The organism is Nocardia aurea (assembly GCF_003123685.1).
Taxonomy (GTDB): domain Bacteria; phylum Actinomycetota; class Actinomycetes; order Mycobacteriales; family Mycobacteriaceae; genus Nocardia; species Nocardia aurea.
This window is the reverse complement of sequence record NZ_QCYJ01000102.1, coordinates 1-57359: the sequence shown is the minus strand read 5'-3', so window position 1 is coordinate 57359 and position 57359 is coordinate 1. Positions and strand designations below refer to the sequence as shown.

The 57359-nt window shown below is 67.3% G+C and carries 55 protein-coding genes (1 of these 55 running past the window's edge); 27 read left to right on the top strand and 28 right to left on the bottom strand.

The annotated features are described in order from the left end of the window. Positions 1-207: the 3' portion of a hypothetical protein gene (locus DAT37_RS20870; RefSeq protein WP_109526498.1), read on the top strand. Its footprint begins 42 nt before the window's first position; only the last 207 of its 249 coding nucleotides appear in the window; its start codon lies off the left edge, out of view; its stop codon occupies positions 205-207. 164 nt (positions 208-371) lie between these two features. Further along, positions 372-626 carry a hypothetical protein gene (locus DAT37_RS20865; protein WP_157978589.1) on the top strand — a complete coding sequence of 85 codons (255 nt, stop codon included), beginning with the start codon at positions 372-374 and terminating at the stop codon, positions 624-626. A gap of 78 nt (positions 627-704) precedes the next feature. On the opposite strand, the gene DAT37_RS20860 is transcribed toward DAT37_RS20865, so the two are convergent. Beyond that, entirely contained in the window at positions 705-1859 is a 1155-nt protein-coding gene (locus tag DAT37_RS20860; protein WP_157978588.1) for a hypothetical protein, read from the bottom strand. Positions 1860-1862: 3 nt separating this feature from the next. Continuing rightward, a complete protein-coding gene (locus DAT37_RS46250; protein WP_109526495.1) occupies positions 1863-3839 on the bottom strand; it encodes a metal-dependent hydrolase in 1977 nt (658 codons plus the stop codon). Between the two features lie 197 nt (positions 3840-4036). Here DAT37_RS46250 and DAT37_RS20850 point away from each other — a divergent pair, with 197 nt between their 5' ends. The 4 genes from DAT37_RS20850 to DAT37_RS20835 all read left to right on the top strand — a co-directional run bounded on the left by DAT37_RS20850 (position 4037) and on the right by DAT37_RS20835 (position 8376). Continuing rightward, the gene (locus DAT37_RS20850) at positions 4037-4744 is read left to right on the top strand and encodes a TetR/AcrR family transcriptional regulator (RefSeq protein ID WP_157978587.1); all 708 of its coding nucleotides are present in this window, start codon (positions 4037-4039) and stop codon (positions 4742-4744) included. 533 nt (positions 4745-5277) lie between these two features. Continuing rightward, entirely contained in the window at positions 5278-7599 is a 2322-nt protein-coding gene (locus DAT37_RS20845) for a sensor histidine kinase (protein WP_232839897.1), read from the top strand. Continuing rightward, positions 7577-7999 carry a roadblock/LC7 domain-containing protein gene (locus DAT37_RS20840; protein WP_269814794.1) on the top strand — a complete coding sequence of 141 codons (423 nt, stop codon included), beginning with the start codon at positions 7577-7579 and terminating at the stop codon, positions 7997-7999. The genes DAT37_RS20845 and DAT37_RS20840 overlap by 23 nt, the downstream gene beginning before the upstream one ends. Then, entirely contained in the window at positions 7996-8376 is a 381-nt protein-coding gene (locus DAT37_RS20835) for a DUF742 domain-containing protein (protein ID WP_109526493.1), read from the top strand. The genes DAT37_RS20840 and DAT37_RS20835 overlap by 4 nt, the downstream gene beginning before the upstream one ends. A gap of 171 nt (positions 8377-8547) precedes the next feature. On the opposite strand, the gene DAT37_RS20830 is transcribed toward DAT37_RS20835, so the two are convergent. Further along, complete coding sequence (locus tag DAT37_RS20830; RefSeq protein ID WP_157978586.1) at positions 8548-8901, bottom strand: hypothetical protein; 354 nt, start codon at positions 8899-8901, stop codon at positions 8548-8550. Positions 8902-9473: 572 nt separating this feature from the next. On the opposite strand from DAT37_RS20830, the gene DAT37_RS20820 reads away from it, so the two are divergent. Further along, positions 9474-9800, top strand: a complete 327-nt coding sequence (locus DAT37_RS20820) for a hypothetical protein (RefSeq protein ID WP_109526490.1) — start codon at positions 9474-9476, stop codon at positions 9798-9800. Positions 9801-9870: 70 nt separating this feature from the next. Here the strand turns inward: DAT37_RS20820 and DAT37_RS20815 are convergent, their stop codons facing one another. Next, positions 9871-10191: a hypothetical protein gene (locus DAT37_RS20815; RefSeq protein ID WP_109526489.1), complete on the bottom strand. Its 321-nt coding sequence runs from the start codon at positions 10189-10191 to the stop codon at positions 9871-9873. A gap of 371 nt (positions 10192-10562) precedes the next feature. On the opposite strand from DAT37_RS20815, the gene DAT37_RS20810 reads away from it, so the two are divergent. Further along, positions 10563-11855 carry a GAF domain-containing protein gene (locus DAT37_RS20810; protein ID WP_109526488.1) on the top strand — a complete coding sequence of 431 codons (1293 nt, stop codon included), beginning with the start codon at positions 10563-10565 and terminating at the stop codon, positions 11853-11855. A gap of 95 nt (positions 11856-11950) precedes the next feature. Here the strand turns inward: DAT37_RS20810 and DAT37_RS20805 are convergent, their stop codons facing one another. Together DAT37_RS20805 and DAT37_RS20800 are read right to left on the bottom strand one after the other, a co-directional pair. Then, positions 11951-12214, bottom strand: coding sequence for a DUF4235 domain-containing protein (locus tag DAT37_RS20805; RefSeq protein WP_109526487.1), 264 nt, complete (start codon positions 12212-12214; stop codon positions 11951-11953). A gap of 2 nt (positions 12215-12216) precedes the next feature. Then, the gene (locus tag DAT37_RS20800; RefSeq protein ID WP_109526486.1) at positions 12217-12648 is read right to left on the bottom strand and encodes a hypothetical protein; all 432 of its coding nucleotides are present in this window, start codon (positions 12646-12648) and stop codon (positions 12217-12219) included. A gap of 484 nt (positions 12649-13132) precedes the next feature. Here DAT37_RS20800 and DAT37_RS20795 point away from each other — a divergent pair, with 484 nt between their 5' ends. Next, positions 13133-13846 (top strand): hypothetical protein, encoded by a 714-nt coding sequence (locus DAT37_RS20795; protein ID WP_109526485.1) that lies wholly within the window; start codon positions 13133-13135, stop codon positions 13844-13846. A gap of 26 nt (positions 13847-13872) precedes the next feature. On the opposite strand, the gene DAT37_RS20790 is transcribed toward DAT37_RS20795, so the two are convergent. The 4 genes from DAT37_RS20790 to DAT37_RS20775 form a co-directional block, all read right to left on the bottom strand. Further along, positions 13873-14085, bottom strand: coding sequence for a hypothetical protein (locus DAT37_RS20790; RefSeq protein WP_157978585.1), 213 nt, complete (start codon positions 14083-14085; stop codon positions 13873-13875). Between the two features lie 394 nt (positions 14086-14479). Next, positions 14480-14980 carry a hypothetical protein gene (locus DAT37_RS20785; RefSeq protein ID WP_109526483.1) on the bottom strand — a complete coding sequence of 167 codons (501 nt, stop codon included), beginning with the start codon at positions 14978-14980 and terminating at the stop codon, positions 14480-14482. Between the two features lie 228 nt (positions 14981-15208). Next, positions 15209-16666 (bottom strand): aldehyde dehydrogenase family protein, encoded by a 1458-nt coding sequence (locus DAT37_RS20780; RefSeq protein ID WP_232839896.1) that lies wholly within the window; start codon positions 16664-16666, stop codon positions 15209-15211. A 388-nt stretch (positions 16667-17054) separates the two neighbouring features. Continuing rightward, positions 17055-17339, bottom strand: coding sequence for a hypothetical protein (locus DAT37_RS20775; RefSeq protein WP_109526481.1), 285 nt, complete (start codon positions 17337-17339; stop codon positions 17055-17057). Between the two features lie 242 nt (positions 17340-17581). On the opposite strand from DAT37_RS20775, the gene DAT37_RS20770 reads away from it, so the two are divergent. Further along, a complete protein-coding gene (locus tag DAT37_RS20770; RefSeq protein WP_109526480.1) occupies positions 17582-19219 on the top strand; it encodes a sensor histidine kinase in 1638 nt (545 codons plus the stop codon). Between the two features lie 27 nt (positions 19220-19246). Here DAT37_RS20770 and DAT37_RS20765 read toward each other — a convergent pair whose 3' ends face one another. From DAT37_RS20765 to DAT37_RS20750, 4 genes are all read right to left on the bottom strand, one after another. Further along, the gene (locus DAT37_RS20765) at positions 19247-20335 is read right to left on the bottom strand and encodes a magnesium and cobalt transport protein CorA (protein ID WP_109526479.1); all 1089 of its coding nucleotides are present in this window, start codon (positions 20333-20335) and stop codon (positions 19247-19249) included. A 155-nt stretch (positions 20336-20490) separates the two neighbouring features. Continuing rightward, positions 20491-21339 (bottom strand): alpha/beta hydrolase, encoded by an 849-nt coding sequence (locus tag DAT37_RS20760; RefSeq protein ID WP_109526478.1) that lies wholly within the window; start codon positions 21337-21339, stop codon positions 20491-20493. 442 nt (positions 21340-21781) lie between these two features. Next, positions 21782-22609, bottom strand: a complete 828-nt coding sequence (locus DAT37_RS20755; protein WP_109526477.1) for an HAD family hydrolase — start codon at positions 22607-22609, stop codon at positions 21782-21784. After that, on the bottom strand, positions 22606-23460 hold the full coding sequence (locus DAT37_RS20750) for a TIGR03620 family F420-dependent LLM class oxidoreductase (RefSeq protein WP_109526476.1): 855 nt from the start codon (positions 23458-23460) through the stop codon (positions 22606-22608). The genes DAT37_RS20755 and DAT37_RS20750 overlap by 4 nt, the downstream gene beginning before the upstream one ends. A gap of 110 nt (positions 23461-23570) precedes the next feature. On the opposite strand from DAT37_RS20750, the gene DAT37_RS20745 reads away from it, so the two are divergent. Beyond that, positions 23571-24482 (top strand): LysR family transcriptional regulator, encoded by a 912-nt coding sequence (locus DAT37_RS20745; protein WP_109526475.1) that lies wholly within the window; start codon positions 23571-23573, stop codon positions 24480-24482. A gap of 64 nt (positions 24483-24546) precedes the next feature. Here DAT37_RS20745 and DAT37_RS20740 read toward each other — a convergent pair whose 3' ends face one another. Then, positions 24547-25326 carry an SDR family NAD(P)-dependent oxidoreductase gene (locus DAT37_RS20740; protein WP_109526474.1) on the bottom strand — a complete coding sequence of 260 codons (780 nt, stop codon included), beginning with the start codon at positions 25324-25326 and terminating at the stop codon, positions 24547-24549. Between the two features lie 156 nt (positions 25327-25482). Further along, complete coding sequence (locus DAT37_RS20735; RefSeq protein ID WP_109526473.1) at positions 25483-26073, bottom strand: TetR/AcrR family transcriptional regulator; 591 nt, start codon at positions 26071-26073, stop codon at positions 25483-25485. Positions 26074-26242: 169 nt separating this feature from the next. Here DAT37_RS20735 and DAT37_RS20730 point away from each other — a divergent pair, with 169 nt between their 5' ends. The 6 genes from DAT37_RS20730 to DAT37_RS20700 all read left to right on the top strand — a co-directional run bounded on the left by DAT37_RS20730 (position 26243) and on the right by DAT37_RS20700 (position 33313). Further along, on the top strand, positions 26243-27292 hold the full coding sequence (locus DAT37_RS20730) for a zinc-binding dehydrogenase (protein ID WP_109526472.1): 1050 nt from the start codon (positions 26243-26245) through the stop codon (positions 27290-27292). 19 nt (positions 27293-27311) lie between these two features. Then, positions 27312-27809, top strand: coding sequence for a nuclear transport factor 2 family protein (locus tag DAT37_RS20725; RefSeq protein ID WP_109526471.1), 498 nt, complete (start codon positions 27312-27314; stop codon positions 27807-27809). A gap of 70 nt (positions 27810-27879) precedes the next feature. Then, positions 27880-28653, top strand: coding sequence for an SDR family NAD(P)-dependent oxidoreductase (locus DAT37_RS20720; protein ID WP_109526556.1), 774 nt, complete (start codon positions 27880-27882; stop codon positions 28651-28653). Positions 28654-29350: 697 nt separating this feature from the next. Then, the gene (locus DAT37_RS20710; protein ID WP_109526555.1) at positions 29351-30721 is read left to right on the top strand and encodes a hypothetical protein; all 1371 of its coding nucleotides are present in this window, start codon (positions 29351-29353) and stop codon (positions 30719-30721) included. A gap of 115 nt (positions 30722-30836) precedes the next feature. Continuing rightward, positions 30837-32081 carry an AAA family ATPase gene (locus DAT37_RS20705; RefSeq protein ID WP_109526470.1) on the top strand — a complete coding sequence of 415 codons (1245 nt, stop codon included), beginning with the start codon at positions 30837-30839 and terminating at the stop codon, positions 32079-32081. After that, positions 32078-33313: a vWA domain-containing protein gene (locus DAT37_RS20700; protein ID WP_109526469.1), complete on the top strand. Its 1236-nt coding sequence runs from the start codon at positions 32078-32080 to the stop codon at positions 33311-33313. Before DAT37_RS20705 ends, DAT37_RS20700 begins: the two co-directional genes overlap by 4 nt. Before the next feature lie 9 nt (positions 33314-33322). Here the strand turns inward: DAT37_RS20700 and DAT37_RS20695 are convergent, their stop codons facing one another. Next, complete coding sequence (locus tag DAT37_RS20695; RefSeq protein ID WP_109526468.1) at positions 33323-34606, bottom strand: cation:proton antiporter; 1284 nt, start codon at positions 34604-34606, stop codon at positions 33323-33325. Between the two features lie 349 nt (positions 34607-34955). On the opposite strand from DAT37_RS20695, the gene DAT37_RS20690 reads away from it, so the two are divergent. Both DAT37_RS20690 and DAT37_RS20685 read left to right on the top strand, forming a co-directional pair. Continuing rightward, the gene (locus tag DAT37_RS20690; RefSeq protein WP_198654372.1) at positions 34956-36080 is read left to right on the top strand and encodes an esterase/lipase family protein; all 1125 of its coding nucleotides are present in this window, start codon (positions 34956-34958) and stop codon (positions 36078-36080) included. Between the two features lie 10 nt (positions 36081-36090). Further along, entirely contained in the window at positions 36091-37176 is a 1086-nt protein-coding gene (locus tag DAT37_RS20685; RefSeq protein WP_109526466.1) for a helix-turn-helix domain-containing protein, read from the top strand. Between the two features lie 44 nt (positions 37177-37220). Here the strand turns inward: DAT37_RS20685 and DAT37_RS20680 are convergent, their stop codons facing one another. From DAT37_RS20680 to DAT37_RS20670, 3 genes are all read right to left on the bottom strand, one after another. Beyond that, a complete protein-coding gene (locus DAT37_RS20680) occupies positions 37221-37877 on the bottom strand; it encodes a TetR family transcriptional regulator (protein WP_232839895.1) in 657 nt (218 codons plus the stop codon). Between the two features lie 321 nt (positions 37878-38198). After that, on the bottom strand, positions 38199-38666 hold the full coding sequence (locus DAT37_RS20675; RefSeq protein ID WP_109526465.1) for a YybH family protein: 468 nt from the start codon (positions 38664-38666) through the stop codon (positions 38199-38201). Beyond that, positions 38632-39258 (bottom strand): NADPH-dependent FMN reductase, encoded by a 627-nt coding sequence (locus tag DAT37_RS20670; protein WP_109526464.1) that lies wholly within the window; start codon positions 39256-39258, stop codon positions 38632-38634. The genes DAT37_RS20675 and DAT37_RS20670 overlap by 35 nt, the downstream gene beginning before the upstream one ends. A 135-nt stretch (positions 39259-39393) precedes the next feature. On the opposite strand from DAT37_RS20670, the gene sigJ reads away from it, so the two are divergent. Beyond that, positions 39394-40305 carry an RNA polymerase sigma factor SigJ gene (sigJ, locus tag DAT37_RS20665; protein ID WP_109526463.1) on the top strand — a complete coding sequence of 304 codons (912 nt, stop codon included), beginning with the start codon at positions 39394-39396 and terminating at the stop codon, positions 40303-40305. Between the two features lie 122 nt (positions 40306-40427). Continuing rightward, the gene (locus tag DAT37_RS20660) at positions 40428-41243 is read left to right on the top strand and encodes an SAM-dependent methyltransferase (protein WP_232839894.1); all 816 of its coding nucleotides are present in this window, start codon (positions 40428-40430) and stop codon (positions 41241-41243) included. Between the two features lie 11 nt (positions 41244-41254). Here DAT37_RS20660 and DAT37_RS20655 read toward each other — a convergent pair whose 3' ends face one another. Continuing rightward, a complete protein-coding gene (locus DAT37_RS20655; RefSeq protein ID WP_232839893.1) occupies positions 41255-42397 on the bottom strand; it encodes a hypothetical protein in 1143 nt (380 codons plus the stop codon). A 159-nt stretch (positions 42398-42556) separates the two neighbouring features. Between DAT37_RS20655 and DAT37_RS20650 the strand changes: the two genes are divergently transcribed. Further along, positions 42557-43582 carry an alpha/beta fold hydrolase gene (locus DAT37_RS20650; RefSeq protein ID WP_232839892.1) on the top strand — a complete coding sequence of 342 codons (1026 nt, stop codon included), beginning with the start codon at positions 42557-42559 and terminating at the stop codon, positions 43580-43582. A gap of 97 nt (positions 43583-43679) precedes the next feature. Beyond that, positions 43680-44486 carry a methyltransferase domain-containing protein gene (locus DAT37_RS20645; RefSeq protein ID WP_232839891.1) on the top strand — a complete coding sequence of 269 codons (807 nt, stop codon included), beginning with the start codon at positions 43680-43682 and terminating at the stop codon, positions 44484-44486. 51 nt (positions 44487-44537) lie between these two features. Here DAT37_RS20645 and DAT37_RS20640 read toward each other — a convergent pair whose 3' ends face one another. Next, a complete protein-coding gene (locus DAT37_RS20640; protein WP_157978584.1) occupies positions 44538-45221 on the bottom strand; it encodes a hypothetical protein in 684 nt (227 codons plus the stop codon). 210 nt (positions 45222-45431) lie between these two features. Between DAT37_RS20640 and DAT37_RS20635 the strand changes: the two genes are divergently transcribed. Beyond that, positions 45432-46427: a glycoside hydrolase family protein gene (locus DAT37_RS20635; RefSeq protein ID WP_232839890.1), complete on the top strand. Its 996-nt coding sequence runs from the start codon at positions 45432-45434 to the stop codon at positions 46425-46427. Between the two features lie 20 nt (positions 46428-46447). Here DAT37_RS20635 and DAT37_RS20630 read toward each other — a convergent pair whose 3' ends face one another. The 5 genes from DAT37_RS20630 to DAT37_RS20610 all read right to left on the bottom strand — a co-directional run bounded on the left by DAT37_RS20630 (position 46448) and on the right by DAT37_RS20610 (position 52681). After that, positions 46448-46840 (bottom strand): hypothetical protein, encoded by a 393-nt coding sequence (locus tag DAT37_RS20630; RefSeq protein ID WP_109526460.1) that lies wholly within the window; start codon positions 46838-46840, stop codon positions 46448-46450. A 94-nt stretch (positions 46841-46934) separates the two neighbouring features. After that, a complete protein-coding gene (locus DAT37_RS20625) occupies positions 46935-47999 on the bottom strand; it encodes a fatty acid desaturase family protein (protein ID WP_109526459.1) in 1065 nt (354 codons plus the stop codon). 527 nt (positions 48000-48526) lie between these two features. After that, entirely contained in the window at positions 48527-49732 is a 1206-nt protein-coding gene (locus DAT37_RS20620; RefSeq protein WP_109526458.1) for a glycoside hydrolase family 76 protein, read from the bottom strand. 176 nt (positions 49733-49908) lie between these two features. Beyond that, on the bottom strand, positions 49909-51018 hold the full coding sequence (locus DAT37_RS20615; RefSeq protein WP_198654371.1) for a rhodanese-like domain-containing protein: 1110 nt from the start codon (positions 51016-51018) through the stop codon (positions 49909-49911). Between the two features lie 229 nt (positions 51019-51247). Next, positions 51248-52681 (bottom strand): ABC transporter substrate-binding protein, encoded by a 1434-nt coding sequence (locus DAT37_RS20610; protein WP_232839889.1) that lies wholly within the window; start codon positions 52679-52681, stop codon positions 51248-51250. A 533-nt stretch (positions 52682-53214) separates the two neighbouring features. Between DAT37_RS20610 and DAT37_RS20605 the strand changes: the two genes are divergently transcribed. The 3 genes from DAT37_RS20605 (at position 53215) to DAT37_RS20595 (ending at position 56437) form a co-directional block, all read left to right on the top strand. Further along, positions 53215-54000, top strand: coding sequence for an SDR family NAD(P)-dependent oxidoreductase (locus tag DAT37_RS20605; RefSeq protein ID WP_109526457.1), 786 nt, complete (start codon positions 53215-53217; stop codon positions 53998-54000). Positions 54001-54097: 97 nt separating this feature from the next. Further along, on the top strand, positions 54098-55777 hold the full coding sequence (locus tag DAT37_RS20600; RefSeq protein WP_109526456.1) for a CocE/NonD family hydrolase: 1680 nt from the start codon (positions 54098-54100) through the stop codon (positions 55775-55777). Between the two features lie 120 nt (positions 55778-55897). Further along, complete coding sequence (locus tag DAT37_RS20595) at positions 55898-56437, top strand: ester cyclase (RefSeq protein WP_109526455.1); 540 nt, start codon at positions 55898-55900, stop codon at positions 56435-56437. 131 nt (positions 56438-56568) lie between these two features. On the opposite strand, the gene DAT37_RS20590 is transcribed toward DAT37_RS20595, so the two are convergent. Then, positions 56569-57066 (bottom strand): LppU/SCO3897 family protein, encoded by a 498-nt coding sequence (locus DAT37_RS20590; protein WP_157978583.1) that lies wholly within the window; start codon positions 57064-57066, stop codon positions 56569-56571. Between the last annotated feature and the right edge of the window lie 293 nt (positions 57067-57359).

The following is a 57359-nucleotide window of genomic DNA, read 5'->3' as shown; positions in this document are numbered from 1 at the left end:
TGGTTCGAGGAGGGTGGTGTGGTGCACGTGACCCACCTGCGCTCGAGCGATGGCCGGATCACCAGGTTCGTCGGTTCACCTGATCTGGGTATGTGTTTCGACCGCCTGGGCCGGACATCGTGGCGCGGAGTGCATTCGCATCGGGAGAGCGAGCGCGCCGCCCGTCGCGGTACTCGATGGTCGTTTCAGCAGCAGGGCGTGCCGTGATGAACCGTGTCGGCCGCTGCTTCCTCCACGGTTCCTGCCGACGAATCTCGACGCTGGGGGCAGCGACTCCATCTACCCGTGTCAGTACCTCCGAACGACGAGGAGTGTGTAAACCGTTGTCCACCAGAGCGATAGGGCTGTTGAACCTTGCGGTCGGTGGGGAGTTGTCGACCGATAGGGCCACGGTCGAGAATGTGGCCCGCGCGTGTGGCTACGAACTCGTCCGCATCATCACCATCGATGAGCAGACCTACATGCCGATCACCTTCATCGTCGATGAGGCGGTCAAGAACCGTGCCGCAGTGATCGTCACGCCGGATATGTGTCATTTCGGGGTCGGGTATCAGGTCATCACAGTCGCGTGTTCGGTGCGGCTTCCCGGCGAGTTCCTTCCTCGACAATCCAAGCCGCCCTACTGAAAGACTTCTCGCCGCGACTCGTGCTCGACAAGGACCAGCGCGGGAATCGAGGTACCTCTGTGAAAGTGTCGATACGACTCAATCGACCGCCGGGGTCACCTGGTCGGGCATTTCGCTCGGATGTCGCGCGGCGTGTCCGCCCGCCCAGGTCATCAATGCTGCGGCAGCGAAGCACAGTAGGACGAAGGGCACGTTGCCCGTCGCGGTGCCGTCGGAGGTCACCCCGTCCCGGGCGTCGAGCACGGCCGGAAGCGCCGTTGCCCACAGCACGGCGAACGTGGCGAGGTAGATCCAGCCGAAGTTCCTGACCGCCGGGCTGGGGTGCAGGTCGTTCGCCGCTCGACCGGCGAGCAGGCTGCGTGTCAGGAAGTAGCCTCCGGCGATCCAGATGCCCGCTAGCTCTGCCGTGAGCAGGACGGCCGTGCCGGTGTCGCCGCCGCCGATTGCCTGTTGGATACCGATCAGAGCTCCGGGGAGCACGATCAGAACGGGCATGGCGACTCCGATACCGATGGTGCGCAGCGCCAGCGACCATCCGGTCGGTGCCGTGCCGGTCCAGGTCGGTCGGCCGACGAAGCGTGCGACGAGGTAGGCGAGGATCGCCGGTCCGATCGCGGCGAACAGCGTCACGCTGCCCAGCGGCACCGCGTCGAAGAACACCTTGTTGGACGGGGCGTCGGCGTTCCAGGCCCACCAGCGCAGTTGCGGGCCGAGGTGATCGAAGATCTCGTAGAACGCGCTGTGCGCCATGCCGACGCTGACCGCGCCCGCCACCAGTCCGAAGCGTGGGAACACCCCGAGTGCCCGCACGATGTCGTAGGCCAACATCGGCACGGCGGCGTAGAGCGCGACGATGTAGAGCGGCAGTCGATCGTAGAAGAGATCGACGGTGAACACGTTGTGGACGAAGTTCAAGCCCACCGAGTCCATCATCCCGAACTTGTCGGGGAAATAGAGCGGCGGTTCGAGGAGCACCAGGTAGACCATCGCGCCGAACCACAGCGCCAGGTTCGTCGGGTCGCCGTCGCGACGCAGCCGTCGCACGGCCCACCACAGGGCGTAGACCGCACCGGCGACCATCAAGAGCTCCACGACCGGCAATGTCCAATCGGTCAGATCCGCCGGGTTACGCAACTCGACGAAAGGTGAGTTGCCACAGTCGAATCCGCCGAGTTCACGGGTCATTTCGTCGGCGATGGCGGGACACGGCCCCGCGTTCATCACTACATTCATGCGTCAGAGTCCGTAATCGATCGAAACGCGGTCGCTGGTCGGTCGGGACTGGCAGGTCAGGATGTAGCCGTCGGCGCGCTCGCGCTCGGAGAGCACGTCGTCGAAGGCCTGCTCGACCGTGCCGTCGTTCAGCTTGGCCCGGCATGTGCCGCAGATCCCCGACCGGCACGACCAGGGCACGACGGTGCCGGTGGAAAGGGCGGCCTCGAGAAGCGTCCGCCCGGAGACCGGGACGCTGCGCGCGCTGCCTCCGACGGTGAACGTCAGGTCGGCGTCGGCGAAACGGGCGGCTGTCTCCGAAATCGGCCGGGCGCGAGTCTCGCCGGCGGTGTAGGACTCGGAGTGCACGAGTGAGAGATCCACGCCGTTGGCCGCCAGCGCCGCGTTCACGGCGTCCGCCATCGCGTTGGGACCGCAGACGAACCACGCGTCGACCTCCGCCAGCGTGCCGTCGGCCAGCCACGCCCCGAGCTTCGGGGAGTCGATGAACCCGTCGACATCCTCGTGTACGTGCACCACACGGAGCCTGTCACCGAAGTCGGTGCTCAGAGACCCCAGTTCGGTGCGGAACATGACCGCGTCGGCGGTGCGGTTGGCGTAGAGGAGGGTGAACCGGCTCCGCGGCTCCTGCTCGAGGGTCGCGGCGAGCACCGACAGGACCGGACCGATACCGCTGCCCCCGGCGATGCCGACGTGGTGGCGAACAAGTGCCGGGTCGAGCGGAACGTGGAACGAGCCTGTGGGCGCGGCGATTTCGAGCCGGTCACCGATTCGGAGCTGCTCGACTGCCCAGTTCGAGAAGAGTCCACCAGGGGTGCGCTTGATGCCGACCCGCAGCGTGCGCGAGGACGGCGGCGTGGAGATGGAGTAGGTGCGGCGGACGTCCTGTCCGTCGATCAGCGTGCGCACCGACACGTGCTGGCCCTGCACGAAGTGGAAGGTCTCGCGCAGTTCGGCGGGAATGTCGAACGTCACCGCGATGCTGTCCTCGGTCATCCGATCGACGTCGCTGATCCGGAGGCTGTGGAAGCCGGACGCGGCGCACGCGGAACGTCCCACGCCGTCGCCGGTCGTGGACGAGTACCAGTGCGCGACGTCACCACCGGACTCGTAGTGCGCGAACCACCGCTCGGCGAATGCCGGCAGCGGCTGGTGCACCGGGTCGTGACCCGGCGTCTGCGACAGCAGGATACGGGTGAAGGAGATGAGTTTGTCGCCGAGCGGAAGGACATCCAGCGGCCCCACCGGGCGTTTGACTACACCCGGAAAACGGGAGGCGAGACGTTGCCACCACAGCAGCGGACGGTCGGCGGCGTCGTGCAGCACGCGCGCGTCGACGCCACGCTCGGACGCTGGAACATGGCGGTTGAACCCGTCCTCGATGACAGCGTTCACCTTCGCGACGTGGCCCACGACTCGGGGCAGGACTCGGGTGCGGTAGGTCTTGCTCGGCACCATCGCGTTGTAGACGATGAGGCCCGACGAGCGATGTTCCACCTCCTCGACGAAATGCCACAGCAGTAGCGAGGCGACCCTGTCGTCGCCCGGGCGGAAGAGCTTGTCGTCGTGGTCGAGCAACAGTTTGAAGAACGGCGTGAACGTGGCCTCGAGGTCGGCGATGTAGGCCAGCCGGAATTGCAGCGACTCCGTCGCGGTGAGTTCGTCGAACAGCGCGATGGCGCCCTCGAGGGTCTCTTGCAGGCCGGGGTAGGTGCGGATCAGGGCCGTCAGATGACGGCGATGCGCCATCGAGTGCTGGGCCTCCTGCTCCAGGAATGCCCGCGCCTCCGACTTCGCCTCGGAATCGGTGATGAGGGGGATCGCCTCGCGCACCGCCGCGACGATGAACTTCTCGAAGCCGATGGCGATGATCGACACGGCGTTCATCTGCATCGAGAATGCCGGGTTCGAGTCGTTCCAGCGGAACGGGATCTCTCCGTCCAGGTCGAATTCGAGGGTGCGGATCTCGAGGTCGCTCACGTTTCTCCCGGGCTAGCTGATGTCACAACAGGACCGAGAGTATGACATCGATGGTCCTGAGCGCCAGTGTTCAGCGTCTACCCTCGGCAGGAAATGAACACCGAACGGCACATAGAACGATCATGTGTGCCACGGCAGCCGTATGACACACTGACCGGGCAGGTGTGTCGTCGGAGTGGTTCGGAGAGGGTTGGGCAGTGTCGCGACGTGGCTGGGCCGGTCTGCCGCCGGAGACGCAGGACGAGGGTGGTCGGCGCATCATCGAGGCCGCCGCCCGGTGCGTCGATCGGCTCGGTGCCGAACACACCACCTTGTCCGCGGTGGCCGAGGAGTCCGGCGTCAGCCGCCGCACCATCTACCGCTACTTCGACGGTCTGGAGGATCTGTTCGCCGCCGTCGGCCGCAGCGCCATGGACGACTTCCAGAAGCGGCTGGACGAAGCAACGGCGAGTATCAAGGACGTGGTCACGCTCGTCGTGGAGTCGCTGGCGTTCGCGATCGAGGAAGTGCCACGTGACCCCCTGATCCACCTTCTCGTCGCCTCGGGTCACATGAAGACCTACGGTCAGATCGTCATGAGCCCGCTGGTGATCGACTACTGTCGCCGCGTCGTGGTCGAAGGCAAGGCCGACTGGGCCGCGCTGGGCTACGACGAAGCGGCCCTCAACGACCTTGTCGTGTTCATGCAACGCATCCTCCAATCGTTCCTGAGCGCACCCGAACCGAGGCTCGAGGCCTCCGAACTGCGGTCGTTCCTGCGCCGTTGGCTCGGACCCTCGGTGCTCGCCCGCGGGCAGTGGACCCCGAACCGCACCGGCAACGCACCCGAAACCCTGGCTGCCCCAGCCGCAGCCGACATTCCGGTCGAAGACAACAACAGTTCACGCTCCGGCCCGTTCGAGTAGCGCGTAGCGCCGTCGACTCCCGCGCGGAATTCGTTGCAGTTCAGCTCGTCTGGCGCTCGACCGAATGGTTGTCGACGGGAACGGGGTGATCAGGTCGACGGCGTGCGACGTCCCGAGAGCGTGTCCACGTAGCGACCAGTTGCCAACGCCTGGCAGGGGTGCTATAAATCATCCGTTCGAATGCTGAACAAGTGCTCAGCTCGAGGTGGATGCGTCGCTCCGGCCATCCCGCCTGCCGTGGCGACCAGTGCTGATCGCTCGCAACCCGACGACCACCTCGGGAGTGAAATGTAGAGGGCCTCTGATGATTCGGAGTGTTTCCGGTTCGGGCCTCGGCATCGATTGCGTGACAAGGGTGTCCGTAGTCAGGGTGGTTCAGGACATAGACGGCGCGAATCGCGATTTCCGCATACCGGTCGCATAGGGGCGAGCATGCCCAGAAGTAGGCTCGATTGTCGGTGTTTGGTAGCAGACAGTTCACAGATGTTCCGGCTGCGCCGGCCGATCGCGGGCGGCGACGTAAACCGTTGGGGGTGCGTGCCCGGCTGCTGATCATCGTTCTCATCCCCAGTATCGCGCTCATGGGGGTGGGCGTCGGCGCGGCGGTGTATCTGATCAAGGATGGGCGCAAGTCCAAGGATTGGGCGGAATTCGCGGGGCAGACGACAGGGCCCGCCATCGCCATGATCGAGGCTTTCCAGTCCGAGCGCGCCGCGTCGATGTTGGTGTTGGCCGGTGACGAATCGTCCACCGGCACATTGGTCACCGCGAGGAAGAATTCCGACAGCGCCTTGGCGTATATCCAGACCTACAGCCAGACGTCGGTCGATGTGCAGCCCGGCCTGGAAAAGGATCTGTCCGGCTTCGATCAGTTGTACGCCTCGATGCCGTTGCTGCGCAGCGGGATCGACGCGCACGCGATCCCGCCCGAGCAGGTGTTCGCGGCGTTCGGCGCCATCATCGACACCATCGTCTCCGGAAACCTGCTCGCGGCGACGGTCGCGCCGGATGCCGCGATCGCGGTGGACATGGTGCGGGCAGTGCCGATGCTGCGTGCAGGCGAAGCGGTCTCGAAGGCGCTCAGTATCGGGTCGACGGCGTTGATCACGAACCAGATCTCCCCGGCCCAGTTCGCCGATTTCGCGCGCAATGTCGGTGATGCTCGTGGCGAAGTACTCTTCGCCGACGCAATTCTGGTGGGGCAGCGCCGAGCCGACCTCAGAGCGATCACCGACAGTCCCGCATGGCAGCAGATCATCGCGATGGAGGACGCGTTCATCCGTCGTGGCGTCGTCGCGGGGGATAACGCCGCATCGTCAGCGGAGGATTCCGCGGGAAGTCGCTCCTCGACCCAGACCTCTGCCCGTCGCAACGCCCAGGCCGGTTCGTCCGGTCTGCCGTTGAGCGTCGCGGAATGGACCAACGCCGTCGCCGAGGTCCGTTCGGGATTCTTGAAGTTGTGGCACGACCAGAGCGCTGATTCCCACGTCCGCGCCATCGCCGCCGGAGACGAGCGCGAGCGAAATTCTCTGTACGGCGCCATCGCGATCACTGTTCTGACGCTGCTGGCGTTCCTCGCGGCATTATGGCTGACCAACCGCCTGATCACCCGGATGCGCCGACTGCGTGAGCAGACCCTCGAACTCGCCGACGAGCATCTGCCGAACACCATTCGCGCCCTCAGCGAGAGCGGCCAGTCCAACCGCGACATCGAGATAGCGCCGTTGGACTTCGGTGGTGACGAGATCGGTCAGATCGCCGACGCGTTCAATCGCGCCAACACCTCCGCCGTCGCGGCCGCGGTCGCCGAATCCCAGACCCGCTCCGGTGTCAACGCCGTATTCCTCAATATCGCGCATCGCAGCCAGGTCATCGTGCATCGCCAACTCGCCCTGTTGGACCTCGCCGAACGCGAAGAGACGGATCCGGACAAGCTCGATGTCCTGTTCCAACTGGATCATCTGGCTACCCGCTCGCGCCGCAATGCCGAGAACCTGATCATCCTGGGGGGCGACAAACCCGGCAGACGCTGGCGTAATCCGGTGCCGTTGATCGACGTGGTCCGCGGCGCGGTGGCCGAGAGTCTGGACTACGCCCGGATCCAGACGGGCCAGCTGCCGGATCTGCGGATCACCGGCGCCGCGGTGGCCGATGTCATCCACCTGCTCGCCGAGCTGACCGACAACGCCACCGCGTTCTCCCCACCGCAGTCCAAGGTCGGGATCTCGGGTAACCAGGTCGGCAAGGGTATCGCCGTGGTGATCGCCGATCAAGGTCTCGGCATGTCGGCGGCCGAACTCGCCGAACGCAACGCCTTGCTGGCCGAACCGCCGGACTTCAGCGTCGCCGCGCTGTCCACCGATGCTCGCCTGGGACTATTCGTGGTCGCGAAACTATCACAGCGCCACGGGATCTCGGTGCGCCTGGCCGAATCCGACTACGGAGGGGTGAAAGCCATCGTGTTGATCCCGACCACACTCGTCGCCACCGGTGAGGACTCCCGGCCCGACGAACGCCGAGAGGTGGCTCAGGATCGTCGGCCACAACCCGCTCTCGCGTCCGGATCGCCCTCTCCGGGCTCCTCGGCCGCCGATTGGGCCGTGGACACCTCGCAGCCCGTCCAGGAGGACAAACCGGCACTTCCTCGGCGTCGACGCACAGCCGAGGATTCCGCGGCCGAGAAGTCCAGGTCCGCGCGGGCGCCGCGGCAACGTTCCGCCGATGAAGCCCGCAACCTGATGTCGGCGATCGAGAGCGGAACGCGCCAGGGCAGAACCAATCGCGCAGACCTCGAGCTCCCCACCCAGCAGTCCGATCGACAAGAAGGTGCCGGTGACGATCCCCACGCCCCGTAATCTCGACTGGTTGCTCGACGATCTCGTCGCGCGAATGCCCGATGTCCGTTTCGCCATCGTCCTGTCCACCGACGGAATGCTATTGGGGCGTTGCACCTCGATGGAGCAAGCCGACGCGGAGCGTTTCGGGGCGATGGCCTCGACCCTGCACGGTGTGGCGCGGAGTGCGGGCGCGCATTTCGACGTCGGTGGTGTGTGCCAGACGGTGGTCGAACTCGACGAGGCGGTGCTGTTCATCACCGCGGCGGGTGAGAACGCCTGCCTGGCGTTGTTGACCGTGGAGACGGCCAATATGGGGATGGTGGCCTACGAGATGAACCAGACCGTGCAACGCGTCGGCGCCCACCTCTCGGCCGATCCGCGTCCGACCCTGGACGAGGCCGGCTCGAGACAACCATGAACGAGGACGAGCACGAGTCCTGGTACGACGAGGACGCCGGTCCCGTCGTCCGCCTGTACGCGATCACACACGGGCGATCCGCGAGCGCACGGCCCGAGTTGGACATGCTCACCCTGGTGGTGAACGTGAGTGCCGGTGTGCGACCGCGGCGTTCCGAGCCGGAATACGCCGAAATCCTGCGGCTGAGCCGTACCGCGCTGTCCGTCGCCGAGATCGCCGCACACCTACGATTACCGCTGACCGCGACCAAGATCCTGGTCGGCGACCTCATCGATGACGGACACCTCGAATATCGTTCTCCCGATCCCGCGCCGACGACCGGGAGGCGGAATCAGGAATTGCTCCGCGCGGTATTCAACGCGATTCAGGCGATCTGAATCCGGTGCTGATGCTGTCACCGTCGCGGCCGGAATCTCACCGCCTCGCACGTGCGGGGCTATCGCGCTTTCGCGTCGCACGCCCTCTCGACGCAGAGTCATCCGGCCGGCGCCGGTAGCGCGAGTCTGCACGTGCGCCACGCCCCGACCCGAGTTGGATTGGCCCAGCCGTTATCGTCGGAAACCTCGCGACGGGTCGTCGGCTTCGATATTCCTGAGTTGTTCCGCGATTGCCTTCTGTTCGTCCGTGGCCGTCTCACCCGGTTGGTGAATCCACCACCCGGGCCCCCAGCGCAACACCTTGCCGTACAGGGTGAGTATGAGACCGTCCTCGAAACCGGCTGCGGGAGTGCGAATATCACGGACCAGAGGGTCGGCGTCGGACTCCGCGTCCATGCGCCCCGCGCCGGGAACGTAGCGGTGCGTCACCTCTTGCAGACAGTCGAAGAAGACCCACGGGCCACCGTCGGACGGCGCGTAACACAGCACTCGGGGCTGACCGTCCTCGACGGCGGTGGCACACACTCAGCGAATGCGGCGATGCGTCCTGGTTCCCGTCATGTGGCAGGGGAGACCAGCGGGAACAAAAATCCTCACAAAATATTGGTTGGCCGTGATTCGGTTTGGGTATCCATCCAGCAAGTCGGGGAACAGAACAACAAATCCCTCTCGAAGGAGATGAGAACCATGGGTTCCTTCGGACTCGACTTCGGAACCGGCCTCAATGTCGTCACCCGCTGGTTGCAGGTGATGTTCGGCATCAACCTCGGTGTCGGCTGACAACCTCGCCCGCCGGGACACATCTGCCCGCACCGTCACGGGGTGATCCCATCCATCACCGGACCCGGGCCGGTCGTCATGATCGGAGCTCGCCGGACAATCATCGGCGGTCGCCCGACTGTCCGGAAGCCATCGGGTATCAGCGATGACCGCGGTCCCGACTGTCGTCTCCGGTGATGGGTGTCCTCGTTTCTTGCGCGCCGCGTTGGCCGCCGGCTGCGATGACCTGCTCGAATGCAGCGAACACCCCTGCTGCCCTGTCCCTTTCGACATCGACCGCGTTCCGGTCACCGACGGCGGCATCGAAGGAGGCTGTGGTGGCTGCTGAACCGGCCGAGACCTCACGCCGCTGCTGGGCCCCGATCGGACTCGGCGCGGCGTTGTGTGGGGTCTGCTGCCTGGCCCCGCCGTTCGTCGCCGCCGGAATCCTGGGCAGCGGAACACTGTTGGTGAAACTGTCGTGGCTCGAGCCCCTCGGTTTCGTGCTGCTCGCCCTCGGTGTGGCCGGTCTGATCCGGTCCCGCACCCACACCGGCGCACACCACCTGCGCAGCCGAGAACATCGGCGTAGGTGGTTGCGCCAGCACTGGATGCGGATGCACCAGTCCTGCCGGTGCGACGCGGTGATCCCTTCCCCGTCATGACCGTCCGGCGTTCGAGTCTCGGCCGCGGTCGGCGAGATCGGCGGGGGTGTCCTTCCTCGGCGCCGCGCTGTCAGTATCTCCAGTTCCGGATGAATTCATAGAGCGTGGAACCGATCGCACGTATCGAGTGCACACCGTGGGTGTGGTAAGCGTCGATCACCGCCGACACCTGGGGGTCGTCATCGGTGGCTCGGGCGTATTCCTCGAGCGAGTGAGCCGATTCCAACGCTGGCACCGGACAGAAGCCCCACTCCGCCGGTACCGATTCGCTCGCCGCGCTCAGCACCTCCGCGATGGAGAAGAGCCACGAGTAGGCCCAGCCGCCCAGGTCGCCGTAGTCGCGGTCACCGCCGATCGGCAACAGGTCGCTGTCGGGAATCACGGCGTTCATCACAACTACCAGCAGTCCCGGCGTCGGCCTGCGTGCCGAGTCCGGAGCAGGTGTGCGGCGATCCGGCGGTAGTCGACCATCGGTCTCCACCCCTTTGTGGTTGGTGAGTGGTCTGGTAATTCGCGTGGACCCGCGTTGCGGATCGGACGTCGCGCAAAGCAGCGATGAGCGACGTTCGGAGGTGATCGGTAACCGGGACGGCACGGTGACGGTGGGCGCTGTCGACGGTCGCTCGGCCTGGGGTTCGTCGCGCGGCGGAGGTATCCGCGACGGTGGGGTGGTCGTGTCGGTAGCGTTTCGCCGCAGTGGGTATCCCATCCGGGGTGCGGGTGGTCGTTGCATGCACCCGCAGGAGAGAGGTGAGGCACGTCATGACGGTGGTTCCGGGGCGGCGGAGGGGGAGTGCGGGCCGGGTCGCCGTCGACCACACGGCCGAACAGGATCTGCGGGCCTTGTTCGGGCAGTCGGTCGCTGTTTTCGCGTCCTTCGCGGGGCCCGCGCACGTGGTCGAGGCGGCCAACCCGGCGTTCTTCGCCGCGATCGGCGAAGAACACGCTCGCACCGGGCTCGCGCTCGCCGAACTCGTGCCCGGCCGCGCCGGTCAGAGCATCGTCGCCGTACTGGATGAGGTCTACCGCACCGGTGAGCCCTACACCGGCCGTGATGTCGCGGTGGTGGTGGGTGCCGGGACAGACGCGCGGGAGGCGGTCTTCGACTTCACCTGCGAGCCTCTCGGCGACGGTGACGCCGAGGTGACGGGCATCCGGCTGACCGGAGTGGAGACCACCCAGGTCACCCAGGCCCAGCGGCTGGTAGCCGAACAGCGCGGCCTGTTGGAGCAGATCGCGCGTCAGGCACCGCTGGTCGACGTCTTGGACGGGATGGCGCGTTGTCTCGAAAACCTCGCACCCGATCAGGTACTCGTGTCGGTGCTGCTCGCCGATCCCGACGGCCTCCACTTGCGTCACGGCGCCGCGCCCAGCCTGCCGGGCTTCTACAACGACGCTATCGACGGGATCGCCACCGGTGAAGGTGTCGGTTCGTGTGGCACCGCCGCCCACCGTCGCGAACCGGTGATCGTCACCGATATCGCCGCCGACCCGTTCTGGGCGGATTTCCGGGAACTGGCTGTGCGTGCGGGGCTGGCGGCGTGCTGGTCGACGCCCATCCTGGCCCGTGACGGCGGCCTGCTCGGCACTTTCGCCATGTACCACCGCAGCCCGCGTTTCCCGTCCGACAGCGACCTCGCGCTGGCCCGGGTCTTCGCCGATACCGCGTCGCTGGCCATCGAACGCCACCACATCGAAGTGGCGAAGGCCGAGGCCGAGGCACGTGCCGAAGCCGTTCGCGACGAGCTGGCCGAAGCGCTACGCGCCGAGCACGAACTTCGTGCCGAGGCCGAACAGCGTGCCGAGGCCGCTGCGGAACTCACGGCCAGGATGCGCGCCGCAGCGGCAGCTCAGGCCACGGCGCCGCACCCCGAGCGCTGTCAGCTCGGCGGCCCGACCGGATGCGCCGCACCGGCCGAGATCAAGATCGCCGATTCGTGGGGTGACGCGGCGTGGGGGTGCCCGGACCACGCCGAGGAAGCCATCCTCAACGTGGGATCGGTGTTCATCGCCAGCGAAGAACTCGGTGGTCTGGCCGCCTACCTCAACCGCTGACCTCATACCCACAGGTGCTGGGCACTCGCCTCGCATGGTCGTCACCCACGCGCGACGAGGGGCACCGTAATCGGTGCCCCTCGTCCTCGGTCGCACTACTTGTCAGGCCATCGACCGGTCAGTTGCTGATAGCCCTCGGCTCCGGCTCGGTCGACCGCGGCTTTCACCAGTCCGAAGATCGCCCCTTGCAGGGCGGCGGCGACCAGTACTTCGCGCCAGCTGTAGTCGCGCGCGGTTGCGTGCGGAGCCCGGTCCTCTCCGCTGACCGCGCGCCAGAGGCGGGTGAACACCGTGTTGGCCGCGATCCCGCCGGCCACACCGGCGACCATGGCCAACGGTTTGTACAGCGTGGTGGTCATGATCAGCGCCGTCGCGCGACGACCCAGGCCAGGACCGCCGCCGAGGCCGCAGCGACCGCGATCACCGGAGTGCGGTTGCGTCGGGTCCATTCGGCGAGTTGCTTGCCCGCATCCTCGACCGGTTCGGAGAACGAAGGCACCGCCGCGGTCCCGCGTGGCTCGGTGCTCGTCGCGGGTGTGACTTCGCGGTCGGCGTGCAGTTCCGCGACGTCATCGGTCAGACCGGGGGTCATCTTCGGGTTGGTGGCCGCGACCAGATCCGGTGGCCCCGGAATCTCGGATTGTGGGCGGTCACCGTGCGCGCTGGGTTCGGTGTGCACGCTGTCGAGGTCCTCGTGCAGGCCCGGGGTCAGCTCGGGGTTGGTGGCGGCGACCAGTTCCGGTGCCTCGAGAGGGTCGGATTGTGTTGTGTTGTTGTGCTTGTCGGGGGTCATGGATACCTCGCTTCCTGTTCGCGACGTACCCGCGGAATCCGCAGGTAAACGAGCGCTACCGCGCATCCGCCGCGCTGAGGCCTCGCCGCGGACGACCTCGGAGTTGGCACAGGTACGACGAAAGGCCGGCACATGCCGGTCCGGCCGCGGAACAGGGTGCTGATCTATTTCTTGCCATCGATGAGACGTGTGCCGATGCGGCCGAGCGGCCACCGCGGCGGCTCACCTCGACGTCCGATTCGGCTCTCCGACAATCGAATTAGTGAACGCGACTGCGGAAGTGGCGACCCCACGAGGGATATTCGGTGCACGAGACAACGCCAGCCAGTTCTCGGTGCGTATCGACCGGTCGGTCGGGTGAAACGGTCTTGTCCGCAACATGTTCGGCGCGTCATGGGCAATATCGGGAGAGAGTGTCGGGCGGTGCGTGTGAGTCCGCGGCGGCGGGGTAGCCAGGGAACACCGTCTCATCGTGGAGGTGTCCATGGATCAGCAGCGTGCCAGTTTCGGCAACCCGCCGACCGACCAGCAACGCGAACCCGGTTTGCTCGCCGATGCCCGGATCGATTCGGGCATCGACGCCGCTACGAGCACGATCGCGTGGTCGGGTCCGGACGGGGCAGGCGTCTACGACCCGCACGCACCCGTGGCTTCGGCGGCCCGTGTGCTGGTGGAGCAGGTCGATCGGCGTCGGCGGTCAGCGATATGTACCGCCCCGGTACTCGACGCCGCCACCGAGCTACTGGCCACCTGGTGTGGCACCGTCGCCGGACTCGACCCCGGCGCCCCCGATGACGACCTGTGCGGTGAGTGGGCTCAGCGGCTCGCCCTCATCGCCCTGGAAATCGTCGGAACACGACAGGCTCGCCTGCGTCCGCGTACGCCGGAGAAAGCTGCCGCGTTGCTGGGACGAGTCGTCGAGTGCTTGGCCGTGCGTGGTGTCGTCACGACCACCGGTGGGCAGTGCGTGGTGGTGCCGCGCGCCGATTCCGCTCCGCGGTGGGGTGCTGACGCCCCGCCATGCCTGGCGATCACCATCGATATCGAACGCGGGTGGGGGCTGATCATCGACCAGCCGAGTCTCTCGCCGGTCATCGATCTGGTCGGACGCTGCGATGACACGGGAATCGAGGCGATGCTCGATCTCGTGCTGGCGATCGACACCGGCGCGTACGGCAACATTTTCGGCCTCCGCTGACGGCTGCGGATGTCGGCGGTCAGCGCTCAGCGGTGGTGGACGACGTTGCTGGTGGGAAGGGAAGGCAGGGCCACCATCATGGCCAGGCAGATGGCGGCGCCCGCGCCCAATCCGGCCATCAGCGATCCTGCCAGCAGTGCGACTCCGAAACCGAACACGAGGGTGATGATCGCGCACAGCAGCGCGGTTCCAGACTCGACGCGACCGCCCCTGCCGGGTCGGATATTCATCGCAGTCATATCACCGGGCTACCCATGCTGATCGTGACCCAAACGTGTCCCGGCTTTGCGGGCGTACCGTCAGCAACCCTCATCGCCCACCTTCGCGGGGTGCCTGTTGTGTCGTAAGGCGTTGGTACCCAGTGGTTCCGACGGGGTCGTGTTCGTGGCCGGAGGGGTGACGATTCGGGTCGAATCCGCACCGGTCCCGGCTCGTCGCTACAGAATTCGCCTGCGATTTCCGGCGCCTGTGACGACACGATGTCGCCGAAGGAATCACCGCAGACGCGGTGTGGACCACACAAGACCGGTAGATCATAGGCCTGACGCGACGACGACGGACGGGTATGAAGGTCCGTCATACGTGTTCGTGTGAGAGGTATGTAGGCGGTCGGTCCGCGACCGGTTCGATGAGCTAGCGCTTGTCCTTCTTGGCTTGGCGTCGTGCCCCGGCGGCGATGCTGGATGCCTCGTACTTCTTTCGGCCGGGGGATTCGCGGGTGGCATCGACGCGTGTCTTTCCCGGAGAGTCGACCTTTCCGGAGCCGGTGTCGATGTCGCTGAAGGATGGCGCGTCCTTGCGGGCGAGTGCGAGCCTCTCGTCTTTCAACTTGCGAGCATTTCGCTTCGAGGCCGTGGCCAACTGGCGGCTGACCCTGCTGAGCGCGCCTTCGAAGATTTCCGCCTTGGCCGCGTTGCGGACATTCGCCGATTTTCCGGTGGCGCGTGCGCCCTTTGCTTCGACCTTCTCCGCACCGGCTCGACGGTACAACTTGACGAATTTGTTGCGAGCCCGCCGCACGCGGGTATGCAGCCGGATCAGCGCTTCTTCGTCGAGATCGACGATCTGCGCTTTCTTGGTGCTGCGGACCAGGACATATTCCTCTTCGGACAGCGAGTTCAGCGTCTTCGTCACATCGACTCCGATCTACCCGGGGTTCACCATCAGTACGGAGTGTAGTGACGGGAGGAAACGTTTCCGCAGCGTAGCGGCAGTGTGAATCCATACCGAGATGGGCAACGGGGCAAAACGGACGCGCAGTCGGTGACGCCGGTTTCTCGGCGACCGACGAAACCGGCGGAGTCACCTCCGCCGGTTCCTCCCGGGCGCGCGAAAACCTCGCGGGACCTCCGGGCCGACCGATCAGTGGCCGATGTAGACCGACTTGGTGTTGAAGTAGGCCTCGAGGCCCTTCTTACCGCGCTCACCGCCCCAGCCCGACTGCTTGTGGCCGCAGATCGGCATCGAGGGATCGGCCGCCAGGGCGGAATTCACCCAGACCTGGCCCGCGCGCAGCTCGTTCACGACACGGTGGGCGCGACCGAGGTTCTCGGTCCAGATGGAGCCCGCGAGACCGTATTCGGTGTCGTTGGCGGCGGCGATGACCTCGTCCTCGTCGTCGAAGGGGATCACCGAGCCGACCGGGCCGAAGATCTCTTCCCGGATCAGACGCATATCGGGCGTGGTGCCGGTGACGATCGTCGCCTCGTAGAAGTAGCCACGGCGGTCCATCGCCTTGCCGCCGGTGATCACCTGCGCTCCGGAGGCGACGCCCTCGTTGACGATGCCTTCGACGCGTTTGCGCTGTTTCTCGCTGATCAGCGGTCCGAGAACGGAATTGGGGTCGTCGCTGCCGCCCATCGGCAGCATCTTCGCGAAGGCGGCGAGACCGTCGACGACCTGTTCGTAGATGCCGCGCTGGACATAGATGCGCGAGGTGCACGAGCAGTTCTGTCCCGATCCGGCGAGCAGGCCCATGCCCGCGCCCATTATCGCCTTGTCCAGATTCGCGTCGTCGAACATGATCAGCGGTGATTTGCCGCCGAGTTCGAGCGTCAGACGCTTGAGGTTGCCCGCGGCCGCCTTGACGATCAGCCGTCCGACCTCGGTCGATCCGGTGAACGCGATCTTGTCCACGTCCGGATGCGCGGCCAGCGCCGCGCCGGTGGTCTCGCCGTAGCCGGTGACGACGTTCAGGACGCCGTCGGGTAGACCTGCCTCGCGGAAGATCTCCTCCAGTTTCAGTGCGGTGAGCGGTGTTTCCTCGGCGGGCTTGAGTACGGCGCTGCACCCAGCCGCGAGCGCGGGCGCGACTTTGAGCATCGCGATGAAGAACGGTCCGTTCCACGGGATGATGAGTCCGACCACGCCGACCGGCTCGAGCTGGGTGAAGGTGTGGTAGTTCTCGAATTCGCCGAGTAGGCCGTCGGATACGAGATTGCTGGACTCGCCGTGGATCTTGCCGACCCAGCCCGCGTAGTACACCAGCATCTCGAGGGAGACCTTGATGATGTGCCGCGCGGCCACCGGGTTCATACCGTTGTCGCGGGCCTCGATCGCCGCGAGTTCGTCGGTGCGGTCCCTGATGATGTTCGCGGCGCGGAAGAGCACGTCCGCGCGGTGCGCGGCGGGCAGTTTGCGCCAGACACCCGACTCGAACGTCGCCCGTGCCCGGGCCACTGCCGCGTCGACGGCCTTCCGGTCGGAATCGACGACTTCGGCGATCTGCTCCTCGGTGGACGGATCGTAGACCGGGATGATTCCCGAGCTTTCGACCACGGGCTCGGCGTCGACGGTGGTAGTCACTGCTGCTCCTTTCATCGCGTTGCTCCGACACGGAGCAGCGCGATGCCTTGTGTTATCGAGAAACTTTGCCGTGGACGTTCGCGCGCACTCGTCCGGTGTCGGCCGCACCGCCATGAGCATCACCCCTCGCACGTCCACCACTGCTCGATCGAAGAGACCGATGCTCCCGACCCGGTGCTGATGCGCGTAAGTTCGACCGCCTCGCGCCTTTTCGGGCATTCGAGGGTGTCGACATCACCGCATCGGCGGATGTCGGGAACATGTTCGTCCGCAGCTACGGAGAACTTTGCGAGAATATCACTCTCTTGAGATGAAAATGAGAATTTCTTCTGATGAGAGGTTCAGATCCATAGGGTGACCTGGATGAACGTGGCCCGCGCAGTGCGTCACGGACGACCGATCGCTATGCCGCCGTACCGTTCGTCGCGGCGAACACCAGAAACCACACGAACAGCGCGACAGTCCCGAGCGTGCCTCCGACGACCGCGTCGCGGGGGTTGCTGGCCTGACCTCTGTCCCACCGCGCGAACCCGACCCATCCACACACGACCGCGATCACCGCGGCGGGCACCGCGACCAGGTCGCCCACGGCCGGAACGAACGCGAAGACGAGCGCTACGATCCCGGCCACCAACGCGATGACGCCGACGCCGTTGCGCGGCTCGGGCCGAGATGGTCGGTCCGGCAATGTGGCTCCTCCGTGCTGTCGAACCGATGGTTCCGCCGCCGTCGGCCGACACGTCGACCGGTGACCGAACCCCGTGGCCCGAACCGGAACCGCAACCTCATGGTGCCCTGCCGATCGCGAGGACGCAGCACCAACACGGGTCCGGGAGGTCGGCTAGGATTTCTGCGCCTCTCGGTCGGTTCCGAGCGGGTGTTGAGGTTCACGGCGCCCGGCTGGACGCTGTGTCCGGGTAGGAGGTACCGATGTCCGAGACCGGTTCCACGGTCAGAACCGTGCCGAGCGGAGCACGAGGCAGCGGACGTTTCACCGTGCAGACGTGGTTTCAGCTGGTCCTGGCCGTGATGGCGATCGTCGTCCTCATCGGTGCCGCCGCGGGCGCGCAGGTGATCGCCGCCACCAACAACGCCACCGATCGGCTGATCGAGCACACCCAGCCCGCCTCCCGCGAGGCCGCCCAGTTGCAGAACGCGTTGATCAATCAGGAAACCGGTGTCCGGGGTTATGCCCTCACCGGCGAGCGCAAGTTCCTCGAACCCGATACCCTCGGCCGCGAACAGCAGGCCCGCGCGGCCGAGCGGATCGCCGCGTTGATCGCCGACGATCCCGATCTGCTGACCGATCTGGACTCCGTGCAACGCGCCGCGGCCAAGTGGCGAGCCGACTACGCGCGTACCGAGACCGCGTCCCCCGCGGCGCTGGCGGCCGGTTCGATTCAGGGTAAAGCGCTGTTCGATGAAATCCGCAAGGCTTTCGACGACCAGAGCGCGGGTTTCGCGGCGGCCATCGCCGACGATCGCCGCACCCTCGATCAGGCCAGAGTCGTGCGCAACACCGTGCTCACACTCATGGTGGCGGTGTTCCTGCTGACCGGTCTCGTCCTGACGCTGTTGGTGCGTCGTTTCGTCGCACGCCCGCTCTCGGCGTTGACGACAGCGTCGTTGCGGGTCGCCGACGGCGATTTCGACCATCGCATCGATGTCACCGGCCCCGCCGATATCACTACCGTCGCCGCCGCCACCGAAAGCATGCGGCGCCGGGTGGTGTCGGAGTTGGAGATCTCCCGCGCCCAGGAAGCGGTTCTCGCCGGTCAGAAAGCCGAACTCGACATCCAGACCGAGGATTTGCGCCGCTCCAATACCGAACTCGAACAGTTCGCCTACGTCGCCTCCCACGACCTCCAGGAACCGTTGCGCAAGGTCGCCTCGTTCTGTCAGCTGTTGGAGAAACGCTACGGCGACCAACTCGACGCGCGCGGCAAGCAGTACATCGACTACGCCGTCGACGGTGCCAAACGCATGCAGATCCTGATCAACGACCTGCTCACCTTCTCTCGCGTCGGCCGATTGACCGACAGCGCCGCCCGTATCGGTCTCGGAGCCACCCTCGACGCCGCTTTGTCCAATATCTCCCCGGGCATCGAGGACACCGGCGCCCGCCTCGAGTTGCCCGCGCGGCTGCCCGAGGTGGTCGGCGATCCGACGCTGTTGACGATGCTGTGGCAGAACCTGATCGCCAACGCCGTCAAATTCCGTGCCCCGGATCGCGCACCTCTGATCAGGATCGACGCCGAACTGGAGGCCGACACGGGGATGTGGGGATTCGCGGTGGCCGACAACGGGATCGGGATCGAGCCGGAGTTCGCCGAGAAGGTGTTCGTCATCTTCCAGCGTCTGCACAATCGGGAGGAATACAGCGGCACCGGAATCGGTCTGGCGGTGTGCAGGAAGATCGTGGAGTATCACGGCGGCAAGATCTGGGTCGACACCGACTACACCGACGGTGGAACACGCTTCCGGTTCACCCTGCCCGCCCCCGCGCCTGTCATCGAGGGTGGCACGGTTCCCACGGCCGATGCCGACGTTCGAGATGTTTCGGTCTGACCGTCCTCGACCGACAGATCCCGTGGGTCAGAGCCACTTGTTGTGACGGAAACCGATGAACAGCCCGGTGCATAGCGTGAAGATCAGGATCAGTGCGGCCGGGTAACCCCACACCTGTCTCAGTTCCGGCATGTGTTCGAAATTCATGCCGTAGATCCCGGCGATCATCGTCGGGACGGCGGCGATCGCGACGACCGCGGAGATGGTGCGCATATCGGTGTTCTGCTGCACCCCGATCTTCGCCAGGGCCGCGCTGATCAACGCGGTCAAGGCCTCGTCCAGATCGGTGATGCGTTCGGCGACACCGGAATGGTGATCGGTGACATCACGCAGATAGCGGCGGATCTCCTTGGGCAGAACCAGGTCCGGGGTGTTGAGCAGTTTGCCCAACGGTGTCGCCAGCGGGTTGACCGCGCGACGTAGTTCCACGACTTCACGTTTGAGTTGGTATATCGACTCGACCGCGACCTGGCTGCGGGGAGTGAATACTTCCTCCTCCATCGCCTCGATATCCAGTTCCACCGCGTCGGTGACGTCGACGTAGGAATCCACGACGTGATCGGTGACCGCGTGCAGCACCGCCGGGGCGCCGTACATCAGCCGCGCCGGATCGGCCTCGAGTTCGCGGCGCACGCCGGTGAGCGCGCAATGGTCGCCGTGGCGCACGGTCACCACGAAATCGGGGGAGGTGAAGATCATGATCTGTCCGGTCTCGATGATCTCGCTGACGCTGTGCATCTCGTGCTCGCGGTGGACCACCGTACGCAGCACCAGGACCAGGGTGTCGTCGTAGCGCTCCAACTTCGGGCGCTGGCGGGCGTTGATCGCGTCCTCGACCGCGAGCGGATGCAGGTCGAATATCGCGGCGATCTCACCCATCTGGGTGTCGTCGGGTTCGATCAGCCCCACCCACACGAATCCCTCACCTCGATTGCGGATTTCGGCCAGCGCGTCGGCGGGGGTGAACCGGCCGGGCACCCGTCGACCCTCGACGTAGACACCGCAGTCGATGACCGCGCGTGCGGTCGGCACGACGATCCGCGGCACCCGGCGTCGACCGGCGCCGCGCACCGAGCGAACTGTGCGGACGGGGTGTCGTGGGTCGATCGTGGGCATCCGAGCATGGTACGGGTCGGCGTTGCGCGGCATCCGGACCCGGTATCACCTCGGGACAGGCTCGTGGTGATACCGGTCCGCGCCACCGCCGAACGGTGTCGACCCGCCGTTGCCGGTGGCGCGACTCCGAGCGTGACCCGCGCGACCGGAGCGGTTCAGCCCGTGACGCGCTCGATCCAGGCGATCAGATCGCTCTCGACCTCGTCGCGGTCGAGTTCGTTGAGGAGTTCGTGGCGCGCGCCGGGGTAGACGCGGTAGGTGATGTCGGCGGCACCGGCGTCCCGATAGCGTTGCACGGCAAGATTACTCAGCCTCAATCCGTCGTTGAGCGGATCCCTGTCGCCGACCATGATGTAGAAGGGCAGGTTCGCGGGAACCGCCGTCGGCTTCGCGAGCGCGTCGACGCCGTTGGCCGCGAGAGTGGCCATACTCGCCTCGTCTATGGCGAAACCGCACCACGGGTCGGCGACATAGGCGTCCACCTGGGCTTCGTCGCGGCTGATCCAGTCGGCGTCGGTGCGGGTGGGCTGGAACCGGGCATTGAACAGGCCGAGCAGATCACCGCCTGCGGCCGCGATGTTCTCGAACAACCCGTCGACCGCGGTCGCGCCGGAAAGCGCTACGCCATCGAGCAATTCGGCCTCCTCGAGCAGGTACTGCTGCGCGGCCATGGCGCCGAGACTGTGCGCGAACAACACCAGCGGTACCGCCGGATGCCGATCGCGCAGAATCCTGGTCAGGGCGACCATATCGGCGACGAACATATTCCAGCCGTCGGGTCCGAGGTCCCCGGGCGTCCCGGCGATGCTGTGCCCGTGGCCGCGTTGATCCGCGGCATAGACCGCGTACCCCTCCGCGACGAGCCGTTCGGCAAGGTGAGCGTACCGGGCGGCGTGTTCGCCCATGCCGTGCGCGATCTGCACGACGCCACGCACCCGCGGTCGTGACGGAGCCCAGGTGTGCACATGGATGGTGAGGCCGTCTGCGCTGGTGAACGTGAACATCGATGCGGCTCCTGGTGGACTGTTATCGGGAATTCGACACCTCGACCGGCGAAAGCGACTCGGCGAAAAGGAAAATCACCTGTTCCGAGACGGGGAATTGTGCCGACTCAGGGATCCGTAGATGCGAGCCCTCGCCGGTGCCGTGCGATCGTGGACGCCGAAATCGTGACATCGGCGAGCGCGGCAGTCCATGGGCGCGGAGCACAAGACTGTCGCCGCCGGGTTGTCGACGGAGATAATCACACCCGCCTGAGCTGCGATGATGTACCGCTCGTCGCTACCCGTCCCCGGTGGTCGAGCCGGCCGGGCGTGACGGGGGCATCTCGGTGATCCGGGTACGAAATCCGTTCGATCGGTGATGTCGGGGCGGTAGCGGGCTCTGATGTGGACGCGTTCGCCCTGACCCGGCATTGCAATTCAGGCAAATGGGTTTGCGGAAACGTCAAAACCACCGGGACAGTGCGATGGCCGAGCCGTCCTCGTCGGCGGACGGGCAGATCTCGTCTGCTGCGGCGAGTACGGGTGCGGGGGAGTTGCCCATGGCGATGCCGTGCGCCGCCCACGACAGCATCTCCAGGTCGTTGACGCCGTCGCCGATTGCCAGGGTCTGCGTCGTACTCACCCCCAGTGCGACGCGGAGTTTCTCCAGCATGGCGGCCTTGCTCACACCCGCGGCGGTCAGATCGGCCAGCGATTCGTCCGGATAGCAGCAGCATCGAATTCCGGGGAGGTCGATCTCGGCGAGAGTCGCGGCCAATGCTGTGCCGCTGTGTCCGGGCCAGTGCACGGCCAGCCGGGTGGTCGGTGCGGCGGCGAGTTCGTCGATGTCGACCAGTTCGATGGTGCCGTGGTGCATATCGGCGTCGTCGACCCGATCGGTGGCTCTCACCCCGACGCCGGGGTTCTCGGAGACGAAGATGGCACCCGGCAGTCGTTCGCGCAGTATCGCGACGGGCGTCATCAGGTCGAAGCGGACCTGCTCGACCACCTGCCCCGTCGCGGCGTCGATGAGCACGGCACCGTTGGAACAGACCGCGAAGCCGGAGGCGATATCCAGTTCGCGCAGGAACGGCAGCGTTGCCGGGGACAGTCGGCCGGTGCACAGCACCACGTGTGAGCCCGAGGTGACGACGGCTCGCACCGCCGCCCGCACGGCGACACTGATCGTCTCGTGCGCCCTGGGGTCGGTGTCGCGCGCGGCGTGCAGGGTGCCGTCGATGTCGAGTGCGACCATCATCGGCCTGCCCGCAGCGAAGATGTTGCGTGTCAACGGTACTCGGGCCGTCCGGGTCGACCCTCGAACACCGCGGCGGCGATCGTGCGCAAGGTGCCGATGGGGTCGTTGCCGAGGGGGTAGACGCCGACGTGGTTCGCGCCGGCGTCCAGGTGGGCGATCAAACCCGCGGCGGTGGTGGCGGGATCGCCGTGTATGGCGAGCGCGTCGATGACGGCGTCGCTGCCGGTGCCCACGAGGTCGGCGTCGGTGAATCCGAGGCGCCGTAGGTTGTTGGCGTAGTTGACGACCTGGAGCGCGGTCCCGGGTGGGCCCGAACGTGCGAGGGTGCGCGCGCGTTCGGTGTCGGTATCGAGGATCGCGAAGTGGCCGGGCATCAGCAGGGGGTCCGGGCCGAGAAGTGTTCTGGCGCCGCGAGTGTGCTCGGGCGTCACCAGACACGGGACGGTTCCGGCGGTGCGGTCCCGGGCCAGCCGCAACATCCTGGGACCGAGCGCCGCGAGCACGATGTGCTCGGAAGGCACTCCGGCGGTGGTGAGTTCGTCGAGATAGGACACGAGCGTGGCGTAGGGGGAGGCGTATTCGACGTGGACCTCGCGGTGGCCGATGCCGACGCCGAGCAGGAACCGGTCGGGGTATCTGTCGGTGATCCGGTGGTACGAAGCGGCGACCTCGTCGGCGTCGGCGGTCCACGCGTTGACCACGCTCGTCGCGACGACCATCCGGGTGGTCGCCTCGAGGAGGCGTTCGGCCAGTGCGAGATCGGCGGGCGGTGAGCCGTCGAGCCAGAGGGTGCCGTACCCGGCTTCCTCGACCCGCGCGGCGCGTCCCGGTGTTACCTCGTGCTCGCGCAGGTGGGCGCCGAGCATGCCTGGTTCGATACTCATGCGGCGACTTCACCACGGCGACTCGCGGCGAACCAGATCCGAAGCTCACGCACAGCGATAAGGCGACGTTATCGTTGCAGGGCAGGAAGTTTTCGACACCGGGAGATGTGATGGAATTGCGGGCGTTGCGGTACTTCGTCGCCGTCGCCGAGGAATTGCACTTCGGCAGGGCGGCCGAACGTCTGCACATCGCACAGCCCGCGGTCAGCCAGCAGATCGCCCGGCTGGAACGGGAACTCGGCGTCCGCCTGCTCGACCGCTCACCGCGCAACGTGACGCTCACAGCGACCGGTAGTCGCGTGCTCGACGCCGCACGAGACGTCCTCGCCGCCGCCGAACGGCTCCGCGTCGTGTCGGGCACGCCCGCCGTCACCCTGCGCATAGGCACCGCGGCGGGGTTGTCCGCCCGCGCGGAGCGTGGCATCGACGCATTGGGAGCGAACGGAATCCCTTTCGATGTCGTACTGGTCGACCTGCCCTTCTCCGCCCGCCTCGACGCCCTTCTCCGCGGCGAACTCGATGTCGCGCTGGTACTGGGCGAGTTCTCGGCGCCGGGACTCACCGCGCTCCCGAGCTGGACCGAACCGCTGTTGGCGGTGATGTCCCGGCATCACCACTGCGCCGAGCGCGCCACCGTCGGCCTCGCCGAACTGGCGGACGGAGTGTTGCGGATGCCCGCCCGTGACCGCGACCGTCCGCTGCACGACGCGGTCACCGCCGCACTGGCGGCGGCCGGGGTGCGGCCCGAGCTCGGACGGCCCGCGGAGTCGACTCGCGCCACGATCGTGGAACTCGGAACCACCCCGCACAGTTGGACCCTGCTCCCGGCGGGGCAGGTCGAGGAATTCGCTTCCCCCCGTGTGCGCGCGATACCGCTGGACCCGCCCGTCACGATCATCGGCAGTGTCGTCGTTGCGGCCGACGGTCCCGGTCACGCCGCTGTCTGCGCCGCCCCTGCCTTCGGCGGGGACACGACTCCGCCGAGTACGAGGTCGTTGGACACCGTGTCGGAAAGTCGGTGATCGGGCGGGGAGACCCGTTACGGGACAACGTCTTTCGAGTCGAGTAGGGGGTGCTCCGCGCCGGTCACCAGGTGGGGATGTAGCCCCCGTCGATGCGGAAGTCGGCGCCGGTGATGTTGCCGCCGCGGTCGTTCGCCAGCATCAGGACCAGGGCCGCGATCTCGTCGGGGGTGGAGAAGCGTCCGGTGTCGGTCGCCGACGCGGCGGACGCGGCGACGTCTTCCGGTGTGTTTCCCGCGGTCCGGCTCACGGTCGCCGCGACCCCGTCCGTGCCCAGCCACAGGTCGGTGGCGACGGGGCCGGGACTGATGGTGTTCGCCCGGATGCCCCTGTGTCCGAATTCCTTGGAGATCGCTTTGGTGAATGCCGAGAGTCCCGCTTTGGCGGCGCTGTAGTCGACGACGAGCGGTTCGGGGAGGGCGGCGTTGACGGAGCTGATGTTGATGATGTTGCCGCCGTTGTCGCGCAGCATCGAGGGCAGTACCGCGCGGGTGGTTCGGACGGCGGTCAGGAGATTGAGTTCCAGGGTCGTCTGCCACTGGTGGTCGGTCACCGCGAGGAATCCTTCGGTGCGTGCGGGTGCGCCGCCGAGGTTGTTGACCAGCACATCGACCTGATCGTCGGCCGCGGCGACCAATTCGTCGGGTGCCGAGGCGGCGGTCAGGTCGGTCGCGACGCGGCGGACGCGGCCGTCGGCGACGAGGTCATCGAGTTCGTGGCCGAAGGTACGTGCCCCGGCGATCACGCGGGCGCCCTCATCGGCGAGTGCCATCACGATGGCCAGCCCGATGCCGCGACTCGCTCCGGTGACCACGGCGGTGCGTCCGTGTAGTTGCGATCCCATGGGGTTCTCCTCGATCGAATGGCGGGCAACGGGAGGCGACGCAGTCGGTAGCCGTCGTGCGGGAAGCGCTTTTGCCGATGTTCGTCACCCTGTCACAGCCACCTCGACGAGGGTGATAGACGCGCGCGGGCGTCCAGCATCCGGGCACACCGCGGCTCAGGCGGTAGACGGGTATGGGCGCACCATGCGCAGGACCATGTCGACGGTGCGTTCGATGGGGCGGCGGCGGGTGGTGACAGCGAAGAGCATGACGCGGGTCCAGATGGCGCCGAGGAGCATGTCGAAGACGTCGTCGGGGTCGACGGTGGGGTCGACGCTGCCCGGCGGGGCGGCCGCCAGGATCGCGCGGAATTGCGGGCGGGCCGATACGCGCAGGTAGACCGAGGGAGCGCCCGGATTGTCCGATGTCCGGTGGTGGGCGAGCAGACCGGCGGCAGCGACCCGCGCCGCCGGTTCGCCGAACGCGGCGATGTAGGCGCGGACGAAGCGGCGCAGGTCCACCCGCAGATCGCCGGTCGGTGTGACGTCCACCGGCCGGGCGGTGGGGAAGGCGGCGTCCTCGATCAGTTGGATGCGGGAGGGCCAGCGGCGGTAGAGCGCGGACGCGTGTACTCCCGCGCGTTCGGCGATCGCTTGCAGTGTGGTCGCGTCGAAGCCGCGTTCCACGAGCAGCGCACGTGCCGCCGCTAGCGCTTTCGTATCGATCGTGGTGTCGCGTGGTCGGCCGACCTGTTGCAGATTCGCCATGGCACCTATCGTAACTCGCCGCGATATCGGGCTATTTACCCAGTTCAAATCAGGTATTACAGTCGACTATCTCCTATAAATTATAGGAGACACTCTTTCTTTATCGCCGAGCGTGTGGTTATGGTCGGATCCTGGACCCGCATCGTGGCGTGGTCGGAAGGAGTGCGATATGCGTGCGGCGGTATTGCGCGGCGGGCAGGTGCGGACACGGGTGGTCGATGATCCGGTGCCCGGCCCGGGGCAGGTGCTGGTTCGGTCGTTGGCCTGCGGTATCTGTGCCTCGGACCTGCATTTCATGGATCACCCGGAAGCCGGGGCCTACGACGACAGCGGTATGTCGACCTATGCCCAGGACGTCGATATCGTGATGGGTCACGAATACTGCGCGGAGGTTGTCGGCTACGGCCCCGGGACCGACCGGCGCATCGCCGTCGGGTCCCGGGTCAGCTCACTACCGATACTTCGAACCTCCCACGGGCGCAGGATAATCGGGCAGAATCCGGATTCTCCGGGTGGATTCGGGGAACTGCTGCTGCTCGACGAGGCGCTGATGCGGCCGGTGCTGTCGGATCTGCCGAGCGAGATCGTGTGCGTGGCGGACGCGATCTCGGTGGGATGGTCCGCGGCCGCGCGCGCCGAGTTGACCTCGCGTGAAGTGCCGTTGATCATCGGCTGCGGCGCGATCGGACTGTCGGTGATCGCCCACCTGGCCCTACTCGGGGTGTCTCCGATCGTGGCGGTGGATTTCGTCGCCGCGCGCCGTGAGACAGCACGCGCCATGGGCGCGCACATTCTCGTCGACCCCGCCGAGGTCACCCCGTTCCAGGCGTGGAACGACGTCGCCGCGTCGTCGGACTCGGTCGCCGGACTGATCGCCGTCGGGGGACCCGGCTGCGTGGTGTTCGAATGTGTCGGTGCCCCCGGTGTTCTCGACGGCATCATCGGTGGCTGCCCGCGCGGCACCCGGATCTATTCGATGGGGGGACCGCCCGGCGGGGAACACCTGAACACCCTGACCGCGAAACGCAAAGGTCTCAATATCCAATTCGGCGGTGGGCCCTTGCCCGCGCACTGGGACGACGCGTTCGAAGCGGTGTGCTCCGGGCGGCTCGACGTCACCCCGATGCTCGGCCGCACCGTCGGGCTCGACGAAGTTCCCACCGCGCTGAACGACGCCCGCGACGCGAACGGGCCCGCCCGCATCGTCGTCGTCCCCTGAACCATCGAGGAGAAGATCTATGAGCGAGATCGAGGAATTGCGGGCCGCGGTCACCGCGCTGACCGAACGGGTGCGGCGACTGGAGGATCACCGGGAGATCACCCAACTCGTCGCGCAGTACGGCCCCGCCGTCGACAGCGGCTCCGGTGCGGCAGCCGCCGACCTGTGGACCGAGGACGGACTGTTCGCCGCCGTGCCGCAAAGGATGATGCGCGGCAGGGAAGATATCGAGGCGATGGTGCACGGCGCCGGGCATCAGAGCCTGATCCACGACGGATGCGGGCACGTGCTGACCGTGCCGCACGTCGAGATAGCCGGTGACCGTGCCACCGGGCGAAGCTACGCGCTCAACATCCGCTTCGACGCGGAGACCGGCCGATTCTGGGTCGCGCGTGTCTCGGCCAATACCTGGACCTGGGTTCGTACCCCGGAGGGCTGGCGAATCAGTGAACGTGTCAACGCCAACCTCGACGGTTCCGACGGCCCTCGCGACATGCTCGCGCCCACCGACTCGTGATGCTCCACGAAAAACACCGCTGCCCTTGCCATACCGCGAATTCTCGCCGCGCAGGAAGAAGGACTCGTCCATGACCGATTTCCCCGCAACCTACGGTTCCTGGGCGGTGATCGCCGGAGGGTCCGACGGCGTCGGCGCCGCCTTCGCCCGGGGACTCGCCGCCCGCGGTATGAACATCGTGCTGGTCGCCCGCCGCGCCCCGGTCCTCGAGGACTGCGCCACCGCCCTGGAGAAGGATTACGGCGTGCGGACGAGGACACTGTCGCTGGACCTGAGCACCGAAGAGGCGATCGGCGAACTCGAGCACGCCACCGCCGACCTCGATATCGGGATATTCGTCTACAACGCCGGAAGTGACAGCCGCACCGTCGAATTCCTCGACCGCACCCTCGACGAACACCGCGCGCTCGTCCACCGCAACTGTGTCAGCGTGCTGGAAGCCGCCTATCGGTTCGGGGGCCCGATGGTGACGCGAGGCCGCGGCGCACTGGTCCTGGTCACCTCCGGAGCGGCCTGGGCCGGTGGGCGCAACCTGGCCTCCTACGGTGCCAGCAAGGCCTTCGATCTCATACTCGCCGAGGGACTCTGGGCCGAATGGCGCGAACGCGGCGTCCACGTCCTCGGCCTGGTACTCGGCGCCACCGACACACCTTCACTGCGACGCACCCTCGATATCGGCGACCGCGTCCTCGCCGACCCGCACGACGTCGCCGAACAAGCCCTCGAGCACCTCGCCGACGGACCGACCTGGATCCACGGCAGCGAAAACCCCACCGGGGGATCGCCGTTCGGTTCGCTCGATCGACGCTCCGCTGTGCTGGCCATGAGTACGCCCCGACACTGATCAGCGGGCCGCCGTGCTCATCGATAGCCCCTCGAGAGCAGATACCTGGCGCCCGCCTCGAAACCCGTCGCACCGGAACACCACGGCCTCTCGTCGGTGGCCACGATTCGGCTGGTCGCGGCGCACCCGGGATCCGGGGTCGACCCGTGAGGGACGCTGGCTCGTCGGCTACGGCGTGGCCGGTGTCTCCTACCTCTTCTATCAGGTTCCGTGCCAGGCCAGGCCTCGGTTCGGGGTGACGGCTCGGCCTACGTGCGCAGCGCCGCGACCGATATCGGGACCGGCACCTATACGGTCATGACCAGTTGGCCGCCGAACTTCTAGGACTCGACATCGACAGGTGCGGTTCGACCTCGGCGACTCCGACATGCCGTGTGCGCCGCAGGCGGGGGGATCGGGGCTCACCGGGTCACCGCGACCGGAACCAAGGGCGTCGGCGAGGTCGGATCGGTCGGGGTGCCGCCGCCATCGGCAACGCCGTGTTCCATGCGACAGGTCGCCGGATCCGGTCGCTGCCCATCACCATGGACCAACTTCTGCTGTGAGCGACAAACGTTGGCGCACAAGTTGAATCGATTCGGCACGAGGGAATTCCGGCCACCGATCGGCACGGATCCCCGACATGCTCTATGATCGACGCGATGATGAATTCTTCTGATCGCAGATTGGGGGTCCCATTCGTCCAAGGTGAGTGCTGATGCTCACTACGAAGACGAATGAGGACGATTCCCGCCTTTCCTTCTGGTCGCGCGTGCGTGAGTTCGCCGTGCCACCCTCCATGATCGAGAACGCCACCGCTCGGCGTCGCGTCGGGGACTGGGCCGGGGCCTGCGCGGCCGCCGGTTTCGATGTCGAATTCGACATGCGCGCTACGGCAAGGATTCACGGCCGTGCGCTGGCGACCGAGATCCGGTCCGACCTCCGGTATCTGGCCCCGGACCTTCTACGCTGGCACCTACCGAGGATCGCTCCCGCCGGATTGCTCCGGCCGGGATCGACGATCACGCTCGCTCGCTATCCGCGCGGCGGAGCCGGTGACCTGCATCTGGTGGTCCGCACCGCCCCCGCGTGGGCGGAGGCCGGACAGCGGGTCGGCCTCGCGCTCTGGGACGGCTCAGGAAGCAAGCTCGGCCCACATCCACATCCACATCCCCGGCCGGACCGGCGATTTCGGATGGACCTGCACCGTCACCTCTGGGACGCGCGACGGTCCGATGAACTGCGGATACGGTGCGGAGCCGAACCGGACGTCGACCGGGTGGAACCGGACCCGACCCTCCTGGAGATCGCGCCGCCGGAGCACGGCTACGCGGTCGAGCGATGGGGCGCCGAAGCGCGAATCCTGCTCGATGACGAAGGGCGAGCGGGCAATACGTTCCTGGTCAGGTCGGCCGCCGGACACCGGATCATCGCCGAACTCGGACCGACAAGCGTGCGGATCGCGACGGCCTATCCGGCCGGAGCCGTGTCCGCGCTGCCGGTCCTGCCCTACGCCGCGACCTGGCGACCGCCGGACCTGGAACTGCTACGCGCCGAGGCGATCTCGCCCGATCGACTGCATCCGTTGGTAGCCGCGGCACTGGCCCCGGGCTGTTCGCCGAGCGAACAGGTCCCGGCCTCGATCCGGGCGGAGCGAACGCACTCGGTGGAATGCGGTGGCAGGCAACATCGAATCGGCCTGGTCGACGGTGTGCTGTCCGCGCTGGACCACGATCCGGACGAGATCCGGCGCGAGGAACTCCTGGCGGCCCTGACCGGCACACCGGTGCCGTGCCTGCAAGCCATCGATCGGGCCCATCGCCGACCGGATTGCCTCGAGGGCGTCGGTGAACGTCTCGCACACGGCGACGTCGCGGGCGCACTCCGCGTCGTCGAGGGTCTACTCGGTCCCGAAGCGATCCTGCGCGAGGGCGCACTCCGGGACCTGCTCACAGCCGCCGCGGAACAACGAATCACCCACGGGCTCTACCGGTCCGGCCTGTCCGAACCCCAGCTCACCCCCGAGTACCCCGGCGCCCGCCGTCCGCGGGCTCGCCGCGCGCATCCACGTCACGCGACGCGCGACTGACCTCGCCGCAGCGCACACCCCGGCGGGCGCGGATCACCGCGCCACGCCCGCTCGACACACCACGACGGCGCGACCGTCGAACCCATCGATCCTGCTACGACACAAGGTGATTCCTATGACTACCGCTGTCACGGGCTCCGCTGCCCACCCCTCGACCGGTCACGATTCCCAACTCGATATCGCTGCCGATCTGCTGACACTGCTCGGCGAGTCCGCCACCGAGCCGCGGACAGATATCCAACTCGAGGCCCTCACCCTGGCGGTGGCCGCCGACCTGCCGGTGCTGCTGTGGGGTGAACCGGGAATCGGCAAGACCGCGGCACTGACGCAGCTCGCCGAAACCCTGGATCTTCCGCTGACCACGGTGATCGCGAGCGTGCACGAGCCATCGGACTTCTCCGGGCTGCCGATCGTCGGTGACAATCCGTCGGAGCACGGCGTTCCGATGGCGCCACCGGACTGGGCGGTGCGATTGGTCCGGACCGGCCGGGGGCTGCTGTTCCTCGACGAGCTGTCCACCGCGCCGCCCGCCGTGCAGGCCGCGCTGCTGCGGCTGGTGCTGGAGCGGCGGATCGGTTCGCTGACACTGCCGCCGGGGGTCCGCATCGTGGCGGCGGCCAATCCGCGTTCGTCGGCGGCCGACGGCTGGGAGTTGAGCGCTCCGTTGGCCAATCGGTTCGTGCACCTGCAATGGGTACACGATCACGACGTGGTCGTTCGTGGTCTCGGCGGTATCTGGCCGCGCGCGACGATGCCGCGACTCGACCCGGAAAAGCTCACGGAGGCAGTGGCGTTCGCGCGTCGCGCGGTCTGCGTACTGCTCGCGGCGCGCCCGAAACTCGTGCATCAGATGCCGAGCAGCGAAGCGCGCCGCGGCGGTGCGTGGGCATCGCCGCGAAGCTGGGAGATGACACTGCGGCTCATCGCGTTCGCCACCGCGGCGGGATCCTCGAAGGATGTGCTGTCGGTGTTGGTTCGCGGCGCGGTCGGTGACGGCCCGGGTTTCGAACTGCTGACCAGCCTGGACCGGATGGACCTCCCCGACCCCGAGACGCTGTTGGCCGATCCGGCGAACGCGCAGCTGCCCGAGCGCGGAGATCTGCGCCAGGCCGTGCTCGACGGTGTGGTCGCCGCGGTACGCAAGCGCCCGGAGCGATCCCGCTGGGACGCGGCGTGGGCACTGCTGGTCAGGGCGTGCGATACCGGGGCCCCGGACCTGGTGGTCGTTCCCGCGACCACGCTCGCCACGTTGCGCCGAGGCGAGTGGCAGGTGCCCGCGTCGATCGAGAAACTCGCCGGGGTGGTGTCGGTGTCGCAGCGCGCCGAGCGCGCCGCCGATCTCGTGCGGGCGGGCCGATGACCGCTCGGACCGTTGATCGGGCACTGGATCTGGAGAAGCTCTTCGCCGCTCGGCTCTATGCCGTCCGAGTCCGGCCCTACCTGGCGACCGCACTGTTCGCTCTGCGCGTCGTCGAATCTCATCGAGTCCCGACCATGAGCGTGGACCGGCACTGGCGCTGTTACGTCTCACCCGCCTTCGTGGACCGCCTGCCCGTCGAGGAATTGGCCGGTGTCCTGGTGCACGAGGTGTCGCACCTGCTGCGCGACCATCACGGCCGCGGCGATCGTTTCGCCCGCGAGCACGAACTCAGCGGCCCGGGGGAGCGACTGCGCATGAACATCGCCGCGGACTTCGAGATCAACGACGACATCTTCGGTGACGGTCTGGTCCGGCCGCGGGGTGCGATCCTGCCCTCCGATATCGACTTGCCCGCGGGCAAACTCATGGAGGAGTACCTGACGGAATTCCGGTTCGGCACCTACACACCCGGCATGGCGTGGCTCGACTGCGGCAGCGGCGCGGACGGTCTGGACCGCGAGTGGGAACTCGGGCCGCTCGGCGCCGACGGACTCAGCGAACAGGAACGCGACGGCGTGCGCTTCCGGGTGGCGCAGGGCATCATCGGCCGCCCGGGTAGCGTGCCCGACGGTTGGCAGCGCTGGGCGCGGGAAGCGTTCCATCCACCGCAGCCGTGGCGCGATCTGCTCGGCGCGGCACTGCGCGGTGCCTTCTCGGCCCCCGGAGTCGGCGAGGACTACACCTATCGCAGACCCTCGCGTCGTTCGGCCGGTGTGCCCGGCGCCGTCCTGCCGAGCCTGCGGCGCACCCCACCTCGTGTCAGCGTGATCATCGATACTTCCGGTTCGGTCAGCGACGTCGAACTGGGCAGCGCCCTGCTCGAGGTGACCGCCATCTGTCGCGTCGTGGGCCTCGGCCGCGGTCAGGTCACGGTGCTGTCGTGCGACGCGGCCGCCCGAATCGCGCACCCGCTGTGCGCGGCCGAGGGCATACCGCTGATCGGCGGCGGCGGCACCGACCTGCGCACGGGTTTCGCCGAAGCCCTTCGCGCCGCGAACCGCCCGGATGTCGTCGTGGTCCTCACCGACGGCCAGACACCCTGGCCCGAGACCAAGCCGAGTTGCCGCACCGTCGTCGGCCTGTTCCGCCGAGCCTTCACCGGGAGCGAGAACGATCCCGACTACATCCCGGACAGCCCACCGGACTGGGCGCGAGTCGTCGACATCGGCTAGGCACCGCGTTCACGGCGGTGTCGGCTGCTTACCCTCGCGGGCGTCTTCGAGATACCTCATCACCGCGCCCGCACTCGCGCCGTGGACGATCACGGACAGCACGATCGTGAAAGCCGCTATCGCCCAGATCGTTTCGGCCTGGGATCCCAGGTCTGTCCGGGTCAGGCCGTAGGACGCGTAGTAGAGCGAACCGATACCGCGCACACCGAAGAAGGCCGTCACGGCACGTTCGTTGCGATCCATCTCGCGGCATCGCTGAAGTGACAGCCACGCGGCGACAGGCCGGAACACGAAGACCAGCAGTACGCCGAGTGCGGCTCCCTGCCAGGTCAACGCCGCCAGCAGGCCCGTCGTGAGTGCCGCGCCGAGCAACAGCAGCACGACGAGCGTGAGGACGTGCTCCAATTGTTCGACCAGACCGTGCATCTGCTCGTGGTATCCGCTGTCACGCTCGATTCGTCGAATCGCGAGAGCGCAGGCGAACACGGCGAGGAATCCGTAACCCCCGACGAGTTCGGTGAGTCCGTAGACCGCGAACACCGCCGCCAAGGCGACGATCGGTTCGCCACGGTCGGCCAGTCGCGCGTCTTTGACGGGGAACCGGAACATGCCACGCCCGAGCAGGTCGCCGACGATGCTCCCGACGAAGGCGCCGATGGCGATCTTGGCGACGAGTTCCCCGGCGAGCCAGCCGGCGAGCCAGGTCCGCGCCGATCCCTCGGTCGCCAGGAAGATCGCCAGATAGACGAACGGGAAGGCCAGGGCATCGTTGAGTCCCGCCTCGGAGGTGAGCGCGAAACGGACCTCGTCGTCCTCCTCGGCCGAGCCCGGACCGCCGGGCGTGGGTCCCTCGACCTGGACATCCGAGGCCAGCACCGGGTCCGTCGGCGCAAGCACGGCGGCGAGGAGTGCGGCGGCGGCGGGTGTCAGCGCCGCGGCCCACCACCCGAAGACCGCGACGGCCGCGATGGACAGGGGCATCGCGATCAGCAGCAGACGCCACGTCGAACCCCAGGTGCGCCAGTTCAAGGGGCGGTCGATGGCGAGCCCGACACCCATGAGGGCCACGATCACGCACAGCTCGGCGAGGTGTCCGATCACGGCGGGATGGGACAGCGGCGATACCGCGCGCAAGCCTGTCGGCCCGATCACGAGTCCGCCGAGGGCCCCCACTCCCAGCATGAGCATCGGAGCGGTGATCGCTCGATCCTTGAAGAGACGGGGAAGCATCGCTGCCGCGAGCAGGGCGATTCCGGCTGCCAGGTACACGCGTTCGATATCGAGGTCGGTCATCGTTGTTGCTGCGCCACCGCGCATGTCACCTGTCGCTCGGAGTAGAAAATCGAGATCTACCCGGCCGTCGCCGTCCGAAACTCACACCGGCATCCGCCGTCGGATCGGCCGAGCGGCTCGGCTGAACATCGGCATCGGATGCCTTGTCCTCGGCCACAAGGTCGGGCCGGGTACTTCGTCCGCCCGTGCAGTGACGGCACGCGCTGTCGGGACCAGACTTTGGATACCGCCACGGCGCAGCGTCGCGTATCACATTCCGATCTGTGTTGTGTTCTGTGCCATACGTATTCCGTGTGGCCGCGGTGACGAACCGATGGGAATACCGAAGATGTTTGCAAAGAGGCAACGCATGCGCCGCATCGTCGCGTGCGCCACAGTCGTCGCGGGGGTAGCTCTCGCGCAGGGGCTCGGCGGATCGGCGGGCGCGGCACCGGTTTCGGAGGCCGAACTCGATACCTTCGCCGACATGGTGTCCGCCGGACTCGAACCGGCGGCGGACGGTCGCAGGCCCGAGCCGATCGTCGACACCGGTAGCGGGTCTCCCTGGGGCCGGAGCAGCGCGGCGGCGGCGGTCGGTGAAGGTCCCGAGATGACCGCTCCGCTGGCGGCCTTCGCCTACGGACTCCTGCACCCCGATGTCGCTCCGCCGGGCGCGAACAAGTGGGACTGCCGCCCCACCGCCGAGCATCCGCGTCCTGTCGTGCTGCTGCACGGCACCTGGCTCAATGCCTATGACACCTTCTCCTACCTGTCGCCGCGGCTGACAGGCGCCGGATACTGCGTGTTCGCGCTGAATTTCGGCCGGTCCGGGCTGTTGGAGGGCGGCGGGCTCGGCGCGGTGCTGCCCGGACGTTACGGGGTCGGCCCGATGGAGGAATCCGCGCGCCAGGTCGCGCAATTCGTGGATCGGGTGCGCGCGGCCACCGGCGCGGACAAGGTCGACATCGTGGGGCACTCGCAGGGCGGCACGGTCGCCAACCGCTACCTGAAATTCGACGGTGGCGCGGACAAGGTCGCCGCGCTGGTGACCTTCGGCGCCACCCACCACGGCACATCCCTGATGGGGATCGCCTCGCTCGGCCGGGCCATCAACAATCTCGGGGTGAACATCCTCGGGTTCTACGAACCGATCGTCGGGCTGTCGAATATCCAGCAGGCTGTCGGCTCGCCCTTCTACGCCGCGCTCAACGCCGACGGCGACACGGTGCCGGGCGTGGAATACACCGCGGTCGGGTCCCGCTACGACGAGGTCACCAATCCCTACGACTGGACGTTCCTGCGCGCCGGAGCCGGAGCGACCGTCCACAACATCACGTTGCAGGACGGCTGCGACCAGGATCTGTCCGATCACCTCACGCTCATGTACTCGCCGCGCGTCGCGAGTATCACCCTCGCCGCGCTGGACCCTGCGGGCGCGAAACCACTGGTCTGCACGTTCAACCCGTGGCTGATCGGCGGGGGCGGCGGACTGTGAGTCCGCGGGAATGAGCGCGACCCGACTGTGCGCGCAGACCGAGCACATCGTGGGGCAGTTGCTCGCGACGATTCCCCGGCACGGCGGACGGGGAAATCTCCTGCGCGAGGAGATACGGGGCGTCGTCGCGGGATGCCTGGACCTGGTGTCCCGCGACGGGCCGCGTCCAGCGACCGGCATGTCGCGCATCCACCGGGCCGCGGTCCGGTGGGCGGTGGTCGGAGTGCCGATCGAGACCGTGCACGGGATGGTGCGCGAAGGCTTCCGCCTGCACATGGACGGTTCGGCCCCGTACTCCCCGGGCCACGGCGAGATCGGTCGTCTCATGGACGCGCTGCACGCCGTGACCGCGACGGTGTCGGCCGCCTACCGGGAGATCACGCCGTGCGCGGACCGCGCCGAGCAGCACGCCGTCGCGGCCGCGCTGCTCGCGGGAAGGCGCGGTGCCAAGGTCGCCCGCGAATACGGTGTGCCGATCGCCGAGGGCTACACCGTGCTCGCGGTATCGGCCGACCCGGCGAACGAGGGCTCGGCGGCGGATTTCCGGGATGCGCTGTCGCGCCGTTCCGGGCAGCTGGTGCCCGCGTTGCTCAGCGGGTTCGGCGGCACGCTCCTGGTCCCCGGTGCGTTCGAGCCCGAGGTCCGCGAACTCCTCGCCGGGACGTCGCTCACCGTGGCCGCCGTCGGCACGACCGCCGACCGGATTCCGGCGGCAGCCGACATCGCGCACGAAGTGCTCGACGTCGCGCGCAGACTCCACGGGCAGCCCGGGCTCTACCGATTCGATGATCTCGCGCTCGAATATCAGCTGACCAGACCGGGACCCGGCCGAGACCGTCTGACCGCCGTCCTGGACCCGCTCGGCGCGCACCCCGAACTGCTGCGCACCCTGCGCGTGCACGTGCGCAACGACCTCAACCGCAGGCTCACCGCACGAGCACTGCACATCCACCAGAACACCGTCGACCACCGGCTCAAACGGATCGGTGTGCTCGTGGGACTCGACTCGTCTCGTCCCACGTCGCTGTGGTGGTTGCGGGCGGCACTGGTGGCGCGCGGCTACACGCACCCCGATGAACCGGGGCCGGACGACTGAGTAACCGCGACCGACGCGGCTCACGGCGACGGTGGTCGGGTCCACTATCGCGGTGGTCGTGGCATGAGATTGCCGCGGAACGGTGCGGCGTAGGGGTTGCGGACCGAGTGGGACCGGCGTTCGCCGGAGCGCGCGGCGGCCGCCGGTGTCGCGTTGTCACCGGTCAATCGGTCGACCGCACGTTCGAGGATCGGCAGGATATCGGCGGCATCGAGATCCTCGTCGGCGCACCGCACGACCATCGCGAAGGACATATTGGCAAGGATCAGGCCGATATCGGTCGCGTAGCGCGGATCCGCGCCCCCCAACAGCGCCGAGGCCGCGGGTAACAACGCGTCGACGCTGCGGGCGTCCAATGCCGCACCGCCGGGACTGCGGCGCACGTGGGCGTAGGCCTGCAACATCCTGGGGTTGCGCTCCCACGGCTCGAAGACATAGGACAGCAGGCGTACGAGTCCGTCGTGCAGGGTCACGTCTGCGCGCGGCAACTCGACCGCCGCGAAACAGTTGTCCGCCATCCAGCGTCCCAGCGCGGTGATGATCAACTCGTCGCGGGTGCGGAAGTGTTTGTAGACCGTCGACAGCGAGACGTGAGCGCGCCGCGCCACTTCCCGGAGCTGGACCGCTTCGTGTCCCTCGGACTCCAGCAGTTCGAGCACCACGGCGATTATCCGCTCACTCAGAACCTCGTTCCGGTTCACGCCTTCAGGCTACCCGCGGCGCCCGGAGCAGCACCGATGTCGCTCGGTCCGCGAACCCCTTGCCAAGTTCTCGTGATAGGTGCTATACATCACCCATCTCGAGCTGAGCGATCGCTCAGCTCGTGGTGAACCCGCCGCGAAGCCGATTCGCAGGTGGTGCGGGCGACGCGGTATTCACCTGTCGGGCAACCGATCTCGGAGGTGGCATGTGCCACAGCCGACCTGGGAAGCTGCCACCCTTCCCCGGACACGTTGCCGCCGTGATGGCATGCGCGGCGGCAACGTGTATGCCGTCGGTCGACCGGAGGGGTCGAGACGCGCTCAGGGCTCGAGGTCGACCACGCCTCGACCGGTCGCGAGGTCGAACGGCACCGACACCTGGTCGTGCGCGATCAACCAGAGGCCGTCGATCTTGCGGAAGCCGTACGTGACCCGGACCCACATGCCGTTCGTCGCCGCCCCGTTCTTCAGTGTGCCGCTCAGGCGAGCGAAAGCATGTCCGAACGCCACATCGTCGCCGACGGCGAATGTCAGGTCGCGCACTTCGTAGTCGACGCTCTCGAAGGCCTGGAACACCGTCGCCCAGTTCCGGAGTTTGGCCGCTATCCCGACATGCTGGAGCGGCGGTTCGACATCGAAGGACACGACATCGGTCGTGTACAGCCGCTCGAGGGCCCCGAGATCCTTGGCCCGCAGTGCTTCGACGGCCTCGGCTATCCGCTCGCGGATCTCGACCTCGTCCACCGCGTCACGTTCAGCGCGTGGCCGGAATTCGTTCGGCGTCGTCATGATCGGTTCCTTCCGCATCGATGGTGTCGGTGGCGGGTCGGCGCAGCGGAGCGAGTGCGGAACTCCACGCGACGACCTGATCCAGCATCTTGTCCAGGGCGGCGGTGGGACGGTCGCCCGGTGTGAAATCGGTGTGGTTCTCGAAATCGGTGTGCAGCGAAATCGCCGCCTGGGGACCGACGGCGGCCATGCCCAAGGTGCCGCAGAGCTGCCGTAGCTGCGACGCCGCGCAGACGCCTCCGTGCACGCCGTAGGAGACGAATCCGACCGCCTTGTCGGCCCACTCCGCGTACACGTGGTCGATGGCGTTCTTCAGCACCGAGGGGGCCGACTGGTTGTACTCGGGAGTCACGATCACGAATCCGTCGAACGGGGCGACCCGCTCGGCCCAGGCACGGGTGTGCGAGTGGACGGAGGGGCCGAACATCGGCGGCACGGACTCGGCCAGATGCGGCAGCGGGTGCTCGCACAGGTCGATCAGTTCGAAGTCGGCGTCGTCACGCCGCGACGCGATGTCCAGGACCCACCGGGCGACCTGCGGCCCCTTGCGGTGGGGCCGCGTGCTGCCGAGGATTATGCCGATTCCGGTCATATCAGGAACTCCTGTTCTGCTGAGGGTGTCACGACCTTCCGACGACACAGCCGTGCGGAATGTCAGGCCGCCTCACAATCCGGGTCCCTGTTTCGTCGAATCGATGAACCCGCGTCGACCGAAGGAGCCGACATCATGACCGATTCGCACCAGCCCGAGGTGATCGGTGAACGCCGTCAGCTGATCAATCTCGCCTACCGGCTGCTCGGTTCCCTGGCCGAGGCCGAGGACGTGGTGCAGGAGAGCTACGCGCGCTGGTACGCGCTCTCACCCGCGCAGCGCGAGCAGGTCGCGGCGCCGGGCGCGTGGTTGACGACGGTCGCGGGCCGCATCTGCCTGGATCTGCTCGGATCGGCGCGCGCCAGGCGAGAACGTTATGTGGGCGAATGGATTCCGGAACCGATACCCGGCCGGTCCGAATGGCTCGACGGTCGGGTTTGCGTCGATCCGGTCGACCGTGTCACCCTCGACGAGTCGATCGGCATGGCCTTCCTCGTCGTGCTGGATTCCATGACCCCGGCCGAGCGGGTGGCGTTCGTCCTGCACGACGTGTTCCGCTACTCCTTCGCCGAGGTCGCCGAGATCGTCGGGCGCACCCCGGCGGCCTGCCGACAACTCGCCTCCAGCGCCCGACGCCGCATCGACACTTCGCGGGGACCGTCGGGCGCCGAGCGCGCCGAGGTGGTCCGGGATTTCAAACGAGCATGGGAGACAAAGGATATCGAGGCTCTTATCGGGCTGCTCGATCCACGGGCGACCGCGACCGCCGACAGCGGCGGCATAGCGCTCGCATTCCGCGACCCGGTCCACGGTGACGAACAGATCGCCCGCCTCTGGATGGAAATCGCCACCAGGGGCCCCGCGGTGACCCTGCTGGAGCGCACGGTGAACGGCCAACCCGGCCTGGTGGCGCAGCTCGGCGACACCGTCGTCTCGGTCTACGCCTTCGACATCGCCGATGGCCGGATCACCCATATCTGGGTGATCCGGAATCCGGAGAAACTGCGGCCATGGACGGGGGAAACCACGACTCCGCCGGGGGAGTAGTCCGCCCTCGAGCCGAATCGGCGCGCGCTCGCGGCGGTGAAGCTGATCCGGATCGGAACAGTCGGCCGATCATCCGGTCGGCCCGGAGGTGCATTCGATCCGAACACAGTAGGGTTGCGGCCGTGAGCGGGGATATCGAGGACAGGGCCGCGGAGGCCGCACGCGTGCCCGAGGGCGCGGATCCCAACCGGCCGAACGCGGCGCGCGTCTACAACTACCTGCTGGGTGGTAAGGACAACTACGCGGTCGACCAGTTACTGGCCCACCAGATGCTCGCGGTCGCACCCGATACCAGGACCACCGCCTGGTTCAGTCGCCGTTTCCTGCTGCACGCGGTGGAGATGGCCGCACGAGCGGGCGTATGTCAATTCGTCGACATCGGTGCGGGGATCCCGATCTCGCCCAATGTGCACGAGGTGGCCCAAGCGATCGAACCCGACGCGCGCGTGGTGGCCGTCGACTACGACCCGGTCGTCCACGTGCACGCCAACGCGTTGCTGGTCAGTTCGCCCGGTGTCACATCGATGTTGGGCGACATCCGGCAGCCGGACCTCATCATCGAGCGACTGCGTTCGGAACAACTCATAGATTTCGACCGACCGGTCGCGATCCTGATCGTCGGTGTCCTGCACTACGTCATGGACGACGAGGATCCGGCGGGAATCATCGCGCGGTTGCGCGACGAACTGGCACCGGGCAGCTATCTGGCCTTCACGCACGGAAGCGACGACACGCACAAGGATTTCATCGAGCGATCCTCCGACAGCACCGCGGGCAGTTCCTCGCAGCCGCGCTACCGCACCGAAGAAGAGGTGACGCGGCTGTTGGACGGTTTCGAAACGCTCGGGCCCGGTGTGGTCCCCGTGCAGGATTGGCTCGACGAGGACCTGCCTGGCACCAATCTGGTTCTGCTGGGCGGAATCGGCCGCAAGTCCTGATCCGCCGGACGTCACGTCACGTCGGCCAGGGCGGCGGCGCGGGCCACCATCGCGTCGGCGATCGCCCGCGGCCGCCGACCGAGGCCGCAGGCGCTCGCGATGCCGTCCAGTCGCCTGCCCAGTGCCTGCTCGATCATCCGCAGCGTCGTGGATTGTTCTTCCAGGGAGGGACTTTCGTGCACGAACCCGGCGATGAACCGGGTACCGGACGGCAGGTCCAGTTCGGCCAACGGCGCGTAGAACCGAGGATCGGTGGACGGCGGGACATCCCCGGCGGCGAACGGCCCGTGTATGTATTCGAGCGGTCGGTCCGAAGGCCATCGGCGTGCCACGGAATTGGCGAGTTCGACCAGTGGCCGCGCGTCCCGCAGGGTGACGCGGGACCGGTTGTTCATACTGCCGACGCATAGGTGCACACCGAAGCGGGTGCCCGCGGGCGCGGCCGCGGCCGCCGCGGCGATACCTTTCCCGATGCCGAGGGCCGAGTCCAATCCTTTGTGCAGCGGTGCGGCTTTCGCGGTCAACACCATCTCGGCGGTGGCCTCCAACTGCACGATCACCTCCTCGCCCGCCGACTCGCGAATCGCCGCGATGTCGCGGGCCGCCGCCTCCCGGAAAGCGGCACGGTGCGAACGGATTCCGGCGATGCCCATCGCGATGAAGGCCAGCGTGAAATCGGTCGGCATGCCGATCTGCAACGGCAGGCCGGTGAGATCGCGCTCGGCACGCAGCCGCCGGTAGATCGGCAGCGCCTCCTGCGCCTCGGCGCGATATCCGAGTTCCATGGCGTCGCCGGTTAATTCGGTGCCGCGCGGCACCTGGTACACGGTGCGCTCCCGGCTGGACTCCCACGATCCGGCGCGCTTGACCTCCAGCACCCCCTGCGCCGCCAACCCCTCGATGATCGGCTGGATATAGAACTCGTAGCGGCTCGTCTCACCGGTCGGGAGCGTCAGCAGGCGCGAACCGGCGCCGTCGAGCACGGCCAGCATCGCCTCCTCGGTACTCTCGGCCGGATAACTGCCGACGAGATGCACCGCCCGTGCGCCCATCTCCTGCATCGTGAACCGCAACCTTCCAGGAACATCCTCGTAGCCGTGCCCAGGTCGGCGGAGTTTCGCCATACCGACCGGCACCGTGTTGGAGCTTCTCACAATCTTTTACCGCGCGATAGCTGTGAAACCGGCCGGGGTCCATCAGGATTCGCCGAGGTTTCGCTGTCTTGCGTGTCGCGGGCGCATCGCTATAACCTGCCTCACCGATGGTCGGCCGACAGGTCGGCGCACATCGCCGCCACCCAAGGGAGCCCCCGCGTGCGAACCTCGGTCCGAAACCTGGCCGCCTGCGCTGCTGCGCTGCTGCTGTGCCTCGTCTGCCCCGGCGGGGTCGCCGCCGAACCGACCGCGCCGCAGGCTCGGTGTCAGGAGGTGAGTTTCCCTGTGCCCCAAGGTGTCCTGGCCGCCACCCTGTGCCTGCCGGATCGGCCCACCGAGACCGTGATGGTGCTCATGGCCGGTTCCAACTACAACCACACCTACTGGGACTTCCCCTACGCCCCGGAGACCTACAACTTCCGCCGGGCCATGAACGCGGCGGGATACGCGACCCTGGTGGCCGATCGACTCGGCAACGGCGCGAGCAGCAGACCGCCCAGTGCGTCGTTGACCGCCTCCGCCACCGCCGAGGCGCTGCACGGCATCGTGCAGGCGCTACGGCACGGCGTCGCCGGGGCGGCGCCGTTCGCCACGGTCGTCACCGCCGGTCACTCGCTGAGTTCGGGCACATCGGTCATGGAGGCCACCGCCTACCGCGACGTCGACGGCGTCCTGCTCACCGGCTACTCGCACGCGCTCAACGTCCCCGAGGTACTCGGCGTGATCGGTACTTACCATCCGGCCGTCGAGGATCCCGACTTCGCCTCGGGCGGACTCGATTCCGGCTATCTGGTGACCCGTCCCGGCACTCGCGAACGCAATTTCCACGGTACGGGGAACGTGGATCCGCAGGTACTGGCCCTCGACGAGTCGACCAAGGAGACCTTCTCGCTCACCGAGTACCCCGACGGACTCACCTCCACCCTGCCTGGGATGTCCTCGTTGATCGACGCACCGGTCCTGTTGGTCGACGGCAGCCTGGACCGGTTGTCGTGCGGACCCGAGTTCGCGGTGTGCCGCGACAGCGCCACCCTGCTCGCCGCCGAGGCGCAATACTTCGCCCCCGCCGCGCAATTGCGTGCCTTCGTCCTTCCCGGCGCGGGCCACTCGGTCAATCTCGCGCGCAATACCGTCGCCTATCAGGACGCCGTCCTCGACTGGATGCGGACCGTCGTCGCCCGATGATCCCCGATATCCGGATCTGCGCAGCTCCGGCAATCGAGTGGCTATCGCACGCGCGCGGCGGCTTCGGAGTGGCGGCGGGCGCGCGCATACTGGCGGAGTGAGCGATCAGGGTGGCGTTCCGTCCTTCCATATCGACCAGGTTCATCGAGCCGAGCAGACACTGAATGTGCGGCTTCTCGACGATCAGGCCGAGTTGCCCGGTGTCGTGCGGATGCGCCGGTGGGTTCGCGACGCGCTGGCCGTGCGGGCAGGCGAGACCGCCGTGGATCTGGGTTGCGGTACCGGTACCGAAGTCGTGGAGCTGGCCCGATCGGTCGGCGAGAGCGGCAGGGCGATCGGGATCGATCCGAACCCGTCGATGCTGGCGGTGGCGAGGCAGCGGGCGGCCGGGGTGAGAACCGAATTCATCGAGGGATCGGCCTACGCGTTGCCGCTGCCGGACGGCGTGGTCGACGTGCTCCGCTGCGAACGCGTCTACCAGCACCTGGACGATCCGGCGCGGGCCACCGCCGAGATCGCCCGGGTGACACGACCGGGCGGTCGGGTGGCGTTGATCGACAGCGACTGGTCGACCGCGATCCTGCATCCGGGTGATCCGCAGGTCATCGAGTCGATGCGGCAGCGGATGGACGCCGCCGTCCCGAACCGGCGGTCCGGTCGACGATTGCGAGGTCTGTTGGCCGAGGCGGGATTCGTGATCGAGGACATGGGCTCAGAGGCCGTCATCTGGGGACCGGACTCGGCGGTGCCGATGTGCACCGCGTTCGCGGAAAGCGTTGTCGCGGACGGGACTATCACCGTCGAACAGCGCGATCGGCTGCTCCGCGATGTCGAGCGCGGCATCGCGGCGGGCGACTACCACTTCTCGGTGACGATGTTCGCGGTGATCGCCCGCCACCCCTGACCGCCGACGATCGCGCGATGCCGTGATCGGTAGGCGAACGCGACGGCGGCGTCAGCCTCGGCCGAGATCGTCGGACAGATCGATACGCTCGTCGAGTCCGATATCGACGACGACGCCGTTCTCGATCAGGGCAGGCGCGTCGGTGTTCACCTCGGCGGCGACTCGCTCGTCCACGGCCAGGCCCACGCTGATGGTGCCGCCGAGCAGGGGCAGGCCTTGTGCGAGGGTGCCGATGGCGAGTGCGCTGTTCAGCGCGGCCGCGCCGTCGGAGGTGAGCACGGCACGGCTGTCCTCGCCGAATCCGATGCCGAGGTACAGGTTCTTGTCACCGGGGTTTTTGCGCAGGCGGAGGTTGTCGGTGTCCATGGTGGCCAGCCGCAACGGCTGGCTGTCGAGGGTGGCATCCACGGTGCCGGTCCCGATGTCGAGCGTGAGATCGGTCAACCGGGCCGTCCTCGCGCCGGAACGCACGGTGATCTCGCCACCGAAACGAATCGTGCCCCCGCTGACGCGGTGGCCGAAGAAGGCCACTCGGCCGCCGCCCACCCACAATGTGGCAAGTCCGTCCAGGCCGCTGCCCGGATCCAGTCCGAGAGCCTGCGTCGCGTCCATGACCGTGACGATGGTGCCGCCCGCCGCCGCGGGCACCGCCCCGGCGACCCCGGTGAGAGCGGGACCGACCGAACCGATCATCACCGCAGCGGTCAGTGTCGCCAACTTCCTTCTCGAACGCACAGGGACAACCTCCTCGAAGCCGGGGAAAGATCATCGGTTCCCTTGAGCTTCGTCACCGCGACCCCGTCCGGATTGCCGGATCCTTCACCCGGTTCCGTCGCGAAGGACCCGTAGGAGGCGGAGGTTCCCGATTGTCGGCCGTCATCGGCGAGGGCCGGGCCCGGCGCGCCTGCGGTGGATAGTGCCGCGCGGACCGCAGAATCGCTGCTCATGGCGATCACGGTGGGACGCAGATCGGCGCTCGCACTGCTGGCCGGACTGCCATTGCTGGCAGCGGGTCCGGCTCGGGCACAGTCGGCGCTACCGGGGGTCGGCGTCGATTCGGTGCGCGTGCCCGTGCGGTACACGTTGGCGGCGTTCCGCGCCGACAACGACACCACGGCGGCGGTGTACGAGTCGGTGGACGGGACACGGTTCACGCCGGTGGCCGAACACGCCTACACGCCCGCGACGGGGTTGGTTCGAGATACCAGCGTGCTGTTGCACACCGACGGCTGGTACTACCTCACCTACACCACGGCCGCCGACGCGACCTCGATCGGGCTGGCACGCAGCCGGAATCGGATCGACTGGACGGCGATCGCGCCGGTGCCGATGCTGGTGCCGGGCCGCCTGGAGGGGGCGTGGGCGCCGGAGTGGTATTCCGACGCGGCGGGCAGGGTCGGCATCATCGTGTCGCTGACCTGGGGGCACGGCTTCACCCCGCATCTGCTCGCACCGCTGGGGTCGGGGTTCTCGGCGTGGACGCCGCCGATCCCGCTACTCGGTATGGGCCCGAGCGGTCCGGGTTCGCTGGGCTATATCGATACCGAACTCGTGCGACTGGACGGGCGGGTGTACGCGTTCGCGAAGAACGAGAACACCAAACTGATCGAGCTGGCGGTGGCCGATAATCCGTTGGGCCCGTACAGCTTCGTGGCCACCGGGGACTGGGCGGGCTGGGGCGGCCCGCGCGAAGGACAGTCGGTGGTGAGGCTGCCCGACGGCGGGCATCGCATCTACCTCGACGCGTACACCGAGGGCCGCTATCTCTACAGCGACAGCCACGACGGGTTCCGGACGTGGTCCGCGCCGACCGAACTCCCCGAACTCTCCGGCGTCATCCGGCACGGCACGGTGATCGCCGAATTCGGACCCGCGAAGAATCCGGACGGTCGCGGTGTCGACACGTCCTCGTCGGTACGGATCCCGACCTCGCCCCGGTAGCGGGTGTCGGTGCCGATCGGTCAGGGAGCGTCGAGCACGCTGGCCGGAACGCCGTAGGGAAGGAACCGCACCCGACGGCGATCGTCGGTGTTGTCGCGATGCGCGCGCAGAGCCTCCAGCTCGTTCGGGAAGACCTGGTCGACCCTGGCCTCGCCGTTGTCGCCGAGGCTGTAGATCGCCCACACACCGCTGCCGGTCTCCCCGCTGGTCTCGCCTTCGGGTTTGGGCGCACGCGGCGCCTCCGGGCGGGTGAACTGGCCGAGCAGCGACGCGAGCGAACCGACCGTCGTGTGGTCGACGCGATCCAGGTAGACGCCGGCTTTCCCGAGCAGGTCCCGGAGTTCGGTTCCCGCCCCGCGCAGCGCGCGTTCGAAATCTTCGGGATCGATGCCGAAAGGCCCGTTGGTTGCCATCGCATGTGCTCCTGGGGACGAGTTGGGGTGCTACGCCCTCAGTGTCCTCGCGAAACGCCGACTTCGCCATGTCGACCCCGCCGGGAAGCGGTGATCAGGCCCGGTGGCGATCCTCGGCGCGTAGCGGCGCGCCGACGTGGTGCATATGCTTCAGCGCCTCGCTGTAGGAACGGATCAATCCGGTTTCGTGATACGCCACGCCGATCTCGGCGCAGTAGTCACGGACGATCACCCGGGCGCGCCGCAGATTCGGCGTCGGCATACTCGGGAACAGGTGGTGCTCGATCTGGTAGTTGAGTCCGCCGAGGGCGACGTCGGTCAGCACGCCGCCGCGCACGTTGCGGGAGGTCAGCACCTGTCGGCGCAGGTAGTCGGGGCGCTCGTCGCCGGTCAGGGTCGGCATGCCCTTGTGGTTCGGGGCGAACGTGCAGCCCATGTACAGGCCGAACAGCGCTTGGTGCACCGCGAGGAACGCGAAGGCCTTGTCGGCGGGCAGCACGGCGAACAGCACGGCCAGGTAGGCGATGAAGTGGCCGAAGAGCAGCGCGCCTTCCAGTGCGCGGTGTTTGACCGAACGATTTCGGAGCGCGCGGACTCCCGCCACGTGCAGGTTCAGACCCTCGAGCATCAGCAGCGGGAAGAACAGGTATGCCTGCGCCCGCCCGATGAGACGCGCCGGGCCGCGGCTGGCTCGCGCCTGCCGTTGTGACCAGACCAGAAGGTCGGGCGCGACGTCGGGGTCGAGTTCCTCGTGGTTCGGGTTGGCGTGGTGCCTGGTGTGCTTGTCCTGCCACCAGCCGTACCCGAGGCCGATGCCCGCGTTGCCGACGATGCGGCCGACGATCTCGGTCGGCCGTCGCAGCCGGAACACCTGGCGGTGCGCCACGTCGTGCATGACGAGCGCGGTCTGCGCGAAGGTCACCGCCATGAACGCCGCGACCGCGAGCGTCCACCACGAATCGCCGACGAGGACGAACGCCGCCCAGCCTCCCGCGAACGCGATCCCGACGAGTCCGAGTCGGACGGTGTAGTAGAGGGGACGCCGGTTCATCAGTCCCGCTTCGGAGATCCGCCGTAGCAGACGGGCGTAATCACCGTCGGCGCCACCGCGCCGCGGTGACGGTGTAACTGACGTGGAGACCAAGGCCGGTGTCGTCATAGATCTTCCTGAGAGCTGGGTCGGAGATGCCACCCGCGCGTGTCCTCGATGCGGGTCGATGTCGATCGGAGAATCGATGTCGGAGGGAACTGCTCGGTATGTCGGTGCTGAGGTGACGATTCGAAGCTATCGGCCGAATTCTCGTTCGATGTAATCCCTTGGTATGAGATGGAATCAGTCTGCGGTGTGAGAGGACGCGCGGCGGAGGTGCGAATTCCGAACTCACGGCGACCGCCCGTCCACGACCGCACGGCCGAGAGCGAGCCCTGTGATCGAGCACGCCACCTCGGTGTGCGTCACCTGGTGGATCGCGAATTACTTTGCGGCCCAGTGCATTAGCAAGTTCGGATGGTGCAGTCGGTCCGATCGCCACGAGGATGACGCCGTCGGCGAATCACTTCTCCGGCGGTCGCCACGGTGCCGATCGCGTGCCCCGCACTCTCCTCGGTGTCGGGTTGTGTGCTCGACAGCACCCTAGCGGTCGATCGAATCCCTCGGTGGTCGGGTCCGAGTGGGATCGGGCGGGTTCAGCGCCCGGCCGCGGTGAGCCGGTAGTCCGCTTCGAGCAGCATCCACCCGCTCAGCTGCACGGAGAGATCGCGGCTCAGGTTCGCCGACGACGCGGCGGACGAGTCCGTCGGCTGGAGAAAGGTTCCCGGATACTCCGGCACCGTGACCGCGCGGGTCCAATCCGCCCCGAACAGCGGCAGCCCGTCCACCTCGGCGCGGTGTTCCCAGGCCGCCCGCGCCGAAGCGTGCACGATATCGGCGGCGGTCGTGCTGCCCGATGCCAGCGCCGTCTCTGCGAGGTATCTGGCGAGGATCCCCATGAACAGTCCGGAGTCGTCCCCGGAGGCCGCGATGATCACGCCGTTGTCGGTGAGTCCCGCCCCGGTCGCGGCGACGAGCTCGGCGGCGCGTCGGCGATGGATCGAATCGCCTGTGCGCAAGGCCAATTCGGCTTCGAGACCGATGGACACGCCCTGACAGTAGGTGTGGACGGTGCGGTTGGTCCGTCCGCCGGGCTCGTGGACGCCGTCGATGATCAGGCCGCTGTCGGCGTCGCGCAATCGGGTGTGCAGGAATTCGGCGAGCTGCCCGGCGCGAGACAGTTCGCCCAGCCGAGCCATGGCGATACCGGCGGGACCGATCGCGGGGGTGTTGTAGTAGTCGTCGCCGGACCGCCAGGGCAGAGCGCCGACATCCGGGTTCCAGCCGTCGAGCAACGCGGCACGCAGGTCGTCGACGGCGTCGCCGAACCGGATGCCGAGCAGCCGGTCGGCGCGTTCGAGCGCCAGCACCAGCCAGGCCATATCGTCGTAGTACCGGTTGGTCCAGCCGGTGAGATTACGGGTTCGGATCCCGCGCGCGAGGGAGACGACCCGCTCGACACGTTCGGCGGTGCCCGCGCGATACGCGGCGTCGACCGCGCAGTCGAGCAGGTGGGCCTGCCACCAGTAACACCATCGCCCGAAGGACTGTTCCGCCAGGGACGCGGGCCAGACCAGCGCCCCGAGTTGTCGCTGCGGTAGACCCCAGAGCGTGCGCACGTGCCGCGCCACGACCGCCTGTTCGGCCAGGTCCGCTCGCTTGCCGCACTCCCCGGGACCCGCGGAGACGGTCCGCGTGATCGTCCCCGCCTGTGTCGGCTGCGCCAGCGCGGTCAGCGCGATCGCGCCCCCGGCCGCGAACAGCACGCCGCGCCGTCCGATCCCGTTGTTCCGGCGATCCATCCGTTCGGACTCCTCCTACGGACATCGACGTCGGAACCGAAGACCGCACCGCTACCGTGTCCTGCCGGGGTTGCCGACGTCTGAACTGTTCCGGTTCGTCGCGCGAACTTTCGGCGGAAACGGTGCGATCGCACGCTCTGCACCGCCGCGGTCCTTCTCCGGGTGAGTCGGTGCGCTCAGGCCCGCGTCTCGAAATCGTGGAGCAGCAGTGCGATTTCGAAACCGCGGCGTTGCAGCCAGTGCGCGACGACCGAGGCGCGGGCAGCGGTCGGATCGTCGATCAGGACCACGCGTGCGCCACGCACGGCGATGGTGCGGTGTGAGACGCCGAGCAGTTGTCCGCCTTCGGAATTGATCGATCCGGGCAGGTGTCGCTGTGCGAATTCCTCGGGTGTGCGCACGTCGAGCAGGTAGGTGGTGCGGTCGGGATCGGCCGCCCACTCGTGTGCGGTCGCGAGGTCGACGCGGGCGAACTCGTCGTCGGCCGAGATCGCCCGGACCCACTGTGCGGCGCGTTCGCGAGCGGCCTCGTCGACCGGGCCGTACAGCGCGGTCGCGCCGGTCTCGAGTTCGAGGTTCTCCTGCTTCCAGGCTTTGGTTCCCTCGTGCAGGTAGGACACCCGGTTGGGCACACCCGCGTCGATCAGGGTCTGGGCGCCGATGATCGCGCGGGGCAGTCCCGCGCAGGAGACGACGATGTGGGTGTCGGGGGAGGGGACCACGTCGGCGAACCGCAGCAGCAGTTCCGCGCCGGGCACCCCGACAGCGCCGGGCACATGACCGGCGGTGAATTCCGCGACGGTGCGGGTGTCGATGACGACGACGTCGGCGCTTTCGCTCTTCAGTGTCTCGAGTTCGGCCGCGGTGACCGAGGGTGTCTCGCGTTCGTCACGGATGCCGAGCGAGAACTTCTGGCCCGGAATATCGAAGGTCGGTAGATTCTCGGTGCCGTCGCGGGTCCATTCCGGGATGCCGCCGGACAGGACGTAGACCTCGGTCCGTCCGGCGGCGGTCAGTGCGTCGGCGACGGCGCTCGCGGTCGCGTCGCCGTCGTCGACCAGTACGGTCCGCACGAGTTTGCGTGGTACGAACCGGTCGATCTCCGCCTCGACCCGATCGGCGGGCAGGTTCGTGGCGAACAGGGGCGAGGCGTAGCCGACCACGTCGGTGGGGCGGATGTCGAGCACCGCGAGTTCGTCGCCGTCGGCCAGCCACAGGCGCAGCGTCTCCGAATCGATGGTGTTGGTGGCGGTTTCGGTGCCGTGCCCGATCGATGATGTGCTCACGTGCGTGGTCCACCTTCGCTGGAGGGAGGTCGGATATCCCCGGGCACGATGACCCGGGGATTCACACGGTAAGCCCCGATTTCGGGTACGTCGGCCCGAGATCGGGCCGGGCGGGGACCGTCGAGGGCTGCTGAGCTGCGGACTCGGCACTCGGTGATCGTTCGAATCACCATGGTTCGAGTGTCGCGGGATCCCGCTCGGCAGGCCCCTCGGTCGACGCCCGTGTGCCCTACTTGAATTCCGTCATCGACTTCCCGACATCGGCCAGCGTCACCGGTGCGCCGTAATTCTTGGTGAATCGGTAGAGTTCGACGTCGCAGCGATACAGCCCGGTATCGGGTTTGAAATCGGCGGGCACCCAACCGTCGGGTGTGGCGCGTTCGATATTGAAGCAGGAGACCGATTTCTCCCGATCGCTGAGATTCACCGGCGCGTGCAAGCCGCCGGCGGTCCACGCCTTCTCCGCGCTCGCGGTTTCGTAGAGGCAGCGACGGGTCAGGTCGTCGCCGCACTTGGTCGCGGATTTCGCGAACAACAGCCAGGACGAGATCGATCGAAGCTGCGGAAACGTGATTCGCGCACCGGGAGCGTATTCGGCGAACATCGCCTCGATCTGTCGCACCGCGGGCACTTCGTTCGATTTCTCGAAGGGTGCGACGCCGCTCAGATCCACCACGTTGTTCTGGAATGCCAGCGACGGCCCGAGTTCCTTCAGGAATGAGTCGGCGTAGTTGTTGTTGGTCGCATCGATCCAATCGAGGCGGTACCCGATCTGGGTCAACGCGTCTTCGAGTTTGGGCAGCTGTTCGGGCTGTCCGTTGAAGACCAGTCCGCGGACCCCCTTCTCTTTGATGGCCTGGGCATAGGGCGCCCAGTTCGAGATGCCCGCGACGGGGTAGTAGTCGTGATAGGCGATGGTGGCCCCTTGGGCACGGAATACTTCTTCGGCCATCTCGCCGAGTACTTTCGTGACCGGAGAATCGGCGTCGATCATTCCGACTTTGTCGATGGAAGCCGGATAGCCTTCGTGTACGAGCCATCGGTGGAAGCCGGAGTAGATGTTGTGGTAGGGCAGTGATGCCGGTGAGGCGCTGATCTCGAGGTCGGCGCCGACGGCCCCCGCGCCGGAGACCTGTGCGGGCAGGCTCGGCAGCAGGCACTTGAGCCGCTCTTTGACACCGAGCGCACCGAATCCGGCACCGCCGCCGACGAGGGCGAAATCGTTGCGGCAGGCGTCGAGCATGCGTTGGCGGACCTCGGTGAGGTTCGTGTCGTGGACGACGACTTCGATCTTGCGTCCGGCGACCCCGCCGTGGTCGTTGCACCAGGAACTGAATACCTTGGCGGCATCGACGAATTCGGGATCCTTGGTGAATCCGAAGTCGGTGAAGACACCGACGACGATCTTGTCCGCGGTGACGCCCTGGGCCGAGGACTTCGTCGGCGATCCCTTGCCGCAGACGGCCCCGAGATCTCCGAACTCGCTCGGGACAGACGAACCGGTCGTCTTGCCGACCGTCGCGTCCTCTCCGCCCGTGCCGTCGCGGCCGCAGCCTGCGACCAGCATCAGTGCCGCCGCGAGTATGACGGCGGGTGTTCGGATCGTTCTGACGATTCTGCCGCGCCGGGTGGTGGCGGTCGATCGTTCGGTGTCGATGTGCACAGTGCTCCTTGGTCGATCTCACGCGCGGACGGTCTCGACCGACCCGGGCTACCGGGTGCTTTCGAGGCTCGAGCCCGCGCGTCCGGCCAATAATGTCCGTTTTGCGACGAACCATCTCCTCTTTCGCCGAGTTCGCGGTCGGCACGGCACGGTTCGCACGGCCGATACGCCTGCCGGGTCCGGCTCGAACCGGGCATTTCGAGGGTTCGGCGACCCACGCTTCGGCTGTCCGGGCCGGGGCTCCGGCCCAAGTCAAAAACTGTTTCGGCCGTAACGATCTGCCTCGGGTGTCGAGGGGTGGCGGGGGTCTCGGCTGTGGCCGTAGAAGGCGTCGAGTTGGCGACAAGGGGTATTGACAGAACCGGGGTTCGGTCCGGCGTCCGAGTCCGCGTCGGTGATGTCGCGGGGCGACGCGAGGCTGGTGACCACGTCGGATCTGCTGAACGCCGTCGTCGACGAATCTGCAAAAACGACATTCCGGATAGCAAGAATGCTATTCTCTCGGTCCAGCAGCAGCCACGAAGGAGCCGGATGTGACGCTGAGGAATCGCCCGCTCGAAACCATCGAGCGAACGCGAACCGAGACCACCGCGGTCGTCACCGGCGGCGCGCGTGGCTTCGGAAAGGCTTTCGGCACGGCCCTCGCCGATGAAGGCGCCACCGTCGTTCTCATCGATGTCGACGAGTCCGCCGTGCAGAAGGCCGCCGCCGATATCCGGGCCTCCGGCGGATCCGCGATCGGCGTCGTCGGCGATGTCGCCGACGAGACCGCCATGGCGGCGATCATGGCCGAGGCGAGCGCCGTCAACGGCGGAATCGACGTGCTGATCAACAACGCCGGACTGCACAGCGACGAATACAGCAAACCCATCGGCGAATTGGGATTGCCGAAAACCCGACGCCTCTTCGAGGTCAACGTCGTCGGCGTGATCGCGTGCACCGTCGCCGCGCACCCGCACATGGCGCACCGCGATGGTGCCAGCATCGTCAATATCGCTTCCGCGGCAGCGCATCTGGGCGGCACCGCCTACGGCACCTCCAAACTCGCCGTCGCCGGATTGACCATCACCTTCGCGCGCGAACTCGGCGCCGACGGCATCCGCGTCAACGCGATCTCACCGGGCATGATCTTCACCGACACCATCCGCGCCGAACTCCCCGACGAGGTGAAGGCGCGCGTGAAGGCGATGCAGCTCATCGATATCGACGGTGCCGAGAGCGATGTCGTCGAGGCGATGCTGTTCCTGACCTCGGGCCGCGCCCGGTTCATCACGGGCGAGACGCTGCGCGTCACCGGAGGTATGGCTGCCGGTACGTGAGGCGTCGCGTTCGGTCGATTCGAATCCGGCGCGGTCGGCTCGCGTCACATCACCGTCGCGAAACCCGCCACGGTATCTAATATTTCGAGGACACAGCATGGCAGTCTTGCGTCGCAGCATCTCCCGGTGGATTCAACGCCGCACCTTGGCGGGCCTCGAGCCGGGCCCCTACGACATCGAGATCCGCAAGAACCTGCGCGTACCGATGGACGACGGCGTCGAACTGCTCGCCGACCTGATCACCCCGCTCGGTGACACCGACCCCCGCCTGCCCACCGTCGTGATCCGAGGCCCGTACGGCAGAAGCGGAGGGGTCGCGGCCCAGGCGCGCGCACTCGCGCGGGAGGGTTTCACCGTGCTGTTCCAGAGCTGCCGGGGAACAGCGGGTTCCGGCGGAGTTTTCACCCCGCAGCTCGACGACCAGCGCGACGGCATCAGTACCCACCGGTGGGTACGCCAACAGTCGTGGTGCGCCGGGGCGGTCGCCACCTTCGGCGCCAGCTATATGGGCTACACCCAGTGGGCGGCGGCCGCGGAACTACAGAAAGTCGACCCCGACAACGCGCCCGACGCCCTGTGCCTGATCACCACGATGCCCGACTTCGGTGCCATCACCTGGGACAATGCCGCGTTCTCGCTGCGCAACGCCCTCGGCTGGACTCAGATGATGGACCGTATGCTGCACGGGCAGCGGCTCAGGATGATCCTGAGTCTGCTGCGTCCGGATCCCGCGCTGAACAAGGCATTCGACGTGCTTCCGCTGGCCGAGGGTGACGTGGCGGCGACCGGGCATCGCGTGCACTGGTACCAGGACTGGGTCGGTCACGAGAATCTCACCGACGAGTTCTGGACCCAGCAGTCGCACACCGCCTCCGTCCCCGAAGTCACCGCGCCGGTCTACATGATCACCGGCTGGTATGACATCTTCCTGCCGTGGCAGCTGCGCAACCACGCCCAACTCGCCGCGGCGGGACGCCCCCCGCGCCTGACCGTCGGACCCTGGGGCCATATCTCACGCGGAATGGGCGCCCCCTCGGTCGCCGAGACCGTCTCGTTCCTGTGCGAACACTTCGCCGACGCCGACAGCGACCGGGTCGCGCCGATCCGCGCGTACCTGACCGGAACCGAACGATGGTTCGACCTGCCCTCGTGGCCGCCGCCCGGCACGCGGACCGAACGCCTGCACCTGCACGACGCGGGCGTACTCAGCCCCGACCCGCCAACCGGTGGCAGTACCGTCTACGTCTACGACCCCGCCGATCCCACCCCCGCGCTCGGTGGTCCCGGCCTGCAAGCGAACCCGGGCCCGGTCGACAACACCGCCCACGAGCGCCGCGCCGACGTCGTCATCTTCCGCGGCGATCCACTGTCGGCACCGGTTACCGTCGCAGGTGAACCGTTGGCGCACATCCGTTTTCGTTCCTCCCAGCCCAGCGCCGATGTGTTCGTCCGGATCTGCGACATATACCCGGACGGCCGATCGATGACCGTCTGCGACGGTATCCGCCGGATCGGCGGCATCGCGGATACCGATCCGGGGCCGGACGCCGACGGCTACCGTGACGTCGACGTACCGCTGTGGCCGACCTTCCATCGCTTCGAGCCCGGTCACTCCATCAGCGTGCAGATCAGCTCGGGCGCGCATCCTCGCTACGCGCGCAACACCGGTTCGGGCGAGCCCGCCGCGACGGCGACGACCCTGCACCGCGCCACGCAGGAGATCTCCCACGATGCCGCGACGCCCTCCGGGATCGATCTACCGGTGTGGCCGTCGTAGCCCGCCGGCAGTGTGCCGCGAACGATAGTGGGCGCTGTGTTGTCCATGGAATTGAACCCGAAGCCGGTCGCGATCGATACATAGGGGAGACAAGTCACCCGACTCGATTGCGAGATCCTCATGGACGACACAACCCTGACCGCAGCCGACACCGCCCGGGCACTGGCCATCCGCTCGGTGCGGATCATGGCCGACGGTGAACGCGCCGATTTCGACGCGGTGATCCACCCCGACGCGACCAACCGGGAGGCCGCGGCCGAACCGCCCGCCACCAGGGGCCGCGGACCCGCCGCGTACTACGCGACCGCGCTCTGGCTGCGCGCCGCGTACGCGGACCTGCACCACACGATCGAATCCGCCGTCGTCGACGGTGACCTGGTCGCTCTGCACACCACCATGCACGGCCGCCACGCCGGGCCTTTCGTGGCCTACGGCGCGGACGGGCAGGTGGACCAGGTATTCCCGCCGACCGGCAAGACTTTCGCTGTCACACAGTCACACTGGCTGCGGATCGCGGACGGCAAGATCATCGAGCACTGGGCCAACCGCGACGATCTCGGACAGGCGGTGCAGTTGGGATGGGTGCCGCCCACTCCGATCTATCTGATGCGGATGGCGTTGGCCAAGCGTAAGGCCCGGCGGGAGAACGGGGCCCGATAGCCGGGGTTCGTTGCCCATCGGTGAGTCCGTCGAGTGCGCGTAGACCTGTCGGCGTTTACTTCGACAGGTCAACAGCCTGAATCCGAATACCGACAACGGGATTCGTGCGCACAACCCGGTGTCGAACGAGATCAGGGGGTCGTGAGGCAGAAGAGGGTGGCGGGGTCGGGGACGGAGATGTACTGGTCGGATCCGTCGGGGCAGCGGTCGCTGTCGGTGGTGCCGTCGATGCGGAACAGGACACGGAAGGTGGCCTCAGGGGTGCCGCACGGTACCTGCATGTAGGGAGAGGTATCGACGTCGTTGTAGCAGGAACCCTGCTGGAAGTTGGGTGCCAGGCACAGGCGGAGGGTGCCGGTGCGGGTCTCCTTGGTGTAGGTGGTGTAGTCGGCGGACGGGCAGTCGGCGAGGCCGTGGTGAACGGAGTGAACGCGGTAGACGGCGTTCGGGTCGGAGCAGGCGACGCTGGTGCCGACGGTATTCTCGGGTGTGTTGTCGGTGATGGCGACGCAGTCACCCACGCCGAGATCCTCCAGTGGGGAGGCCGCGGCGTGGGCGCCGAAGGTCAGCACCGATGCCGCTACCGCCGAAGTGATACAGGCGAACAACCTCGAAAACGGGTATTGCATTGTGAATCCCTCCCAGGCTCATACGGTTTCACGTTGTTGTGAACCGGACGACATTACACGAGGCGGTGTGAGCGACCCGCGACCGCAGGATGGGCAGACTCCGAGCTTTTGTCCGGAGAGGACGCGCGAGTAGCTGTGGCTGTCGTCGACAGACCATCTGAATTCCCTGAGCGGCCATCGACGTTCTGTGGTTCGTGCGGAAACCTGGGATCGGTAGGTGGTGTGCGCGGCTTCTACTTACCTCATGACAACTTCTCATAACCCTGCCGAGCGTCCGCAGTCCACCGGTGTGG

Coding starts and splice junctions, on each gene's coding strand:
- DAT37_RS20695 (WP_109526468.1), bottom strand. CDS start 34,606: ATGACCGACCTCGATATCGAACGCGTGTACCTGGCAGCCGGAATCGCC.
- DAT37_RS20780 (WP_232839896.1), bottom strand. CDS start 16,666: ATGAAAGGAGCAGCAGTGACTACCACCGTCGACGCCGAGCCCGTGGTC.
- DAT37_RS20700 (WP_109526469.1), top strand. CDS start 32,078: ATGACCGCTCGGACCGTTGATCGGGCACTGGATCTGGAGAAGCTCTTC.
- DAT37_RS20685 (WP_109526466.1), top strand. CDS start 36,091: ATGAGCGCGACCCGACTGTGCGCGCAGACCGAGCACATCGTGGGGCAG.
- DAT37_RS20765 (WP_109526479.1), bottom strand. CDS start 20,335: ATGCCCACGATCGACCCACGACACCCCGTCCGCACAGTTCGCTCGGTG.
- DAT37_RS20670 (WP_109526464.1), bottom strand. CDS start 39,258: ATGACCGGAATCGGCATAATCCTCGGCAGCACGCGGCCCCACCGCAAG.
- DAT37_RS20735 (WP_109526473.1), bottom strand. CDS start 26,073: ATGGCGAATCTGCAACAGGTCGGCCGACCACGCGACACCACGATCGAT.
- DAT37_RS20600 (WP_109526456.1), top strand. CDS start 54,098: ATGGCAGTCTTGCGTCGCAGCATCTCCCGGTGGATTCAACGCCGCACC.
- DAT37_RS20860 (WP_157978588.1), bottom strand. CDS start 1,859: ATGAATGTAGTGATGAACGCGGGGCCGTGTCCCGCCATCGCCGACGAA.
- sigJ (WP_109526463.1), top strand. CDS start 39,394: ATGACCGATTCGCACCAGCCCGAGGTGATCGGTGAACGCCGTCAGCTG.
- DAT37_RS20675 (WP_109526465.1), bottom strand. CDS start 38,666: ATGACGACGCCGAACGAATTCCGGCCACGCGCTGAACGTGACGCGGTG.
- DAT37_RS20710 (WP_109526555.1), top strand. CDS start 29,351: ATGCTCACTACGAAGACGAATGAGGACGATTCCCGCCTTTCCTTCTGG.
- DAT37_RS20805 (WP_109526487.1), bottom strand. CDS start 12,214: ATGACCACCACGCTGTACAAACCGTTGGCCATGGTCGCCGGTGTGGCC.
- DAT37_RS20760 (WP_109526478.1), bottom strand. CDS start 21,339: ATGTTCACGTTCACCAGCGCAGACGGCCTCACCATCCATGTGCACACC.
- DAT37_RS20595 (WP_109526455.1), top strand. CDS start 55,898: ATGGACGACACAACCCTGACCGCAGCCGACACCGCCCGGGCACTGGCC.
- DAT37_RS20625 (WP_109526459.1), bottom strand. CDS start 47,999: ATGACGACACCGGCCTTGGTCTCCACGTCAGTTACACCGTCACCGCGG.
- DAT37_RS20750 (WP_109526476.1), bottom strand. CDS start 23,460: ATGAGTATCGAACCAGGCATGCTCGGCGCCCACCTGCGCGAGCACGAG.
- DAT37_RS20730 (WP_109526472.1), top strand. CDS start 26,243: ATGCGTGCGGCGGTATTGCGCGGCGGGCAGGTGCGGACACGGGTGGTC.
- DAT37_RS20740 (WP_109526474.1), bottom strand. CDS start 25,326: ATGGGATCGCAACTACACGGACGCACCGCCGTGGTCACCGGAGCGAGT.
- DAT37_RS20795 (WP_109526485.1), top strand. CDS start 13,133: ATGGATCAGCAGCGTGCCAGTTTCGGCAACCCGCCGACCGACCAGCAA.
- DAT37_RS20810 (WP_109526488.1), top strand. CDS start 10,563: ATGACGGTGGTTCCGGGGCGGCGGAGGGGGAGTGCGGGCCGGGTCGCC.
- DAT37_RS20635 (WP_232839890.1), top strand. CDS start 45,432: ATGGCGATCACGGTGGGACGCAGATCGGCGCTCGCACTGCTGGCCGGA.
- DAT37_RS20745 (WP_109526475.1), top strand. CDS start 23,571: ATGGAATTGCGGGCGTTGCGGTACTTCGTCGCCGTCGCCGAGGAATTG.
- DAT37_RS20620 (WP_109526458.1), bottom strand. CDS start 49,732: ATGGATCGCCGGAACAACGGGATCGGACGGCGCGGCGTGCTGTTCGCG.
- DAT37_RS20705 (WP_109526470.1), top strand. CDS start 30,837: ATGACTACCGCTGTCACGGGCTCCGCTGCCCACCCCTCGACCGGTCAC.
- DAT37_RS20690 (WP_198654372.1), top strand. CDS start 34,956: ATGCGCCGCATCGTCGCGTGCGCCACAGTCGTCGCGGGGGTAGCTCTC.
- DAT37_RS20800 (WP_109526486.1), bottom strand. CDS start 12,648: ATGACCCCCGACAAGCACAACAACACAACACAATCCGACCCTCTCGAG.
- DAT37_RS20590 (WP_157978583.1), bottom strand. CDS start 57,066: ATGCAATACCCGTTTTCGAGGTTGTTCGCCTGTATCACTTCGGCGGTA.
- DAT37_RS20720 (WP_109526556.1), top strand. CDS start 27,880: ATGACCGATTTCCCCGCAACCTACGGTTCCTGGGCGGTGATCGCCGGA.
- DAT37_RS20630 (WP_109526460.1), bottom strand. CDS start 46,840: ATGGCAACCAACGGGCCTTTCGGCATCGATCCCGAAGATTTCGAACGC.
- DAT37_RS20770 (WP_109526480.1), top strand. CDS start 17,582: ATGTCCGAGACCGGTTCCACGGTCAGAACCGTGCCGAGCGGAGCACGA.
- DAT37_RS20790 (WP_157978585.1), bottom strand. CDS start 14,085: ATGACTGCGATGAATATCCGACCCGGCAGGGGCGGTCGCGTCGAGTCT.
- DAT37_RS20835 (WP_109526493.1), top strand. CDS start 7,996: ATGAACGAGGACGAGCACGAGTCCTGGTACGACGAGGACGCCGGTCCC.
- DAT37_RS20815 (WP_109526489.1), bottom strand. CDS start 10,191: ATGAACGCCGTGATTCCCGACAGCGACCTGTTGCCGATCGGCGGTGAC.
- DAT37_RS20725 (WP_109526471.1), top strand. CDS start 27,312: ATGAGCGAGATCGAGGAATTGCGGGCCGCGGTCACCGCGCTGACCGAA.